General features: G+C 54.7%; 51 protein-coding genes and 1 tRNA gene (1 of these 52 running past the window's edge). 20 read left to right on the top strand and 32 right to left on the bottom strand.

Features of this window, described 5'->3' with window-relative positions; all coding sequences use genetic code 11:
• The 3 genes in view from mreD to Q0O07_RS08830 are tightly spaced (at most 12 nt apart) and all read right to left on the bottom strand, a layout consistent with a single transcriptional unit that may run on beyond the window.
• A protein-coding gene (gene mreD, locus Q0O07_RS08840) for a rod shape-determining protein MreD (RefSeq protein ID WP_295492622.1) crosses the window boundary here: on the bottom strand, nucleotides 1–394 show its 5' portion. It extends 161 nt beyond the left edge of the window; the window shows 394 of its 555 coding nt (coding positions 1–394); the start codon lies at nucleotides 392–394; its stop codon lies off the left edge, out of view.
• The gene (mreC, locus tag Q0O07_RS08835; protein ID WP_295492620.1) at nucleotides 391–1293 is read right to left on the bottom strand and encodes a rod shape-determining protein MreC; all 903 of its coding nucleotides are present in this window, start codon (nucleotides 1291–1293) and stop codon (nucleotides 391–393) included. The genes mreD and mreC overlap by 4 nt, the downstream gene beginning before the upstream one ends.
• A gap of 12 nt (nucleotides 1294–1305) precedes the next feature.
• Nucleotides 1306–2346, bottom strand: coding sequence for a rod shape-determining protein (locus Q0O07_RS08830; RefSeq protein ID WP_295492618.1), 1041 nt, complete (start codon nucleotides 2344–2346; stop codon nucleotides 1306–1308).
• 160 nt (nucleotides 2347–2506) lie between these two features.
• Between Q0O07_RS08830 and mutL the strand changes: the two genes are divergently transcribed.
• Nucleotides 2507–4339: a DNA mismatch repair endonuclease MutL gene (gene mutL, locus Q0O07_RS08825; RefSeq protein WP_295492617.1), complete on the top strand. Its 1833-nt coding sequence runs from the start codon at nucleotides 2507–2509 to the stop codon at nucleotides 4337–4339.
• A gap of 124 nt (nucleotides 4340–4463) precedes the next feature.
• Here the strand turns inward: mutL and Q0O07_RS08820 are convergent, their stop codons facing one another.
• The 7 genes from Q0O07_RS08820 to Q0O07_RS08790 form a co-directional block, all read right to left on the bottom strand.
• Nucleotides 4464–4988: a hypothetical protein gene (locus Q0O07_RS08820; RefSeq protein ID WP_295492615.1), complete on the bottom strand. Its 525-nt coding sequence runs from the start codon at nucleotides 4986–4988 to the stop codon at nucleotides 4464–4466.
• Between the two features lie 386 nt (nucleotides 4989–5374).
• Entirely contained in the window at nucleotides 5375–6475 is a 1101-nt protein-coding gene (gene ychF, locus Q0O07_RS08815; RefSeq protein WP_295492634.1) for a redox-regulated ATPase YchF, read from the bottom strand.
• 92 nt (nucleotides 6476–6567) lie between these two features.
• The gene (pth, locus tag Q0O07_RS08810) at nucleotides 6568–7140 is read right to left on the bottom strand and encodes an aminoacyl-tRNA hydrolase (RefSeq protein ID WP_295492613.1); all 573 of its coding nucleotides are present in this window, start codon (nucleotides 7138–7140) and stop codon (nucleotides 6568–6570) included.
• A 125-nt stretch (nucleotides 7141–7265) separates the two neighbouring features.
• Nucleotides 7266–7877 carry a 50S ribosomal protein L25/general stress protein Ctc gene (locus tag Q0O07_RS08805; protein WP_295492611.1) on the bottom strand — a complete coding sequence of 204 codons (612 nt, stop codon included), beginning with the start codon at nucleotides 7875–7877 and terminating at the stop codon, nucleotides 7266–7268.
• Between the two features lie 109 nt (nucleotides 7878–7986).
• Entirely contained in the window at nucleotides 7987–8763 is a 777-nt protein-coding gene (locus Q0O07_RS08800) for a sulfite exporter TauE/SafE family protein (protein WP_295492609.1), read from the bottom strand.
• Between the two features lie 142 nt (nucleotides 8764–8905).
• A complete protein-coding gene (locus tag Q0O07_RS08795) occupies nucleotides 8906–11269 on the bottom strand; it encodes a TonB-dependent receptor (RefSeq protein WP_295492632.1) in 2364 nt (787 codons plus the stop codon).
• Nucleotides 11270–11657: 388 nt separating this feature from the next.
• Nucleotides 11658–12095 (bottom strand): Rrf2 family transcriptional regulator, encoded by a 438-nt coding sequence (locus Q0O07_RS08790; RefSeq protein ID WP_295444238.1) that lies wholly within the window; start codon nucleotides 12093–12095, stop codon nucleotides 11658–11660.
• Between the two features lie 262 nt (nucleotides 12096–12357).
• Here Q0O07_RS08790 and Q0O07_RS08785 point away from each other — a divergent pair, with 262 nt between their 5' ends.
• Nucleotides 12358–15366, top strand: a complete 3009-nt coding sequence (locus Q0O07_RS08785; RefSeq protein WP_295492607.1) for a TonB-dependent receptor — start codon at nucleotides 12358–12360, stop codon at nucleotides 15364–15366.
• Nucleotides 15367–15389: 23 nt separating this feature from the next.
• Nucleotides 15390–16436: an LD-carboxypeptidase gene (locus Q0O07_RS08780; protein WP_295492630.1), complete on the top strand. Its 1047-nt coding sequence runs from the start codon at nucleotides 15390–15392 to the stop codon at nucleotides 16434–16436.
• Here Q0O07_RS08780 and Q0O07_RS08775 read toward each other — a convergent pair.
• From Q0O07_RS08775 to Q0O07_RS08760, 4 genes are all read right to left on the bottom strand, one after another.
• A complete protein-coding gene (locus Q0O07_RS08775; RefSeq protein ID WP_295492605.1) occupies nucleotides 16433–17155 on the bottom strand; it encodes a CPBP family intramembrane glutamic endopeptidase in 723 nt (240 codons plus the stop codon). The genes Q0O07_RS08780 and Q0O07_RS08775 overlap by 4 nt on opposite strands.
• Nucleotides 17156–17234: 79 nt before the next feature.
• Nucleotides 17235–18185: a TraB/GumN family protein gene (locus tag Q0O07_RS08770; protein ID WP_295492603.1), complete on the bottom strand. Its 951-nt coding sequence runs from the start codon at nucleotides 18183–18185 to the stop codon at nucleotides 17235–17237.
• A 56-nt stretch (nucleotides 18186–18241) separates the two neighbouring features.
• The gene (locus Q0O07_RS08765; RefSeq protein WP_295492601.1) at nucleotides 18242–18898 is read right to left on the bottom strand and encodes a hypothetical protein; all 657 of its coding nucleotides are present in this window, start codon (nucleotides 18896–18898) and stop codon (nucleotides 18242–18244) included.
• A complete protein-coding gene (locus tag Q0O07_RS08760; RefSeq protein WP_295492599.1) occupies nucleotides 18891–19103 on the bottom strand; it encodes a helix-turn-helix transcriptional regulator in 213 nt (70 codons plus the stop codon). The genes Q0O07_RS08765 and Q0O07_RS08760 overlap by 8 nt, the downstream gene beginning before the upstream one ends.
• A gap of 155 nt (nucleotides 19104–19258) precedes the next feature.
• Between Q0O07_RS08760 and Q0O07_RS08755 the strand changes: the two genes are divergently transcribed.
• The 8 genes from Q0O07_RS08755 to Q0O07_RS08720 all read left to right on the top strand — a co-directional run bounded on the left by Q0O07_RS08755 (nucleotide 19259) and on the right by Q0O07_RS08720 (nucleotide 27935).
• A complete protein-coding gene (locus Q0O07_RS08755) occupies nucleotides 19259–20176 on the top strand; it encodes a glycine--tRNA ligase subunit alpha (RefSeq protein WP_295492628.1) in 918 nt (305 codons plus the stop codon).
• Nucleotides 20177–20342: 166 nt separating this feature from the next.
• A complete protein-coding gene (gene glyS, locus Q0O07_RS08750; RefSeq protein WP_295492597.1) occupies nucleotides 20343–22547 on the top strand; it encodes a glycine--tRNA ligase subunit beta in 2205 nt (734 codons plus the stop codon).
• A 108-nt stretch (nucleotides 22548–22655) separates the two neighbouring features.
• On the top strand, nucleotides 22656–23183 hold the full coding sequence (locus tag Q0O07_RS08745; RefSeq protein WP_295492595.1) for a cytochrome b/b6 domain-containing protein: 528 nt from the start codon (nucleotides 22656–22658) through the stop codon (nucleotides 23181–23183).
• 83 nt (nucleotides 23184–23266) lie between these two features.
• Nucleotides 23267–25927: a pyruvate, phosphate dikinase gene (gene ppdK / locus Q0O07_RS08740; RefSeq protein ID WP_295492593.1), complete on the top strand. Its 2661-nt coding sequence runs from the start codon at nucleotides 23267–23269 to the stop codon at nucleotides 25925–25927.
• Nucleotides 25928–25963: 36 nt separating this feature from the next.
• The gene (locus Q0O07_RS08735; RefSeq protein WP_295492591.1) at nucleotides 25964–26539 is read left to right on the top strand and encodes a DUF1214 domain-containing protein; all 576 of its coding nucleotides are present in this window, start codon (nucleotides 25964–25966) and stop codon (nucleotides 26537–26539) included.
• Nucleotides 26536–27057 carry a DUF1254 domain-containing protein gene (locus Q0O07_RS08730; protein WP_295492590.1) on the top strand — a complete coding sequence of 174 codons (522 nt, stop codon included), beginning with the start codon at nucleotides 26536–26538 and terminating at the stop codon, nucleotides 27055–27057. The genes Q0O07_RS08735 and Q0O07_RS08730 overlap by 4 nt, the downstream gene beginning before the upstream one ends.
• Before the next feature lie 56 nt (nucleotides 27058–27113).
• Nucleotides 27114–27190: transfer RNA gene (locus tag Q0O07_RS08725), tRNA-Arg, on the top strand.
• 448 nt (nucleotides 27191–27638) lie between these two features.
• Complete coding sequence (locus Q0O07_RS08720; RefSeq protein WP_295492589.1) at nucleotides 27639–27935, top strand: hypothetical protein; 297 nt, start codon at nucleotides 27639–27641, stop codon at nucleotides 27933–27935.
• 523 nt (nucleotides 27936–28458) lie between these two features.
• Here the strand turns inward: Q0O07_RS08720 and Q0O07_RS08715 are convergent.
• The 5 genes from Q0O07_RS08715 to Q0O07_RS08695 are packed head-to-tail and all read right to left on the bottom strand — an operon-like array spanning nucleotide 28459 to nucleotide 32708.
• Nucleotides 28459–29121, bottom strand: coding sequence for a TetR/AcrR family transcriptional regulator (locus tag Q0O07_RS08715; RefSeq protein WP_295492588.1), 663 nt, complete (start codon nucleotides 29119–29121; stop codon nucleotides 28459–28461).
• Between the two features lie 12 nt (nucleotides 29122–29133).
• Nucleotides 29134–29424, bottom strand: coding sequence for a putative quinol monooxygenase (locus Q0O07_RS08710; protein WP_295492587.1), 291 nt, complete (start codon nucleotides 29422–29424; stop codon nucleotides 29134–29136).
• Nucleotides 29425–29428: 4 nt separating this feature from the next.
• Nucleotides 29429–31066, bottom strand: a complete 1638-nt coding sequence (locus Q0O07_RS08705) for a class I adenylate-forming enzyme family protein (protein ID WP_295492586.1) — start codon at nucleotides 31064–31066, stop codon at nucleotides 29429–29431.
• Entirely contained in the window at nucleotides 31063–31353 is a 291-nt protein-coding gene (locus Q0O07_RS08700; RefSeq protein WP_295492585.1) for an antibiotic biosynthesis monooxygenase, read from the bottom strand. Before Q0O07_RS08700 ends, Q0O07_RS08705 begins: the two co-directional genes overlap by 4 nt.
• Before the next feature lie 2 nt (nucleotides 31354–31355).
• Nucleotides 31356–32708 (bottom strand): aromatic ring-hydroxylating dioxygenase subunit alpha, encoded by a 1353-nt coding sequence (locus tag Q0O07_RS08695; protein ID WP_295492584.1) that lies wholly within the window; start codon nucleotides 32706–32708, stop codon nucleotides 31356–31358.
• 156 nt (nucleotides 32709–32864) lie between these two features.
• On the opposite strand from Q0O07_RS08695, the gene Q0O07_RS08690 reads away from it, so the two are divergent.
• Nucleotides 32865–35333 (top strand): TonB-dependent receptor, encoded by a 2469-nt coding sequence (locus Q0O07_RS08690; protein ID WP_295492583.1) that lies wholly within the window; start codon nucleotides 32865–32867, stop codon nucleotides 35331–35333.
• 113 nt (nucleotides 35334–35446) lie between these two features.
• Nucleotides 35447–37249, top strand: a complete 1803-nt coding sequence (locus Q0O07_RS08685; RefSeq protein ID WP_295492582.1) for a PQQ-binding-like beta-propeller repeat protein — start codon at nucleotides 35447–35449, stop codon at nucleotides 37247–37249.
• Between the two features lie 27 nt (nucleotides 37250–37276).
• Here Q0O07_RS08685 and Q0O07_RS08680 read toward each other — a convergent pair whose 3' ends face one another.
• On the bottom strand, nucleotides 37277–38491 hold the full coding sequence (locus tag Q0O07_RS08680) for an aromatic ring-hydroxylating dioxygenase subunit alpha (protein ID WP_295492580.1): 1215 nt from the start codon (nucleotides 38489–38491) through the stop codon (nucleotides 37277–37279).
• Nucleotides 38492–38672: 181 nt separating this feature from the next.
• On the opposite strand from Q0O07_RS08680, the gene Q0O07_RS08675 reads away from it, so the two are divergent.
• Both Q0O07_RS08675 and Q0O07_RS08670 read left to right on the top strand, forming a co-directional pair.
• Nucleotides 38673–38984, top strand: a complete 312-nt coding sequence (locus tag Q0O07_RS08675; RefSeq protein WP_295492578.1) for a Rieske 2Fe-2S domain-containing protein — start codon at nucleotides 38673–38675, stop codon at nucleotides 38982–38984.
• Nucleotides 38981–39610 (top strand): NAD(P)H-dependent oxidoreductase, encoded by a 630-nt coding sequence (locus Q0O07_RS08670; protein ID WP_295492576.1) that lies wholly within the window; start codon nucleotides 38981–38983, stop codon nucleotides 39608–39610. Before Q0O07_RS08675 ends, Q0O07_RS08670 begins: the two co-directional genes overlap by 4 nt.
• Before the next feature lie 54 nt (nucleotides 39611–39664).
• Here Q0O07_RS08670 and Q0O07_RS08665 read toward each other — a convergent pair whose 3' ends face one another.
• The 12 genes from Q0O07_RS08665 to Q0O07_RS08610 form a co-directional block, all read right to left on the bottom strand.
• Nucleotides 39665–40093, bottom strand: coding sequence for a Zn-ribbon domain-containing OB-fold protein (locus tag Q0O07_RS08665; protein WP_295492574.1), 429 nt, complete (start codon nucleotides 40091–40093; stop codon nucleotides 39665–39667).
• Nucleotides 40093–41262: a thiolase gene (locus Q0O07_RS08660; RefSeq protein ID WP_295492572.1), complete on the bottom strand. Its 1170-nt coding sequence runs from the start codon at nucleotides 41260–41262 to the stop codon at nucleotides 40093–40095. Before Q0O07_RS08660 ends, Q0O07_RS08665 begins: the two co-directional genes overlap by 1 nt.
• 12 nt (nucleotides 41263–41274) lie before the next feature.
• Complete coding sequence (locus Q0O07_RS08655) at nucleotides 41275–41697, bottom strand: hypothetical protein (RefSeq protein WP_295492570.1); 423 nt, start codon at nucleotides 41695–41697, stop codon at nucleotides 41275–41277.
• Complete coding sequence (locus Q0O07_RS08650) at nucleotides 41697–42212, bottom strand: MaoC family dehydratase N-terminal domain-containing protein (RefSeq protein WP_295492568.1); 516 nt, start codon at nucleotides 42210–42212, stop codon at nucleotides 41697–41699. Before Q0O07_RS08650 ends, Q0O07_RS08655 begins: the two co-directional genes overlap by 1 nt.
• Nucleotides 42213–42588: 376 nt before the next feature.
• Entirely contained in the window at nucleotides 42589–43419 is an 831-nt protein-coding gene (locus Q0O07_RS08645) for an SDR family oxidoreductase (RefSeq protein WP_295492566.1), read from the bottom strand.
• Nucleotides 43420–43512: 93 nt separating this feature from the next.
• The gene (locus tag Q0O07_RS08640) at nucleotides 43513–45183 is read right to left on the bottom strand and encodes an NAD(P)/FAD-dependent oxidoreductase (protein WP_295492564.1); all 1671 of its coding nucleotides are present in this window, start codon (nucleotides 45181–45183) and stop codon (nucleotides 43513–43515) included.
• A 60-nt stretch (nucleotides 45184–45243) separates the two neighbouring features.
• A complete protein-coding gene (locus tag Q0O07_RS08635; protein WP_295492562.1) occupies nucleotides 45244–46392 on the bottom strand; it encodes a CaiB/BaiF CoA-transferase family protein in 1149 nt (382 codons plus the stop codon).
• Between the two features lie 264 nt (nucleotides 46393–46656).
• Nucleotides 46657–47202 (bottom strand): TetR/AcrR family transcriptional regulator, encoded by a 546-nt coding sequence (locus tag Q0O07_RS08630; RefSeq protein ID WP_295492560.1) that lies wholly within the window; start codon nucleotides 47200–47202, stop codon nucleotides 46657–46659.
• 155 nt (nucleotides 47203–47357) lie between these two features.
• Nucleotides 47358–48992 carry a long-chain-fatty-acid--CoA ligase gene (locus tag Q0O07_RS08625; RefSeq protein WP_295492558.1) on the bottom strand — a complete coding sequence of 545 codons (1635 nt, stop codon included), beginning with the start codon at nucleotides 48990–48992 and terminating at the stop codon, nucleotides 47358–47360.
• Nucleotides 48989–50020: a phosphotransferase family protein gene (locus Q0O07_RS08620; RefSeq protein ID WP_295492556.1), complete on the bottom strand. Its 1032-nt coding sequence runs from the start codon at nucleotides 50018–50020 to the stop codon at nucleotides 48989–48991. Before Q0O07_RS08620 ends, Q0O07_RS08625 begins: the two co-directional genes overlap by 4 nt.
• Nucleotides 50008–50742 (bottom strand): SDR family NAD(P)-dependent oxidoreductase, encoded by a 735-nt coding sequence (locus Q0O07_RS08615; RefSeq protein WP_295492554.1) that lies wholly within the window; start codon nucleotides 50740–50742, stop codon nucleotides 50008–50010. The genes Q0O07_RS08620 and Q0O07_RS08615 overlap by 13 nt, the downstream gene beginning before the upstream one ends.
• A gap of 11 nt (nucleotides 50743–50753) precedes the next feature.
• Nucleotides 50754–53012, bottom strand: coding sequence for a TonB-dependent receptor (locus tag Q0O07_RS08610; RefSeq protein WP_295492552.1), 2259 nt, complete (start codon nucleotides 53010–53012; stop codon nucleotides 50754–50756).
• A gap of 443 nt (nucleotides 53013–53455) precedes the next feature.
• Here Q0O07_RS08610 and Q0O07_RS08605 point away from each other — a divergent pair, with 443 nt between their 5' ends.
• The 5 genes from Q0O07_RS08605 to Q0O07_RS08585 all read left to right on the top strand — a co-directional run.
• Nucleotides 53456–54748 carry an acyl-CoA dehydrogenase family protein gene (locus tag Q0O07_RS08605; protein WP_295492550.1) on the top strand — a complete coding sequence of 431 codons (1293 nt, stop codon included), beginning with the start codon at nucleotides 53456–53458 and terminating at the stop codon, nucleotides 54746–54748.
• 24 nt (nucleotides 54749–54772) lie between these two features.
• On the top strand, nucleotides 54773–55240 hold the full coding sequence (locus Q0O07_RS08600; RefSeq protein ID WP_295492548.1) for a nuclear transport factor 2 family protein: 468 nt from the start codon (nucleotides 54773–54775) through the stop codon (nucleotides 55238–55240).
• An 8-nt stretch (nucleotides 55241–55248) separates the two neighbouring features.
• Nucleotides 55249–56052, top strand: a complete 804-nt coding sequence (locus tag Q0O07_RS08595) for an alpha/beta hydrolase (RefSeq protein ID WP_295492546.1) — start codon at nucleotides 55249–55251, stop codon at nucleotides 56050–56052.
• Nucleotides 56052–57194, top strand: coding sequence for an NADH:flavin oxidoreductase (locus Q0O07_RS08590; protein ID WP_295492544.1), 1143 nt, complete (start codon nucleotides 56052–56054; stop codon nucleotides 57192–57194). The genes Q0O07_RS08595 and Q0O07_RS08590 overlap by 1 nt, the downstream gene beginning before the upstream one ends.
• Nucleotides 57195–57324: 130 nt before the next feature.
• Nucleotides 57325–57671, top strand: a 347-nt coding sequence (locus Q0O07_RS08585; protein ID WP_295492542.1) for an aldehyde dehydrogenase family protein, incomplete at its 3' end; no start/stop codon positions are given.

The raw sequence follows: 57671 nt of genomic DNA, 5'->3' as shown, positions 1-57671 counted from the left end.
GCAATGCGGCGATCAACCAATCCTGCAGATAATCGCGCCATATGGCGCGCGAATCGATAATCTCGACAATGAGCATCGCGAGCGACCAGAGCAGGCCAGCGCTGCCAAAAGGTTGGCCGCTGAAAAGATCATCCATCAATCCGAATGGAACGCCCGACCATATGGGCCATAATCCGGGCCGCATCAGACGCCAGCTTAAAAACATCAGCAGCCCGAATGGCGGCAAAAGAGGTCCGGCGCTAAAAACGGGCAGGGTGGTGACCATTGACGCCAAAATCACCGAGGCAATGGGCATTGCCAACATTCTGAGCATCGATTGTTCGCGGTCAAAACGACTTTTATATTCCCGTCCCGGCCGGTTCGGCAATCGAATGGCGCTGACCGGAATTTTCACTCCGCCACCTCTTTGGTTTCACCATCTGGGGCGAGCATCTGCTGTTCGGTTCTCGCCTCTTCCAGATAAGGTTTCATCACAATGGCATATGGCGTGTTGGCGGGATCGGCAAAGGGCAGGCCAAGCGCACCGTCGCTGGTTTTGCGGATGACCCGTGCAAATGGGATATTCGCGCCATACAGCCCGCCATTGCCAGAGGTAATGATGATGTCACCGACCTTGAAAGGATTTTCGCCCAGGTTCAGCGGCTTGATCAGAACGAACCCGTTGCCAAGGCCTGCCGAAAATGCCGGCAGACCATCGCTGGCCCGCATGACGGGAACTAGGTTTTCGCTGTCCGTTACCAACAATACGCGCGCGGTCGTTGGCCCTGTTTCTATAACGCGGCCGATAAGTCCGGCTGGCCCACGAACAGGTTGGGCACGTTCAACTCCGAAATTACGCCCGATCGATAAGGTGGCGATCCGCCGTGTGCTTGATGCGGTGGAACTGATCAGGCGACCAACGGCCACTTGCTGCATATCGCCATCAGATAAGTTGAGTAACCCACGAAGCCGGTCATTTTCGATACGCAAGGCCCGCACCTCGATGAATGCGTTGCGGCTCGCCTTCAATTCTTTTTCGAGCGTTACATTTTTCGATGCTGCGTTGATATAGGCCGAAATAGAGTGCGTTATCGCTTGTGTGGATTGCTGTGCCTTACTGACCACCCGCGCGACGGGAGCCGTTACTTCAGTGCCAAGGATTCGCAATGCAGAAAATCCAGCCGGATCGACCACTGAAATCGTCAGAAGCAGCCCAGCCACTATCGTTCCTGCAATCGCAACCACATAAGTTACGAACAGGCTATATTGCGCCTTCCGGGAAAATCCCGAGCGCCGATGTGGCGGCGGCGCCATCCTAACCACACCCTAAGCGGTGAGCAGGACGCCGCGGAAGATCGGGTCTTCCATGGCCCGGCCAGTACCAATGGCAACGCAGGTCAGCGGATCTTCGGCAACGGTGACAGGAAGGCCGGTTTCATCGCGCAGAAATTCGTCAAGACCGGCCATCAAAGCGCCGCCACCTGTCAGAACAATACCTTGATCTACGATGTCGGCTGCCAATTCTGGCGCGGTGTTTTCAAGTGCAACGCGCACACCTTCGAGGATGGTTCCGATCGGTTCCGATAAGGCTTCGGCAATCTGGCCCTGATTAATCGAAATTTCTTTCGGCACGCCATTTACAAGATCACGGCCCTTGATGTGCAAGGTCTGGCCAACGCCGTCGGCGGGTGGACGGGCGGTTCCAAAATCCTTTTTGATCCGCTCTGCGGTTGCTTCTCCAATAAGCAGGTTATGGTGTCGCCGAACATAGGACACAATCGCTTCGTCCATCTTATCACCACCGGTACGAACGGAGGTTGTGTACGCAAGGCCGCGTAAGGACAGGATAGCAACTTCAGTCGTGCCTCCGCCAATATCGACGACCATGGAACCAATGGGTTCGGTTACGGGCATGTCTGCGCCAATCGCAGCCGCCATTGGCTCTTCAATCAGGAACACTTCCGATGCGCCCGCGTTCGACGCCGCATCGCGAATCGCACGCCGTTCTACCGATGTCGAACCTGATGGAACGCAGATAACGATTTCGGGGTAGCTAAACATCCGGCGCTTACCATGCACCTTATGGATGAAGTATTTGATCATTTGTTCGGCAACATCAATGTCTGCAATCACGCCATCACGTAAGGGGCGAATGGCCTCAATGCTGTCGGGCGTCTTGCCCATCATCAACTTTGCGTCATCGCCAACGGCCTTTACGCGCTTGATACCGTTTATGGTTTCAATCGCCACGACAGACGGTTCGTTCAGGACGATGCCTTGCCCGCGCACATAGACCACCGTGTTGGCGGTGCCGAGGTCGATAGCCATATCCTGCGATGCGAAACGGAAAAACTTGCCAAATACCATGTAATATCCACCCAATCTTGTTTGGTGAGAGCCCTTTGGAGCGCGTCCATATAATCGCGCGGTCCTAGCGGAATTTGCTGTTTTTAAAAACAGATATTTGGCTGGATTTCGGACGATTAAGGAGTCGCTTGAACAGTCCGCTTGGGCTAGGAACCTGCGGATGTCAATAAGAAGGCTCCCCGAAAATCTGGTCAACCGCATTGCCGCTGGCGAAGTGGTGGAAAGACCGGCTAGCGCGTTGAAGGAGCTGGTCGAAAACGCTATTGATTCGGGTGCGCGGACCATAAACGTGCGTTTGAGCGCAGGCGGCATTGATCTGGTGGAAGTCACCGACGATGGCTGCGGCATGTCCCCATCCGACATGGCATTGGCGCTGGAACGCCATGCGACGTCCAAACTGCCCGATGAAGATATTGAGATGGTCTCGACTTTGGGTTTCCGGGGGGAGGCTTTGCCGTCGATTGCCAGCGTGTCCAAAATGACGATGGAGAGCCGACCGGCGGGTGCCGAAGGCTGGACGCGGACGGTGGATCATGGCGTGGTCACAGGTGAGGGCCCTGCCGCTCTGCCCGTTGGCACGCGGGTGCGCGTTGAAAACCTGTTCGGCAATGTGCCCGCACGGCGCAAATTCCTGCGCAGTGCGCGCGCCGAATATGCAGCCGCGCTCGACACGATGAAACGGCTTGCCATGGCACGGCCGGACATTGGCTTTGTCGTCGAACATGACGGGCGGCGCGCGTTGGCGGTGCAGCCAACATCCGCGCGGCCCGAACGTGTTGCGGCGCTCACCAGTCATGAGCTGATCGACAACAGCGTGGCGCTCGATTTTGAACGCGACGGCGTCCGCCTTGGCGGCGTGGCCAGCCTGCCGACCTATAATCGCGGCGTTGCTGACCATCAATTTCTCTTCGTCAATGGCCGTCCGGTGAAGGACAGGCTGCTCATCGGCGCGGTGCGCGGCGCGTATGCCGAAATGCTGGCGCGGGACCGGCATGCGGTGGTGGCCTTGTTTCTGGACCTGCCGCCGACGCAAGTTGACGTAAATGTCCACCCCGCCAAGACCGAAGTGCGCTTTCGTGACCCAGCGCTTATTCGCGGGATGATTGTCTCCGGCCTGCGCCATGCGTTGGATCAATCGGGCTTTCGCGCCGTGCAACGGCCAAGCGCCGATGCACTTGCGGCGTGGCAGCAGGAACCGATGCAAACCGCGCAAGGCGACATTTTTGCGCGGCCTGCCACTTTGGGGGCAACCGCGTATCAGGGCAATTATGGGCAGCGTCCCGCATATCCGTCAGTCTATGAAAACCGCAGCAGCTTTGCCGATTTGGGCGCGATCCCGGGCGAAGACCTTGCGCCCTTATGGGGCAGGGCGGCCGAGGCGCATGAACCCGTCCCCGACCGCGCGCGCAATCCGCTTGGCGTTGCGCGTGGGCAAGTCGCCAATACCTATATCGTGGCTGAGGCCGAAGATGGCCTTGTCATCGTTGACCAACATGCCGCGCATGAACGGCTGGTGCTTGAACGGATGCGCAAGGCAATGGCGGCAGCGGGCGGCGCTGTTCCGTCACAGGCATTATTGTTGCCCATCGTCGTGGAATTGGAAGAACCCGCCTGCGACCGTCTTGAGGCGCGCGCAGACGAGCTTTCCGCCTTCGGGCTGGACGTCGAACGCTTCGGACCCGGCGCAATGCTCGTGCGCGCAACGCCCGCCGTGCTGGGCGATGGCGATGCCAAGGGGTTGTTGGAGGATCTCGCCGACGATCTCGCCGCTTATGACGACGCGCTGTCGTTAAAAGAACGCATCGATCATGTCGCCGCCACCATGGCCTGCCACGGCTCCGTCCGCGCCGGCCGCGTGCTGTCGGTGACCGAAATGAACGCCCTGCTGCGCGAAATGGAAGTCACCCCGCATAGCGGGCAGTGCAACCATGGCAGGCCGACTTGGGTGAAATTGGCATTGGGGGATGTGGAGAAACTTTTTGGGCGAAAGTGAGATAGGAAGCAGCAAGTTTCGAGGCGTTTATGCTGTCGTTGATGCGCGTCCCAAAATCTCAGATGCTTAAAATGTCGCGATAGGCTCTGCCTACCGCGACATCGCACACGGGCTGTTGACGACGTCAATCCGCCGGTTGATCAAGGCCCATACGGTTGAGAATGACGTCCGGCACGGCCCTAGGTTGGGTTGGGATGGCAACCAAGCGCCAGACCAATGAACCTCCGTCGGGGACAATGGCGGTGGCGGCGTTAAAGAAGGTTATTTTTCCACCGCCGGGGTTGGTCGGATCACTTGGATAGCTGTCATTGGGACCAATTACTCTGCCTTGGCTATCAAAGATGTAATATTGCCAAATGCTAAGTTGCGAATTCCCCGCGGATGATTCTGCTAAATAATATAGCCCGGCCGGATAGATTTTGCCCGATGTTACGCTTTTAACGGGTTTTGTGTATCTTGCGGCAATGGCAGTGACCGAAATGGCTCCAGGTTGGGCAGGGTTTGTTGCACTTGCCATATATCCAAAATATAGACCCGGTCCCGTCTGTGCCCTAGCAGCATCCAAAACTTGCTTTACGGTTCCGCTGCCGCCCGGCAGGGTGACAATATTATTATACAATATCCCGACAACGCGTAGTTTGATCGACATGACATTTCTCCAGATGGCGCGTCAACGATTTGAGCGCCATCGGTCGAAGAAATCGGATTGCGATGTCAGTTTCAATACATAAGTTATTGATATAAATCCGTTATGGATGAAGCACCAAGCGCCATTTGGGCCGTAAACGCATAAATGTCACCTGCGCGGCGTCGATTAGACGGCGGGCATCAATTACTCCGATTCAGGGGAAATATGGCTGACCGCACTCCCGATGCTGCCATGGTCAATTGCACTGTTCACATGCCCGCCGATTTAATCAGCAAAAAACTGCGAATCTCTTTGGGCGGAAGTGCGCGAGGAAGTGAGATGCTGGAGCCGAAGGCGTGCAGTGCACAAACGAGTCCGGGATGACAATGGACGAGCGTACCCCCCCCTCAAACATTAAACCGGAATAACATGATATCCCCGTCTTTGACGAGATATTCCTTGCCTTCTGATCGCCATTTGCCGGCTTCTTTCGCGCCGGCTTCGCCGTTGAATTGCACATAATCTTCATAGGCCATGGTTTCGGCGCGGATGAAGCCTTTTTCGAAATCGCTGTGGATCGCGCCTGCCGCATTGGGCCCCGTTGCGCCCTTGGTCACAGTCCAGGCCCGCGCTTCTTTGGGACCAACGGTGAAGAAGGTGATCAGCTGGAGCAATTCATAGCCAGCGCGGATGACGCGGGCGAGGCCGGTTTCGGTGAGGCCCAAATCTTCCAAGAAAACCTCGCGGTCTTCGGTCGGCATGGTCGAGATTTCCGCCTCAATCGCGGCGGAGACGACCACCGCTTCTGCGCCCTCTGCCTTTGCCTTTTCAAAAACGCGCGCGGACAAAGCGTTGCCATTGGCCGCGCTCGCCTCTTCGACGTTGCAGACATAGAGCACGGGTTTCGCGGTCAAAAGCTGCGCCATTTGGAAATGCCGTTCTTCTTCGATATCGTCGCGCTTGGTGAGGCGCGCTGGCTTGCCTTCGCGCAACAGGTCAAGCGCGCGGCCCAGCACAAGCGCACTGATTTTGGCTTCCTTGTCGCCCTGCGTCCCTTTTTTGACGAGGTTGGGGACGCGCTTTTCAAGGCTTTCCAAGTCGGACAGCATCAATTCGGTCTCGACGGTCTCCGCGTCGGAAATCGGGTCAATCTTATTGTCCACATGTTGAATGTCGTCATCTTCGAAACAACGCAAAACGTGGACAATAGCGTCGACTTCGCGGATGTTGCCGAGGAACTGGTTGCCCAGGCCTTCGCCCTGTGATGCGCCGCGCACAAGGCCAGCGATATCAACAAAGCCCAATTGGGTTTCGATGATCTTCTGACTGCCACCGATTTTGGCGATGGTTTGCAAGCGTGGGTCGGGGACGGCGACATTGCCGATATTGGGTTCAATCGTGCAGAAGGGATAGTTGGCCGCCTGCGCCGCCGCCGTTTGCGTCAACGCATTGAACAAGGTGGACTTGCCCACATTGGGAAGGCCCACAATACCGCATTTGAAACCCATAATGTCCTCGTCAATAATGATATGCAGCGGCCCTAGGCGACGTTCGGCAGCAAGTCCATCCAATGCGATGACGCATTTAAGTGGTCCTGACCCTAATCCTGCTGCAACCGCATGGCGACGTCGTTCATGAAGCGGACGTCATCGCCTTTGGCCAGCCAATCGGCTTCGGCTGACACTGCGCCCAACAAATCCGCCAGATCGTCGATTTCGCTTTTGTGGAAATTGCCCAGCACATAGCCGGTGACGCGGTCTTTATTGCCCGGATGGCCAATGCCCAAACGGACGCGGCGGAATTCTGCGCCGATATGGTCGGTGATCGACCGGATGCCATTATGGCCCGCCGCGCCGCCGCCAAATTTCACCTTCACCTTGAAGGGCGCAAGGTCGAGCTCGTCGTAAAAGACAGTCACGTCTTTGGGCTCAAGCTTATAAAAATCCATCGCTGCGCGCACGCTGCGGCCGCTTTCGTTCATGAACGTTGCGGGTTTGAGAAGGATGATTTTGTCGGAGCCAAGCCGGAGTTCCTGCACCCAGCCTAAGAATTTCTTGGCGGGCAATGGCAGTTCGTGAATTTCGGCCAGCGCATCAAGCGCCATGAAACCGATATTGTGCCGATGCATCGCATAAGTGGCGCCTGGATTACCGAGACCTACCCATAATTGCATGACTAAACTCCCCTCCCGCAGGCGGGAGGGGCTGGGGGAGGGCCTTGTAACATCGAAGTTACAAGTTACCTCCCGCTTAACCCTCCCCTAACCCCTCCCGCACGCGGGAGGGGGACTGGGTAGATTTACGCTTCGCCTTCGCCAGTCGCGTCCCCATCGGTCGACTTAAGCGCCGATGGTGCAACGATGGTCGCGATGGTGAAATCGCGATCGGTGATCTTGCTTTCCGAACCCTTGGGCAGCTTTACATTGCTGATGTGGATCGAATCGCCAATGTCAAAGCCGGAGACATCGATTTGGATGTCGTCCGGAATCTTGTCATTGTCGCAGATGAGTTCAAGTTCATGACGCACGATGTTCAAGACACCGCCACGCTTCAGACCGGGTGACGCGTCTTCGTTGACGAAAATCACGGGAACTTCAACATCGACCTTTGCGCCCTTAACGATGCGCAGGAAGTCAACATGCAATGGACGATCGCTGACAGGATGAAAGGCAACATCCTTTGGAATCGTAATCTGTTTTTTGCCACCAAGTTCGATCTCGACAACGCTGTTGGAAAAATGGCCAGTCATCAAAAGTTTGATGAGCGCCTTTTCCTCAACGTGGATAAGTTCGGGTTCTTGTTTGTTGCCGTAAATTACGGCGGGCACTCGGTTTTGACGACGCAATTCGCGGGAGGCTCCCTTGCCTGCCCCATTGCGCGTCTCTGCCGACAATGTCAGCTGATCGCTCATGTTAATTCTCCAAAAAAGTTACCTTGCCGACACGCCTCCAGGGATGACCATGCACGGCAAGCGCGGGCCTATATGTCGGTTGCCCGCGAAAAGCAAGCTTACAGCGGAATCAGGTGAGCGCTTTGTAGAGGCTGAATAGGCTGGTCGCGATAAGGACGATGCTAACCGCGAATAGCAATAAGCGCGGCTGAATGCGTTTTGCGACCATTGCCCCAAAGGGCGCTGCCAATAATCCGCCGATCAACAGGCCGCCAGTTACCACGGTGAAGGCTTCCATTCCGATGGTCAGAATGAAAGTGAGCGACACGGCAACGGTCAAAAAGAATTCCGCCGTATTGACGGTGCCAATGGTTTTGCGCGGGTCTGCGCCTTGGATCAGCAGGTTGGACGTGACCACTGGTCCCCAGCCACCGCCGCCAGAGGCGTCAAGAAAGCCACCGATGAGCCCAAGTGGCATGGTGACCTTCGGATCACGTGGCTTATGTGCATGTGTGAAGCCCCACGCTTTATACAGAAGGTAGAAGCCGATGAGCGTCAAATATCCCATAACGAACGGCCGCGCCGCTTCGGTGTGGAGGCTGGCCAGCAAATATGCGCCGGTACAGCCGCCGATGACGCCGGGAATCGCAATGCGGGCAAACAGCTTCCAATCGACGTTCTTGTGCAACACATGGCTAATGCCAGACGCGCCGGTTGTGAACATCTCGACAAAATGGACGCCAGCCGATGCGCGGGCAGGGGCGACGCCCATGACGCTGACCAATAAAGTACTGCAAATCACGCCAAAAGCCATGCCAAGCGCGCCATCGACCAATTGCGCCGCAAAGCCGACGGCGATGTAAGGCGCAACCGACGACCAGTCGATATTGGCAATATAGTCAATCATCCAAGTCTCGCCCTTTGCGATGGAACGCCGCGTGCATAATCGGGAGTCACTTCTTTAGCCACCGCTTTGTATCTCAGTAATTTGTTTGGGCCACTCAAGAATGTGTTTAGCGCGGGATACTGCTTTGCATGTCGTGCGTGTATCAAAAGTTGAATTTGATGGTCGCACCCAATGTGCGCGGATCGCCGGGCTGTCCCGCAATCAGGCCGACATTGCTTGGGGCCACCTGAAGCAGTTCGAAATATTGCACGTCAAAGAAATTACGAACCCAACCGTAAACATCGAAATTATCCGAACGGAAACCGACGCGGTAATTGGATAATGCATAGCCTTGGACGTTGGTGTAAATCGACGGGGACGGGTTGGACGAAAAGTTTGACCGGTAATTGCCGTCAAATCCGACATATAGCTGGCCATCGGTTGCGAACAACGTCAGCGGGGTATTGACCTCTGCGCCATAAGATACCGCCCATTTCGATACGCCAGGAAGGCTCTGGCCGGAAATGTCGCAATTAGCAGGGCTTAGTCCGCCGGGGGTTCCGGGCGCGCTTGGTGTCTGGTCCGCTCCGACGATCGTGCCGCCCGCCAGCTCAGGCGGGCATGGCGCATCGACGAATGTGGCATATTTGGCGTCGGTATATGCCCCATTTAGATAAGCGCTAAACCTGTCACTCGTCCGGATTTTGAAGTCTGCCTCAAGACCTTGTGAGCGGACCTTGCCCGCATTGGCGAGATAGCAGCGAAGCACGCCCAACTGGCCATTGGTGACCGTCGCCTGATAGTTTTTGATGTCTGTCCGGAACGCGGTCAGGTTGAACGTTCCCTTGCGGTCCCAAAATTGTGTTTTGACGCCCATTTCAAAATGGTTGACCGATTCAGGCTTTACGACGCCCGAGGCTGCAATTGGCACGCCAGCCGCATTCAGCGGAAGGCCGTTTTGATTGATGCCAACGGTCTTGAAGCTTTTGGCGTAGCTTGCATAAACAAGGACATCCTCCGCCAGCCTGTAGTTCGCATTCAGGTCATAGCTAAAATTCCAGTCGCTGACCGAAGGCGCGCTGGTTTGTGGGGTAAAAACGCCGCATTGCGCCGCGCCTATCGATCCCGCCGTTTGCGGGCAGGTCAGAAGCGAGCCTGAGCCTGTGGTAACGACGCGCTGATAAAAACCGGATTTCTTGTCATAGTTGATCCGCAATCCGGGTTGGATGGTCAGTGCATCGGTGACTTTCCAGCTTGCTTGGCCAAACAATGCCGCGCTGGTGCTTTTGAGAAACTGCGTGTTGCGGGCGGTAAGGCCAGCCAAAACGGCGGGAGTGGTTGCAAACGCGCCTGTCAGGTTCCAACGGCTGGATGCTGCGCCTTGTTGTTCAAAGCCTTGCGTATCAATCCGCTGCTTGAAACCAAAGGCACCAATGACGAAGTCGAAACGGTCACCCGCATAATTATAGCGGAATTCTTGGCTATATTGATCCTGCTGTGACGGGTTTTGCGACGCGCTAACAATCGGCAGAGCGGTGAAGTCGCGGTCATTTTCGGGCTTCCAATCCCAAAACCGCCATGCCGTAATCGATGTCAGGGTGCCGGGGCCAGCATCCCATTTGGCCCTTAACGAAGCGCCCCCAATGACATTACCGGCGTTGAGTGGGGCATCAATATCTGTAAGCCGGTCGAATGGGTTGCGCGACACCACGCTGTAATTCTGTGCCGCAGCCAGCGCAGCATATTGGCGCGCCAATGGCCGCTGTGTTGCGCCCACCCGAACAAAAACGGTTCCGCAGCATTCGGGGTTTTGGCGGCTATAGTCGCCAGACAGGGTAATATCGAGATCATCATTTGGTCGGAACAATAATGTGCCACGCAGACCGAGATTGTCCTGCTCGTTAATAAATCGGTCACTGGTTACGTTGAATATCGTGCCGCGCCGCGCGGTTGCTGACACGGCAATGCGCGCAGCGATGGTATCAGACAATGGCCCCGATACTGCCGCTTTGGCTTGCTTAAAGTTGAGGTTGCCGACCGTAACTTCAGCGCGGCCTTCGAAATCAAAGGTTGGCTGATTGGTGGTGATGTTGATCGCCCCGGCTGTGGTGTTCTTGCCATATAGGGACCCTTGCGGCCCGCGCAGAACCTCGACCTGCGCGACATCGAGAAAGTCAAAGGTCGCGGCGGCGACGCGGGCGTTGTAGACATCGTCGACATAGATGCCGACGCCTTGTTCAAATCCATCGCTCGTCAGGCCAAATGGCACGCCGAGTCCGCGAATGTTAACGGCGGTATTGCGTGGGTTTGACGCATAGACCTGTAGAGTAGGCGCGAGCTGCTGCAGCTTCACTACGTTGAAATTTCCTGTGGATTCAATGCTATCGCCACGGATGACCGAGATTGCTAGTGGCACTTCTTGCGCGGTTTCTTGGCGGCGGCGTGCCGTGACGATGATTACATCGCCGCGACTGGGTTCGTCCTGCACCTCAGCCCCACCATCGGGTGCGGTTGCATCGGATACCATATCATTGGTGGCCGTATCTTCGGCATAAGCCGGATTTGCCAGCGCAAGTAAAGTTATCAGGGCCAGTGAAGGCCCGGTGGCACGAATTCGCATATGTTTAACTTTCAAAAAAACAGATGCATCCGGCTGACCGGTCTGCCTCTAGGACAAAGAGAGAAATTAACTGGCGAAACGCTTACGCTCGGTGGTGTCGACTTGGACGAGCCTGCCTTCACGTCCTGAGCCGGAATCGGTCATAAGCACCCCTTTTAGGATAAGCGCATAATCGCGCCTTCCTTCTGACTAGAGAGTTAAACTCAACTAATTTAATTGACAATATGATTCGCTATCAGAATTTGCTTTCAGCGCTGAAAGGTTCTGTTTGCGCGCCAGCCGGATTTTGGTCGCTTTACTCCGCCGCCTGCAGGTAAATGTCGGCGTCGACGATATCGGTTAAGTTGATGCCGTCGAGCAAATTGGCAGTTTTGTCGCGCACCTGAAGCATTAGCGCGCGGGTGCGGCAATTTTCTTCCTCGACGCAGTTTTTGCATGTTTCGTGCGCATAGCGGCTGGCGCAGGGAACTAAGGCCAGTGAACCCCGCATGATACGGATGAGGTCGCCATAGCTGATGTCAATCGGCGAGACGCCCAGCCAATAGCCACCGTCTTTGCCGCGCTGCGACGCTACTAAGCCGGAACGGGATAGTTCGGACAAGATAACAGTGAGAAATTTAGGCGGAATTTTCTGCGCCTCGGCAATATCGGCGAGCTGAACCGGCCCTTTGCCATAATGGTCGGCAAGATGCTGCATGGCGCGGATAGCGTAGCGGGTTTTTTGAGACAGCATAGACCTTCTTTGCGCCACGCCGCGTCATTTTTCAACCCGGCAAGTTGACAAAGTATCAAATCTCGTAAAGTCTGAATCCGCTTGGGGGTGAATAGCATGAAAAGTCTGTTGCATTGCGCGATATGGCGGAATAGCGTGCGTTCAAAATAAGGCTCAAAGATGAGCTGGCAAAATAAGGCTCAAAGATGAGCTGGCAAAATAAGGCTCAAAAATGAGCTGACAAAATGAAGCTCAGGGGTGAGCTAGAATAACAGGGGAATTTATGAAATATTCAAATACCGCAATTTTGTTGTTGGCAACCTGCTTGAGCGCGCCTGCGTTTGCGCAAGACTCATCTCCGCCCGTATCGGCGGAAACGAATGACGATGACGGTACTGCCATCATCGTGACCGGATCGCGCATCAAGCAGGACCCAACGAAAAGCGCTGCGCCATTGCAGGTCATTACGCCTTCGGATCTATCGCGTGAGGGCATTAACAGCCCGGAACAGCTGATTTCATTTCTGTCTACCAATGGCACCGGCGCGGATAACCTTGCCTCCAATGGCGATGTCACCAGCGGCGCGCAACGCGGCACCAATGGCCTCTCGGCCGCCAACCTGCGCGGCCAAGGCGCCGCTGCGACGCTTGTATTGCTCAATGGACGCCGGGTGGCGGCACATGGCCTGACTGGTGGCGCTGTCGATGTGAACCAAGTTCCCTTTGCGGCGCTTGAGCGGGTTGAAGTGTTGAAGGATGGCGCGTCCGCCATTTACGGCACCGACGCGATTGGCGGCGTTATCAACTTTATAACGAAATCAAATTTTCAAGGTGTAGTGGTCAACGGCTTCACCGACATTACCCAACGCAATGACAGCGCGATTTATCGCCTGTCTGGGACCGCTGGCTATGGTGACTTGGGTACCCAAGGTTTCAACATCATGGGCGCGGTCAGCAAGAGCTGGAATTCGGCCCTGCTTGGCCAAGATCGTGATTTTGTGAACGGCAACCAACCCAATCGCGGGCTTTCGGTGGATACCCGTGGCACGCCAATTGCGACTGCGTTTCCGGCCAACCCGAATAGCATATTTGCACCCAGCGGGTCGTTACTTGGCGGGACCACGAACAGCGCGGCGAACTTTTTCCTGCCCGGATTGCTTATCCCCGGAACAACGACGCGCGCAGATGGCGGTATCAACCCGCTTGATTTACCCGGCGGTGCCGGGTGTGATTCCGTCAATGGCGGCATGGCCTATGATGAAGTGCTTTGGTCCGTTCCGGGCGCACGCTTTGCGTGTTCATGGGACACAGGCCGCGCCGCTGTGCTGCAACAGCCGCTGCAAACGCTGACTTATTATGGCAAGGCGACATTGGCATTGGGCGACCACCGCTTGGCGGCGGAAATAACGGGTTCTGATGCGGATTCGAAGAAGCGGTTTTCCAACAACCAATATTCGATCAACGCCATCACCATGCCGCTTTATTACCCGCTGAACGCGACCACCGCGTCAACCTATAACAGCGTATATGACACGATTGCAGGCACATTTCCTTCTATCGGCGCCGTAGGTGACCGGACTGTCGATGCGGTTGGCAATTACGGCAAACCCATCGCTTATCGCTGGCGCAATATCCCCGGCGGCAATCGCGAATATGTTACAAACACCAAAACAATTCGTGGCGCGTTAACCGCCGAAGGTCCGCTTGGCGGAACGTGGGATTATCGCGCAGGCGCATCCTATGCAAAGAGCGAAGCATCCTCCGTGCTCGGCACGGGTTATCATTATGCCGGGATTTTCCGTAACGCAGCCAACGCCGCAGCGTCGGGCGTGGCGGGGGCCACGAACGGCGGGATTGATCCACGCGCGCCTACCGCACCTGGTGCAGCGCGCCCGGGCATTGTCGGCTTGTTGAACAGCGGTATCCTGAACCCATTTTCCGTGGACCAATCGGCTGCGGCACTATCCGGACTTGACGCTATTTCGGCAGAAGGTACGACATTATATGGCGGCCATTATGAGGTGAAGCAATTTGATGCTTCGGTCTCCGGTTCCTTGTTTGATTTGCCCGCTGGTCCAGTGCAAGTCGCGCTGGGTGCGGATTATCGCCGTGAAACTTACAGCTTCAACGGTTCCGCCGCAGCCGCAACAGGGCAGGCTGAAATTTTTAACGTGGCGTTCGACAATGTGAATGCGCTGACGCCGAAAAACCGAAATGTGAAGGCGGTCTATGCCGAAATGTCGGTGCCTGTGTTGGAAAGCCTCGAACTAACGGGTGCGGTCCGCCTCGACGATTATACGGGCTTCGGTTCAACGGTTAATCCCAAATTTACAGCACGGTTTTCGCCAATGGACTGGGTCATGCTTCGGGCGTCCTATAACACAGGGTTCCGCGTCCCAAGCTTCAACCAAATATTTAATGGCGTCACCGAATCGCCCAATCCTGGAAATAACCTGACCGATCCAAGCACATGTCCGGCGGGTGGTGTTGTGAACGTTACAGCAGGTTGCGGTGCGATCACGCCAACGTCACTGAGCGGCGGCAATGTCAATCTAGGGCCGGAAACATCCGAGCAATATTCGGCCGGTATTGTGTTCACGCCAGCGCCACAGTTTAGTGCGTCTGTCGATTTTTGGTCTATCGCCGTCGATGATAACATCGGTGCGCTGACCATCGCCCAATTATTGGCGAACCAATCCTCCTTTTCGGATCGGGTGATACGCACAAGCAACGTGATTACGCAGTTGGATTTGCGCGCGGACAATATCGGTTCGCGGCGTACGCAAGGACTTGAAGTCGCGCTGCGCGGTGGCATCGATGCACTTGGCGGCGTTTTGTCTGCCGGTCTTGATGGAACCTATCTTCTGAAAAAGAAGGAGAAGTTCTTACCGACTGCGCCATTTGGTTCAAGCCTGATTGGCGTGTTCACTTATGCTGGCGATCTTGGCCTGAAATGGAAACATAGCGCATTCATCAACTATGCTGTCGATGACATGCTGTTCAGCTTCTCGCAAATTTATCGCAACGGATATAAGAATAATGCGCTTCCGGCGTCTGCAAGCCGGCCGGATTATAATGCGCGGGTAAAGGCCTATGTCACCTACAATCTGTCGGCAGCTATGGACATGACCGATAAGCTGCGTTTGACCGCTGGCGTGCGGAACGTGTTCGATACTGATCCGCCATTTGCGATTACCTATGACAGCAACACCGGTGCTGGCTCAAGCTGGGAACCACGCGTGGCTGACCCACGCGGACGGTCGTTCACCTTGGCGGTCGAAGCGAAGTTCTAAGCAAAGGCGTGCCGGGTATGGATATGGATGCAACTCGGCGGCAGATTATGGCGGGGCTGGCAGCTATGCTGTCGGCCCCGCCGCTTTTGGCTGCAGGCGTGCCTGCGGCTAAGGCCGCGCGGAAGCCTGCACGGCTGCGCATCGGTGATACCGTTGGCTTGATTGAGCCAGCGTCGGCCAGCGATGATCCATTTCAGATTCAGTTGGTCGAAGAAGCGATTGTCGCCATGGGATTAAAGCCCAAGCGCGCCGCCCATTTGCTGGACCGCTTCGGCTATCTGGCTGGCCGAGACAAGGACCGTGCATCGGACATCAACGCGATGTTCGCGGACACAGATGTGAAGGCCATTTTTGCCGTGCGCGGCGGGTGGGGCAGCGCGCGGCTGTTGCCATATCTTGACTGGAACATCATTCGCGCCAATCCCAAATTATTGACCGGCTTCAGCGACATCACGGCCTTGCATATGGCGATTGCGGCCAAGGGCGGATTTGTGACCTTGCATGGCCCAAACGCGGGCAGCGCATGGGGTAAGGCGTCTTGGGACCTTTATCGCGAGATTGCCTTTGACGCTGGCACGCCGTTGTTTACGAACCCTGTTGGCGACGAGGACCGGATGGCGCAACGCCGCTGGCGCACGCGGGTGTTGGGCACGGGCAAGGGTAAGGCGCAGGGCAAGTTGCTCGGCGGAAACTTGACGGTGCTGACCGCGCTTGTCGGCACACCCTATCTGCCCAGTTTCGACGGTGCGATCCTGTTCCTCGAAGATGTGGATGAGGCGGAATATCGCATTGACCGTATGCTCACGCAGTTGGGGCAGGCGGGTGTGCTCAAGAACCTGAAAGGCGTCGTGTTCGGGCAATGCACAGATTGCGTGAATAAGGGGAATAGCTATGGCGCATTCACCCTGAATGACGTGCTGACGCAGCATTTGGGCGGCTTGGGTATCCCGGCCTATCAAGGTGCCTTTTTCGGGCATATTACTGACCAGTTTACGTTGCCCGTGGGCGGCATGGCGGAAATCGATGCCGACGCCGGAACGCTCCGCTTGCTAGAGCCTGTTGTCGTTTAATTTACGAACTGCGTCATCACCAATGCAAAGACGTTATTGGCCATGTGCAGGATGATGTTGGTGCGCAGTGACCCCGTGCGGTGATAAAGATAGCCAAAGGCAATGCTCAGCGACATGAGGGCAGGGATCGCATATAGTTGCAAATGCACCAAGGCGAAGAGGAATGACGACAATAGAATCGCGCCCCAAATGGGCATATATTTCGCCAGTGCATTTTGTAACAACCCGCGAAACAGCAATTCTTCCACAATGGGCGCGGCAATCGCAATGGCGAAGAAAATGGTCGCCATGTTCAGCGGCGTCCGGTCTATGTCCGCCAGGACCTTCGCTATTCCCTCTTGCATGCCAACGCCCGGAATAACGTACGTCGCATATATAAAATTGAATATCATCGCCGTGCTGACCAGTAAGACGGCAAGCGCGGTTGCCTTGTGCAGCGGAACCCTGCCGAAATCATAAAGGCCCAATGCCTCCATCCGGCCATTTTTACGCAGATACAGCCACATGAGCATCAGTTGGGCGATGGCGGATGCCACTAATCCGAAGATGACCGATATCGGCGCTGGCGTGGCGCGGTCGCCTTGCGTCGCGGCGATGATGATGACTGTGCATACGCCTTGCAGGACGAAATAGGATATGATGAAACTTATGCTGGGCAGCAGGCCGGGATAATAGGGTCGCGCGGAAAACGCTTCACGGGCAGGCTCGCCAAGTTGCATTTTTTCCCCGATCTATCCTGCGCAAAAGTGAAGGCCGAGCGTTCTCGGCCCGACCTTCGCTTATCTTACACATCAAAGCTTAATAGGCCACCCGTGTTGCAGTGAGGCCATAGGCCGGAAGCAAGGCCTGAACACTTGTTGCGCCAGCCAGATGGCCTGCGCCAACCGCGATGAACGTCACGCCCGGCCTGTCCATCTTGGTCGAAATCCATTTCGCCCAATTGGCATTCCGCTTGGTCAGTAGCGCATCGTATAATATCCGGCTGGTCATCCCTTCATTCATAAGTTGGGCAAGGCTTTCGGTGTCCGCTGATCCCCACATGTCGACCATTTTATCCATCATGCTGGTGGTATCATCAATCATCTTTGCCGTTTCGACCAAAAATGCAATTTGCTCGGCCTCGGGCAGGGTATCGAACACCCCAAGCTGAAATTCCATAGTTTCAAGTCCAGCAATTGGCTTGTTGCTGACCTTCGCCGCCGCCGTCAGTTGTTTTTCAACGCCGCTATTGGGGTCAAAGCCGGATTTTTGCAATGCTAGCACGGACAGAGTGATCCCCGCCGCCCATGGCTCAAACGGGTCGAAAGCGGGCGCGGGAATGCCAAGCTTGCCCATCGCCGCGTCATACATCGCACGGTCCGCATCCTTCATTTTGGAGCGCAAGGTCTTGCCCTGTTGATCCATCGCCAGCTTGCCAAACAAGGCTTGGGCCTCTGCCGCAGGCGGCTCGACCAGTTCCAATACCAATTGGTCTGAACTATCAAAAGCCGTCTTTACGCCATCATCAAACCAGCCAAGACCTGGCTTTAAGATATGGATGCTTCCGAACAGGTAAATGGTCGTGTCTTCGTCCTTAATCACCCACAAGGCAGGATCGACGTCCTTGAGCGCAGGCGCCGCCTTGACGGGATCAAGCGCGGTGACCGATGCCGGAGCTTCGGTTGGCGTTGTCTGCGCCGCAACGGGCGCTGCCCATATTAATGCGCAAGTCGCAGTGGCGGCTAATAAGGACTTCAAAGTAATGCGCATCGATATTCTCCTTTAAATATAGGTGAAAGTATAATTCGACGTTATTGGACCGGTAGTTAGAGGTATTTTTTCCAGAACCAGACTGTTGTCCAGACTAATGAAAAGGTTAGGTAAATGGCAACACCATTAGGTTCGGGCAAAAGTCCCCCGCGCCACAACAGCCACCACAATGGTGTGAGGAATAAAAAGGCGTAAGCTGCGTAATAGCCGCCATCGCGATAGGCAGATTCTTCCATTTCGTCGACGGCGTAGCGATGCCAATACCATGTAATTGCAGGGACAATAACTAAGAGAACGAACACAAATGCCAACGCAATGTTTGTCGGCAGCGGACTATTGCTGAAAATTGTTACTGCCTCGGCACTCCCTCTGCCTTCGAACATGATGGGTAAGCCGATGCCCATGATCCAGCCGAGAAAAATGCAGCCTGACAAAATATAGCGCCTCCGCCGTTCGCGCGGCGTTAAATTTTCACCGGACACTTTCCCTGCCTTTGCATTTTGCCAAGTCCTGTAACCGAGGCCAATGATACCAAGAATGGCCGCGGCGAATATCGCGGCTGCGATTCCGTTAAAGGCCCTGCCGCCTTCGTTTTGATAATGGACCGAAAAACCTGCAATAAAGCCCGATATCATAACGATACCCAGCGCAGCTAGCATGATCCATATGGGCCGCCTTAAGCCGCTATTTTGACCTTCATTTGGATCAAACATGTTCCCCTCCGTCAAATCCGTCATCGAAAATCTCCTCGATCGGCAAGTCAAACAGCCGTGAAATCTTGAACGCCAGCGGCAGCGACGGGTCATATTTCCCCGTTTCAATCGCATTCACCGCCTGACGCGACACATCGAGCTGCTCGCCCAAATCGGCCTGACTCCAATTGCGCATCGCGCGCAGCACTTTGAGCTGGTTTTTCATGTCAGGTTCCAGTGTCTTTGTGTCATGGAAACCTGACTATGCCGATTCGCGCATAATGTCAACAACACCTTACATAATGCTATGCAAGACTGACAAAAACCCGTGCGCTTATGCATAACCTTGATTTAGCCGCCTATCTCCGCCAATGGCTGGCCATGTCCGACGTTGCGCCACTAAGTTTTCAGGATTTAATCCTCACTCTCCATGATTATTGGGGTAAGCAAGGCTGTGCGATATTGCAGCCTTATGACATGGAAATGGGCGCTGGCACATTCCACACGGCGACGACCCTGCGCGCGTTGGGGCCGGACCCATGGAACGCCGCCTTTGTGCAGCCATCGCGCCGCCCAACCGATGGGCGCTATGGCGAAAACCCCAACCGGCTGGGCGCTTATTATCAATATCAGGTGATTTTGAAACCAAGCCCGCCCAATCTGCAGGAGCTTTATCTTGGCTCGTTAAAGGCCATTGGCATTGACCCATTGCTCCACGACATCCGCTTTGTCGAAGATGACTGGGAAAGCCCGACGCTGGGCGCATGGGGCCTTGGCTGGGAAATATGGTGCGACGGTATGGAGGTAACTCAGTTCACCTATTTTCAGCAAATGGGTGGCTTTGACTGCAAACCGGTTTCGGGCGAGCTGACTTATGGTCTGGAACGGCTGGCGATGTATATCCAGAACAAGGACAGCATTTTCGACCTTGTGTATAACAACGCCACGGCGGATCGTCCGGCGGTGACTTATGGGGACATTTTCCGCGAAAATGAGCGGCAGATGAGCACTTATCATTTCGAAGTCGCCGACACCGACATGTTGTTTGATGCGTTCAAAAAAGCGACGGCGGAATGCGAGAGCTGCCTGCAACATGGCTTACCCATTCCCGCTTATGAACAAGCGATTAAGGCGAGCCATATCTTCAACGTGCTTCAGGCGCGCGGCGTCATTTCCGTGCAGGAACGCGCCAGCTATATGGGCCGCGTCCGCGACCTTGCCAAAGGCAGTTGCCAGGCATGGATGGATAAAAATGCCCCCGACTGGAACAGTCGCCATCCAAGTTGGCGCGCGGCGTGATTCAGACCATCGCCCCGTCAACGCATAATGTGTCATCCCCGCGAAGGCGGGGATCCATGGCCTGCACTTTAAGTTTACGTAACAAGGGTGGCTTGGGTGAACAGGGTCGACCATGGATTCCCGCATGCGCGGGAATGACAATGGCTTTGGTCGACGGGGATTTAATATGACCGACTTCCTGCTTGAACTGCGCTCCGAAGAAATCCCTGCGCGGATGCAATTAAAGGCCAAGGAAGATTTGGCTCGCCTGTTTAACGATGCATTGGCCAAGGCTGGGCTTGCGGCGGCGTCGGTGGAAACCTTCGCCACGCCGCGCCGCCTTGCGTTAATCGCGACCGGATTGCCGCTGGCGACCGAGGCTGTGTCCGAAGAAACCAAAGGGCCAAAGGTCGGCGCGCCGCCGCAGGCGATGGAGGGGTTCTTGCGCAAAACCGGCCTTTCGCAAGACCAGTTGGTCGAACGCGATGGCGTCTATTACGCGGTGGTGGAAAAGGCAGGGCGTCAGACGGCCGATGTTCTGGCAGAGGCGATCCCCGCGATCATCCGTGCCTTCCCATGGCCCAAATCGCAACGCTGGGGCGCGGCGTCGGTCTCGACCGAAAGCCTGCGTTGGGTCCGTCCATTGCAGGGCATCGTCGCTTTGTTGGGCGACGCAGTCGTGCATTGCGACGTTGATGGCATTGTGAGCGGCGCCGAGACGATGGGGCATCGCTTCCATCACAGCGGCGTTGTTACCATCGGCAATGCAGGCGATTATATTGAGAAGCTGCGCGCGGCCCATGTTCTGGTTCATTTTTCCGAACGCTGCCGCATCATTCGTGACGGTGCGAAGGCGGCGGCAGAGGCCGCTGGCCTGACTTTGGTGGAAGATGAAGGCCTAGTCATCGAAAATGCGGGCCTGACCGAATGGCCTGTGCCGATGCTTGGCCGCTTCGACGCCGCCTTTCTCGACGTGCCGCAAGAGGTCATTCAATTGACCGCGCGCGTGAACCAGAAATATTTTGTGTGCCATGATGCAGCGGGCAGACTGGCCAATGCATTTGTCTGCACCGCAAATATCGATGCGCATGACAATGGGGCGGCGATTGTTGCGGGTAATGAAAAGGTATTAGCCGCGCGTCTGTCCGATGCGAAATTCTTCTGGGAACAGGATTTAAAGGTCGCGCTGGAGAAACAGGCCGAAAAACTTAAGGACATTGTCTTCCACGAAAAGCTTGGAACGCTTGCCGAGCGCGTGGAACGAATTGCGAGGCTCGCACGCTGGTTAGTGGACACGGGCGTTGTGAAGGGTGCCGATCCTGATCTGGTTGAGCGCGCAGCACGTCTCTGCAAAGTTGACCTTGTTACGGGCATGGTCGGAGAATTTCCCGAGCTTCAAGGTCTTATGGGTGCTTATTATGCCGCCGCGCAAGGTGAGGCACCCGAAGTAGTCGCGGCCATCCGTGATCATTATAAGCCCGTTGGGCAGGGTAATGAGGTGCCGACTGCGCCTGTCACTGTTGCTGTGTGTTTAGCTGAGAAGTTCGACACTTTGGTAGGGTTCTTCTTTGCAGATTTGAAGCCATCAGGCTCGAAGGACCCATTTGCTCTCAGGCGCGCGGCCATTGCAGTGGTTGCAACAATTTTAGAGAACAATCTTCGGCTTAATCTGCGACATTGCCATGTTCAGGCTACTCAACATCTCGTTTTTGATAAAATTCAGCGGGAAATCGAAGGTAGGGCATCAAATTTCACTAGGGTGCTGCGGGATGAAAACATTGAAATTCATCGCGCGGAAGATTTATTCAGGGCACGAGCAGTACAGAAGACGATAGACCTGGAGCTGGAGGATATCTTCGACAAGCCTGCCATAAAGGTGTCGTCAGAACTGGGCGCGTTTTTTGTTGATCGCCTCAAAGTCCAACAACGCGAAGCAGGCGTGCGGCATGACTTGATTGATGCGGTGTTTAGCCTGGGTGGTGAGGATGATCTTGTCCGGCTGCTGGCGCGGGTGAAGGCGTTGCAGGCCTATATCACGACCGCTGAGGGTGCGAACCTGTTGGCGGCGTATAAGCGTGCGGCGAATATATTGAAGCAGGCTGACGGCGTTGATGCGGCTGCACCTGCGCCGGCCGACTTGGTGACGGAGGAGCTTGCCCTCCTGACCGCCCTCAACACCGCTGAACCCAAGGCCGCAGCCGCCTTGTCGGTCGAAGATTTCGAAGGCGCAATGGCGGCATTGGCCAGTTTACGTGCACCTATTGATGCCTTTTTTGAAGGCGTCATGGTCAACGATCCCGACCCAGCCAAGCGCGCCTTTCGTTTGGGCTTACTCGCGCGGTTCCGCGATGCGGTCACCCAAGTGGCCGATTTTTCGAAGATTGAGGGATAGGGTCGGGCGTCACGCTGAACAAGTTCAGCAGGGCGGCGCGTGATCTAAATCAATGCCATCGGGGCCGAATGGGCGTTTGGCGTGTTTCCTGTCGAAAGGAACATACATATGGCCGTCATGCACCGCATCCGCATTTTTCACGCCTTTCTCGCGCTGAGCGTATTGGGGGCCTATTTTTCGGGCGAAATGGGCCTTGTCCATGCGTGGCTGGGCTATGGCGTGGCGGCCTTGATATTATTCCGGCTGATTTGGGCGTTGAGCGGCGCGCCGCAATTGGGGCTTGCGCGTTTCCACCCCTCGTTCAAGGATTTGCACCTAAAAGGTATCATGACCCATCCGGCCATTAGCCAAGTCCTGCTGGCGGGAATCGCTATTTCCGTGATTGGCGCAACGGGCACGGGTATCATGATGGACAAGGGGCGCGCGTTGCAGCCAAGCGCGCTTAGTTCCTTTTCCCTTTCGGGTGAAAATGCACGCGAGGGCCGCGAAGATGAATCCGGCGAAATGACCGAAGAAGCGCATGAATATCTCGCAAATCTGGCGGTTGCGCTGGTCGTATTGCACGTCTTGTATCTGCTCTCTTTCAAATGGCCTTTGGCGCGCTTCATGTTATTCGCCAATAAATCCGGAAAATAACCGCCCTGCGGACTTGACTCCAATGCGCTGCACTGCACAACGGCGGCCAAGCAATAAAGCCAAGTAAAAGGAATGGCTGCGGGATGACCCAATATGTATATCGGTTCGGTGGCGGTGTGTCGGACGGCGACGAAACCGTTCGCGGCAATAAAAATATCTTGGGCGGTAAGGGCGCGAATCTGGATGGCATGGCGTCGATTGGCTTGCCTGTCCCCCCAGGCTTCACGATCACGACCGAAATGTGCGCGGCTTATTATACCAATGGCCAAAGCTTCCCCGACAGTGTCCGCGCCGAAGTCGCCCATGGCCTTGCCCATATTGAGCAGGTAACGGGCAAATCCTTTGGCGATCCCGCCAATCCGTTGTTGGTGTCGGTGCGTTCGGGCGCGCGGGTGTCGATGCCGGGAATGATGGATACGGTGTTGAACTTGGGGCTGAATGACCAGACGGTCGAAGGGCTGGCCGCTTCGTCGGGTGATGCGCGCTTTGCGTGGGACAGCTATCGCCGCTTCATTCAAATGTATGCTGATGTGGTGTTGGAATTGGATCATGGCGCGTTTGAAGAGGCGTTGGAGATCGCGAAGGAAGATCGCGGTTTCTACCTTGATACCGAATTGTCCGCTGATGACCTAAAGGCGTTGGTGGCCGAATATAAGCGCCTTGTCGCTGCCGAATGGGGCAAGCCATTTCCGCAAGATGTGCATGACCAATTATGGGGCGCGGTCGGCGCGGTGTTTGGATCATGGGAATCAGATCGGGCAAAGGTCTATCGCCGCCTGAACAATATTCCGGGCGACTGGGGCACTGCGGTCAATGTGCAGGCAATGGTCTTTGGCAATATGGGCGAAACGTCGGCGACGGGCGTGGCCTTTACCCGCGATCCGGCGACGGGCGAGAACGCCTTTTACGGCGAATATCTGATCAATGCGCAGGGCGAGGATGTTGTCGCAGGGATACGCACCCCGCAATATCTGACCAAGGCGGCACGGGAACGCGCAGGCGCAAAGCCGCTGTCGATGGAAGAGGCGATGCCGACGGTTTATGCCGAACTGGCGCGCGTGTTCGACATTCTTGAAACGCATTATCGCGATATGCAGGATATTGAATTCACCGTTGAGCGGGAGAAATTGTGGATGCTGCAAACCCGTTCGGGCAAGCGCACCGCCAAGGCCGCCTTGAAAATCGCCGTCGATATGGCCCAATCTGGCATGATCACCACCGATGAGGCGGTGTTGCGCATTGATCCGATGGCGCTGGACCAGTTGTTGCACCCAACGCTGGATCCGCAAGCGTCACGCGACGTGCTGACCTCTGGCCTGCCAGCGTCACCGGGCGCGGCATCGGGCGAAATTGTCTTTGATGCCGATACTGCCGAACGGTTCAGCGAATTGGGCAAGGCGGTTATATTGGTCCGTATCGAAACCAGCCCTGAGGATATTCACGGTATGCACGCCGCCAAGGGCATTTTGACCGCGCGCGGCGGGATGACCAGCCATGCTGCCGTTGTCGCACGCGGCATGGGGCGGCCTTGCGTATCGGGCGCAGGCAGCCTTCAGATTGACGCAGCGGCCAAAGTTTTGCGCATATCAGGGCGGACCTTGAAAGAGGGCGACATCATCACATTGGATGGGTCAACCGGCGAAGTGATGGCGGGCGAAGTGCCGACGATCCAACCTGAATTGGTGGGTGATTTCGGGACGTTGATGGTCTGGGCCGATGCGGGTCGCCGCATGAAGGTCCGCGCCAATGCCGAAACCCCGTCCGACGCGCAAACCGCGCGCGATTTCGGGGCGGAGGGCATTGGCCTGTGCCGGACGGAGCATATGTTCTTTGACGCCGCCCGCATTACTGCGGTGCGCCAGATGATATTGGCCGATGATGAAAAGGGCCGCCGCGTCGCGCTCGACAAGTTATTGCCCGAACAGCGCAAGGATTTTGCCGCAATTTTCGAAGTCATGGCGGGCCTGCCCGTTACCATTCGTTTGTTGGACCCACCCTTGCATGAATTCTTGCCGCATCAGGAAAGCGAATTTGCCGAGGTTGCGGCAGCCGCGGGCGTAGGTGTTGAGGTTTTGAAACAACGCGCGTCCGAACTGCATGAATTCAACCCCATGCTTGGCCACCGTGGATGCCGTTTGGGTGTCACTTATCCCGAAATCTACGAGATGCAGGCGCGGGCCATTTTTGAGGCCGCGTGCAGCCTTGCCGTCGCACCTGTGCCCGAAATCATGATCCCGCTCGTCGGCACGCGCCACGAGTTGGAATTGATGAAGGACGTCGTCGACAAGGCCGCAGAAGCGGTCTTTGCCGAACAGGGTAAGCGGATTGAATATCTTGTCGGCACGATGATCGAACTGCCCCGCGCGGCGTTGATGGCCGATGAAATTGCCGAAGTCGGCAGCTTCTTCAGCTTTGGCACCAATGACCTGACGCAAACCACCTTGGGTGTCAGTCGCGATGACGCCGCACGCTTCCTGACGCATTATGTCGACAAGGGCATTTACGCCCGCGACCCCTTTGTCAGCCTAGATGTCGAAGGCGTTGGCCAATTGATCGAGATCGCCGTGCATAAGGGCCGCGCAACGCGTCCTGATATCAAATTGGGCATTTGCGGCGAACATGGCGGCGATCCGGCGTCGATCACTTTTTGCGAAAAGGTCGGCCTCGATTATGTCAGCGCCTCACCCTATCGTGTGCCGATTGCGCGTTTGGCGGCGGCGCAGGCGGCGTTGGCACGTCGGTAAAAAGGGCGTTTAGGGTCAGGCGCGGGAGGAAGCCGAATGAAAACGTGGCATAGATATGTCATATGTGTCGCATTGGGCCTAATCGGCGGCGCGGCTTATGCTGTGCAGCTAGTGCGCGGCGGATTGAACGATGGTCTTGTCTCCAGCGGACCATGGGAGACGGGAAAAAGCTTCGGCACAGTGGATGCTAGCACGCTCACCCGTGCCAAGGTCGCTTTGTCCGGCCTACTGGCCTTGCCCGCCAAAGAGGCGATGTATTTCACCGCCACCCGCGATAGCAATGGCCGCGCGCTTGACGGGCGCTGCACCTATGACGTGCGCGGTGGAACGCTTGATGGCCGCTGGTGGAGCGTGACGTTATATGAAGGCGAAGGTTGGCTTGTGAAAAACGCCGCCAAGCGTTGGTCCATCCCTGCCAGCGCGGTAACCACGGACGCGCAAGGGCGCTGGTCGTTCACCGTGTCGCCAGATACGCAATCCGGCAGTTGGCTGCCAACGGGGTCGGTGGAGGCATTTGACCTAACCTTGCGTCTCTATCACCCGTCGGCTGATATCATCAAAAGCCCTGAGACAGCGCAAATGCCGGCTATCGACCGCAAGGGATGTGCATGATGCGGCGCTGGATCTTTCCGATATTGGCGGGCGGCCTTATGGCATTTGGGGCCTATCAGGCGACATTGCTGGCCACGCCTTACGCGTTGATGCAGGCCGCGTTGATGAAAGTCGGCAAGCAAGGGCCAGCCAACCAGTTTGCCTTTGCGCCAATGACGACGGCGGATAATCAGACCATCGTTAGGCCAAGCCCAGATCTTTCTTACTCTACCTGCGTTTTTGATGTGTCCAAAGGACCCGTGCTGGTTGATGTGCAGCCTGTGCCGGGCCATTATTGGTCAGTGAGCATATTCGATGCCCGCACTGATGTGGCCGCGGTACGCAGCGACAGGGACACCAAAGGCAAAGCCGCGCGGCTAGCCCTTGTGAAAGCGGGGCAGACGGCGCCAGCAGGTTATGAACCCGTGCGCGTCGGCTATGACAGGGGATTAGTGCTGATCCGCATACTCGTCGCCCCAGCGAGCACCTTCCCAACGATCGACGCCATCCGCCAGAAATCGACCTGCAAGCAGGTTTGAAGGTCAAAATAGCTATTGCACATGCGGCCCGCCGTCCCTAATAGCGGCGTTCCAGTGCACCCGTAGCTCAGCTGGATAGAGCATCAGACTACGAATCTGAGGGCCGGGCGTTCGAATCGCTCCGGGTGCACCATTTACCCTCTCTTTGTTAATGTGCGTTCGCGGCGTGGCCAGTTCCATGTCTAATCCGCAGCATGATGTCGTTCACGCAGAGGCGCAGAGGACGCAGAGGGGCAAAGGACTTCCAATGTGAAAACTACACATCCCTCTCCCCTTGCGGGAGAGGATACGTAGCCTTGGCCGCGAAGCGGCCTAGGCGCAGTTGGTGAGGGGTTCCAACCTGTGGGCCGCACCCTACGCCAAAGCCCATCTACCAGACGACGATGCAATTTATCGCACAAAGACGCAAAGATACGAAGAAGCGCCCGACTAATCCGTTGTCCTCTATAGCTATTTCGGGGATGACGCACCTGTGACCGTCATTCCTCCGTGATTCCGGAGGGGCCGACGGTAATTCTGTTGGTAGATCGTCATAAAAGGCGCACAACGCTTTAGCATTTCGGGAACCAAGGAAGAGACAAATGAAAAATTTAGTGGTTCACGCTTGGAATTTCATATTCAACAGCGACGTTAGTCCGCTCCGGCATATTCCAGATGTCTCAACGCGGCATTATGTTCTGCAAGCCTTAGGCGCCATGTGGGTTCTCGCGATCAGCCTTGCCTTTGGAAGCTATACATTCTTTGCTTTCAATCTGATCGGTCATATCGTTTTAATCGGTGCGGCAGCGATTACGATTGCGACCTATACAACGGCAACTTTCAAACCAAGCGTCTTTGGCACAGGATCGGGACGCAGAGCCGATGGGGAACATGAGTGAGTCTGGAATTACGGATTGACGCCGACAGGTGGGTAACCCCCAAAAAACCCATCACCAAAATTGCCGTCGCCCCAGCGCAGGCTGGTGCCCATCATTTGTGTATGGGGAGGCCGACAGGCGCGATAGGCCCCAGCCTACGCTGGGGCGACCATAATTCCGCTCAAAGACCCGTCGTCCCTGCAATTGACATGTATCGAATTTTCGCTAACCTGCTCTGATTGCACGTGTTTTCGCCATAGTTGATCGGGGTATTTCGGATCATGTTACGCAGCAAGGCAATAGCGGACGCAATGCAGGGCTGTGTCGGCGAAGGATAATTCCAATGAAAAATTTTTTACAGGGATTTTTACAGGGATTTCGCCACGAATTGTGCAGAGAGGCCAAGATCATCCCCCCGGCCTCTCTCCTTATCGGCGGGGCTTTAGCGATATGCGTGTTGGTAAACTAACTGACCTTGGTCGCCACGAAAGACACGCTTTTTTTCTCGCCCGCGACCGAATTCCGGTGACAATTGCATCACCCCCTAATCAGCGGGCGGTTTCAACTCTTGGATCTGCCGTTCAAGATTGGTCAGTAATGGTTCCACCATCGCTTCATCCAGCCCATGGACCAGCCGGTTGATAGCCATGCCTTCAATCGTTTGCTGCGACAACGCAAGTGCAAGATCGAAATTCGTTCGGTTTTTCTGCCATTCGGGGAAGGCCTCGATGGACAGGGCATATCGCCGCTCGCGAAATTCGGCCTGTGCAGGTTCGAGTATCTGGGCCAGCCCCTGATCGGTCCGCGCGGCAATCGACAGTTCGTGGAATGCGGTAAAGCTCGAGCTGGAAAGCTGGTTCCAATAGGTCCGAACGACTTCGTGGACACCCCGGCTGTCCATATCGCCGGTGCGCCGAATCGCCCGCAGTCGCTTATCATTTAGCTCGGCGATCACGGCACGCATCAACGCTTCGCCATTTTCAAAATGATGGAGCATCGCACCGCGAGATAGACCGGCCTCTGCCGCGACGCGTAAAGTGGTCGTTTTCGAATAGCCAAATTTCACGATGCAACGAATGGCACCTTCTATCAGCCGCTTCTTGGTCTGAGCACTTTTGAGCCATTGCTGCGTTGGCGGCGCAGGCGCGACTCCAGTAACGGCTCGTTTGCTTGAGTCGGTGTGTTGCAATTTAGGCAGGATTTTCATGTTCACTGTTCGTCAGACGGCTTCGTGAAAGCTCAGGACCATATCTTGCGCCAGACAGTCAAGGATTGGCGGAACAAGACGATCGTGGAAGTCGATGCCCATGTGATAATCAAATGCCGCTTCGGATTTGAACGTCGCGATACAGAAATAAGTAAAGGGTTCGTCTGCCGCCTTGAACAATTCATAGACTTCGCAATCTGGTTCATGGGCCTGGACAAGTTGCCGCAGTTCGGTCTGCAACGCTTCGAGATCGGCGGCTTTTTCGGGCTTGGCTACCAGTTTTGCGATGAATGATTTACGCATAAAGTTAGTCTTTCTTGAGTTTGGCGACAAGCATGTCGCGCAGGCGGAATTTCTGAATTTTGGAGGCTGACATCGGCCATTCGGTCACAAAGCAGACATGACGAGGCAGTTTGAAGCCGGCTAGCTTGCCGGTGCAATGTGCGATCAATTCTGCCTCGCTGGTGTTAGTGCCGTCAGCCAACTCGACAAAGGCCGCCGGTACCTCGACATAGCGGGGGTGCGGAATGCCGGTGACTTGCGCCAACTTGACTGCAGGATGCGACTGAAGTACCGCTTCAATCTCTGCTGCAGCCACATTCTCTCCACCGACTTTTAGCATGTCCTTGGTTCGGCCGTGAAACATGATCTGCCCCTGCGCATCAAATGAACCGATGTCGCCTGTATGGAACCAACCATCTGCGTCAATGACTTCGGCAGTTTTTTCTGGGGCATTATAATAGCCGGCAAGCATATTCGGCCCGCGCGCGACGATTTCACCCTTTTCATCACAGCCACAAACTTTGCCGGTTTCGATGTCAACGATCCGGACTTCCCATTCATCAAGAGGTACTCCCAGCCTCCAGCCGCGGGCTTCCCATGGGTCTGTCGTCCTGCTTGTGCAAATCGTGCCGGAGCCTTCGGTTAGGCCATAGGTGCCCACCATGATCGTGTGCGGCATGGCTTTGACCATCGCATCTCTGATCCAGTCTGGCTGCACACCCAAATTGGCATTCATCAGGCGGACGCTGGACAGATCCGTTTTGGTAAAATGGGGATGTTCGATCAGATCCTGCATGATGGTTACAAAGCATGGATATGCGTGCGTGGCTTTTTCCGTTTCCAGCATGGACAGCGCGACACCGGCATCGAAATTCGGGATTGTCAGGTAAGCGCCGCCAATATCGAGAATGGACACCAGAGGTAGAATCCCGGCGATGTGAAAAATGGGCAAGGGCGACCAGAATCTGTCGCCCGGCTGCATTTCGTAGCGCAGGCCCAGATTGCGGCTATTTCCGACAATCCCCCGGTGGCGGATTAGGCAGCCCTTTGGATTGGCTGTTGTCCCAGATGTATAGAGGATCATGGCTATGCTTTGGGGATCAACCGCGTCGATCCGAGCATCAATCTCTTGGGAGATTTGCGTAGGTAGCGGTTGGACGGCTAGCGCCGAGGCTGCCGACACTAAGCTTGCCGGACAAGGCTCGTCGACACAGATAATTGACCGGAGGTTAGGCGCTTCTTCCAGTGACAAATTTTCTGGATCTGGTGCGGCAGCGAGCGATGGGAGCGCTGCCATCAGCCGCTCACTGAAATCAAGCGCGTCAGCCACGCGGCCTGTGGTGATCAGGCAAACCAAGTCCGCATCTCTGACAAGAAATGCAAGCTCTCCGGGCTGGTATCGCGCGTTCACGGGGACAGCAACGGCTCCGGCCATCGCAATGCCGAACAGCACTTCTACAAATTCAGGGCGGGTTGTCAGCAAGATGCCCACATGATCGCCCGGCTGAACGCCCCGCGCGATAAGCGCCGCCGCCCAAAGCCGTGCTCTGTCATTCAAATCAGCATAGCTGGTTCGCTTGTCGGGGAAGATAAGAGCCATCTCTTGCGGGCGGAGAGAGGCTCCGTTCCGCAACAGCTCACCCAGAGTGTAAATATGCGTCATGGCGCTATCGGAAGCAGATATTCACGGACATATGTTCCATCTATACACTCAATCATGGTTGTTATGATGTCCGTGCTCGCGGGGTTGGCCTGATGGGCTTGATCAGCAGCTTCATCCACAAAGCTTTCAAAAACCGCGAAAGTATGCGGCGCATCAAGGCGATAAAATTTATATGCCAAGGTTCCGATTTCTTCGGCAGCGTTCATTTCCATTTGTGGAATGAGCGACAAGAATTCTGCTTCTCGGTCTGCCTTGACGTTAAAGCGTGAAAGGAAGGTCCAGCTCATTTTCAAATCTCTCCATCAATATATCGGTCAAGCTCTGCGTGGAAGTGGCGCAGCCTTGCTTCCTGCTCGCTCCAAATCGGCCCGCGGAATCCGCGCGAGCGCGACCCTTTTTGAACAATTGGTAATAGCTCGGAATCCTGATCCAAAACCTGTCCAAGATTAGGCGGCTCGCCAAGTGGAACGCGTTCGATCTCAGGGCGGGTCATCCCCGTTGTATCCGTCCCATCGGCCAACCCCATCCAAGCAGGTGGGCCATAGCCCGGTGCGTCAACATGCGCGAAAAGAATGCAGGTGTCGTAAGTGAACCGGTTCGCATCTTCTGGATGCGGCAGGAACCGATGGATGAATACGGCTTCAGGGTGACAACCAATCTGCACATTAGGAAATATGCCATAAATGGTTGAATCGCTTAATTGGGTATCACTGAATTTGTCATATTCGAGACCAAAACGCTTAGCGCGTTCGCGCTTTGCAACTTGGATTGCGGCGCGGCTGTCTTGGGCGGTGCCTTCAAATGAATCTGGATCAATGCCTGCATCGCGCAGCATCATCTTAATGCCGTCATTCACGGTTATCTGGTCAGGGAACCGGGGCGATGGTTGTCCAAATGGCACGAACTGACGGCTCATTCCGTTGGGATAGAGGTCGATCTGTGTGCGGTCATCCATGACACCTTGTGTTTCAGGATGAACAGCGTGAAGGTGGTAGATCTCATAAAAGGCATCCACGCCGCCTTTCCAATTCGCGGCCCATTCAGTTTGCTTATGCTGAATAACATTCATCGCGCCAATATCGTAGGTCTCTAGCTGCTCCGCCACGGGACCAAGCCATGCGCGTAGTGCCGGCAGCTTGTCTGAAAGAGATATGAAGGCAAGGCCAGCTACCTCTTCGCACCGGACTGAGGTAAGATTGCGGTCATGGCACAGAGTTTCAGGATGAAAGGAGAATTCGTCCGTCACTTTTGTATTGGTGCCATCTAGGTCGAATTGCCAGCTGTGGAAGGGGCAGGTAAAATTCCCGACCGAACCGAAATCGGCTAGGATCAACTGGCTCCCTCTATGGGGGCACACATTATAATGCGCCTTTAAGCTGCCATCCTCTTGCCGGACCACAATGAAGCTCTCATCGGCAATGTCGAATCGGATAAAATCGCCATCGTCGCGAAGGTCACTTGTCGGGCCAGCGAGCAACCAGCTTTGGGTCCACATCCGGTTCCATTCAGCGTCCTTATAGTCAGCGCCATGGTAACGTTTCGGGTCAGGCCGCCCAGTTCCGTTCTCTATTCTAGGCGCCCGATCATTGAATGGATGATGCGCGCCGGTATGAATATCCCAGAGCCGAAAATCGAAACTCATTAACTGACCTCCTTTTGCTATCGGACCGTATAATGGCACGGTTTTAGAAAAAAACAAACATGATTGATTGTTATTTTGATATGTGGCAGACCTTAAGAATCGAGTGGTGCAAAAGCAAAAAACAACCGCTTGAATGAAATTGGAGGGAACTATCTAATGGTTAGTAAAATTTTCACGCGCGGCTTAGGCACAGGTTTAGTGCTGGCGCTTGCAACACCTGCTTTTGCACAGACGACGGAAGTCACTTCAGACGAGACTGGCCTGTCAGAGATCATTGTCACCGCGACGCGGCGCGACTCCAATCTCCAGACGACACCGATTGCAATCACCGCAGTCGACCAAACCATCATCGAGCAGGCAAGCCCTGACAATATCGGCGATCTTGCGTCTTTTGTTCCTAACTTCTCCGCCGCAAAGATAACTGGCTTCAATGCAGCCTCCTTCGCGATGCGTGGCGTTGGGCAGAATAACATCATCGTTTATTTTGAGCCGTCCGTGCTGGTAACTGTTGACGACTTTGTCATGGCCAGCGTTCAAACGCAGTTGTTGGATACCTTTGATGTGCAGCAAGTTGAAGTGTTGCGCGGACCGCAAGGTACATTGTTCGGCAAGAACGCAATCGGCGGCGCTGTGACAGTGAAAACAAAGCGGCCAGATCTCTCCAGTTTTGGAGCTGAGTTCCGCCTCGCGGCCGGTAGCTTTAAGTCTTACAGCGGCAACGCAGCAGTCAATATTCCAATCATCCAAGACCAACTCGCATTGCGCCTTGTTGGCGGATATGAATATTCGGACGGTTTCGTGCGCAACGGCGCTTGCTATGGTCCGGTTGGAACCTTTTTAACGACACCACCGGCGTTGCCCGCAACCACGGCGAAATTTGTTGGCCGGTCGGGTTGTGGCGATGGCAGCCGCGTGGGCGGCGCAGATGTCTATAATTTGCGTGCCAAATTGCTTTGGGAGCCATCAGACAATTTTGATGCCTTGCTGCAATATGAAATGATCCGCGATAGTTCGGAAACGCCTGCGACAGTGAATGAAACGCCTGTCAATGGCGGCGGCCGTTTCTTCTTGTTCGATGCCCTGAATGTTGGTTCGCGCGGCAACAAGAACACTGACCCCCTTAACAATGGAGGCGTGTCGAACCGTCAAGATGGTCTGATGCGGATGCAGGATGGCCATGTCGTAAATGTCGATGGCGTCTACCTCAACATGAACCTGGATGTCGGAATGGGCACGTTCACGTCAATCACCGGTTGGCGCAGCCAGCGTTCGCGCTTGCCGAACACCTACACCGGTCAGGCTCCAGTAGCTGCAGACGGTTCGGTTCTGTCTCTGTTCGATGCCACGCGCGATGACGACCGCAAGACTTGGCAGCAAGAATTGCGCTTTGCCTCAGACCTAGGTGGTGCATTTGATTTTGTTGCTGGCGGCTTCTACCAAAGGGACGAAGCTGATTTCTGCGTAAACCAGTTGCTTGGCTTCCTTGATCTTACGGGCGGTCCTCTGCCCTTCGGTGCCTGGAACAATTCGCCTTATCTTTTGTGCAACGCGCAAAAGGCGAAATCGACAGCTGTGTTTGCCGAGGGCACTTTCAAGGTAAATGACAAGCTTTCACTCACAGCGGGCGGTCGCTACACTTGGGAACGCAAAACGTGGCGCGGTCGCCAGCAGGTATTCATACCGGCATTGGGCGGGGCGTTTGATCCAAGCATCAAAATCGAGCAGCCTCTTGATGCGAGTGTTTACAACTATAAAGCTGGCGTCGTCACCGTGCGCGCAAGCGATAATGAGCCGACTTATCGGTTCTCCGCTTCCTATAAGGCCAGTGAAGATACGTTCTTGTATGCGACCTATTCTCATGGTTTCAAGGGCGGCGGCTTCAACGACCAGATCGGTGGCTTCGGGCCGTTTGGGACTGACTTGGCGGCATTTGCCAAAGCATCCGCTGCGACAAAACCGGAGAAGGCCGATAGCTATGAGGCTGGTGTAAAGACTCAGTTCCTGGACAACCGCGCGCGGCTTAACCTGACCGGTTTCTGGGTGGATTATAGCGATCTGCAAAAGCAGATTGTTGTGCCCATCGTTGTCAATGGCCAGCCTAATCAGGTCACACGTTTCTTCAACGCAGCAAGCGCCCGGGTAAAGGGCCTTGAGGCAGAGGCAACACTGATCCCAACCGATGGGCTTACCCTTCGCGGCGTTCTTGGCTATCAAGATGCGAAGTACCGGAAATATGCAACGCCGATACCCGCAGGCTATGATCTGTCGAAAGCTCCGATGGACCGTGCACCTAAATGGCAATGGTCCGTCGATGGGACTTATTCAACACCAGTCAGCGGCAATCTGAAATTGGCAGTAAATGCCAATGTTAGCTATGTCGGGCAGAACCTGTTTACGCAGTCGATTGCCGATGTGCGGGATAACACCTTCCTGCGTGCTCGGACTTTGCTGAATGGGTCGATCACCCTTACCGATTTGGACGATAAATATTCGCTCCGTCTCGTTGGCAAGAACCTGACCGATAAGCGTTATGAAACCGCTAGCCAAGTTGTTGGTGGTTTGTGGACATTCACGCTCTACGGTCCGCCGCGCTATTTTGGCGTTGAAGCTGGCGCGAAGTTCTAAAGAGAAGCGAGGATAAGGTTATGCGACGCAGTTGGATCGGATTGGTTTTAGCTGCGTCGCTTGCCTTGTCAGGGTGTAGTGAACCATCTGCTGACAAGGTCGGCGGGGAAAGAATGACTTCGACTGACGAAATGCAGTCGCGAGATGGCCCAGCCATCGATGTAGAGAAGCATCCCGGAAAGGGCCTGTTTCAAGAAAATTGCGCCGCCTGCCATAATGGTGGCGTGCCCAAAGCACCTCAGCAGGTCTGGCTTGAAATGATGGCCCCGGACGCTATCCTGGCTTCCATGAATGGCGGGATAATGAGCCAGCAGGCCGCCAAACTTTCGCCTCTGCAACGCCTGCAGATTGCAGAATATCTGACCCGCACATCACTTGCAGATTACAAGGCACCTGCGCCGCCTGCTTCATGCAATGCGCAGTTTGCGCGGTTTGACACGGCATCGCTGCCCGCGAAGACGGGCTGGGGGCATGATAACAGAAGATATATTTCGTCCCAACAAGCAGGTTTGACCAAGGAACAAGTCCCGCAGCTAAAGCTGAAATGGGCGTTCGCTTATCCAAAGGCCCAAAGGGCGAGGTCTCAGCCATCCATCGGCTGGGGCGCGGTGTTTGTGGGAAGCCAAGACGGTACAGTGTACGCGTTTGATCTCGAAACAGGCTGTATGCGTTGGTCTTTCCGGGCATCCGCTGAAGTGCGAACCGCTGTCGTTATAGATCCTGAGACAAAGCGGCTATATTTCGGGGATGTGCTGGCCCGCATGTATGCTCTTGATGCGATGACGGGTAAGCTCGTTTGGAAGGCGAAAATGGATGACCATTCAAACGCAACGATCACAGGAACGCCCACCATTGGAGGCGGGCAGATCTTCGTTCCTGTCTCGTCACTGGAAGTAACCGCTGCTGCCGATCCAAATTATGCATGCTGCACTTTTAGGGGTTCGGTCGTGGCACTTAATGCCAAGTCGGGTTCCGTCAATTGGCGGCATTATAGTGTTACCGCTCCGGGCGTTCGTTATGGCAAGACCAAAGTTGGAACGGATATTATCGGGCCATCGGGCGCTCCAATTTGGAATAGCCCTACTTTTGATGCGGCAACAAACCGTGTCTATTTCGGATCGGGAGAGAATTACTCTTCCCCTGCTGATGGGAATAGCGACGCCGTGTTTGCTGTAAATGCAAAAACGGGTAAACGGATTTGGGTGACCCAGCTGACCAAAGGCGATGCCTGGAATGTGGGTTGCATGATAGGCAATGACAATTGCCCCAAGGAAAATGGCCCCGATCTCGATGTGGCGGCTTCCGTGCTTGTTGTGCCAATAGGTGGCGGAAAAAACATGATCGTTGCTGGACAGAAATCGGCGGATGTCTATGGCCTTGACCCGGATACGGGGAAGACTGTGTGGAAAACGACCCTTGGCCATGGCGGAACGCAGGGTGGCGTTCATTTTGGAATGGCAGCCCAAGGGCGTCTTGTTTACGTTCCAATTAATGACATGGAAGATACGAAAGACGGCCGCGTTTATAGTGCAAAGCTACGCGGGGCCGGTATCCACGCAATCGATGCTGCAAATGGCCGTGTATTTTGGAAGTCAAAAGCAGATAATATTTGCGGCAATCGGGAAAACTGTGATCCCGGCATTTCCGCGGCCGTTACGGCTTTGAACGGATTTGTCTTCGCGGGGCATCTTGATGGTCGCTTTAGGGCCTATGACAGCCGTTCGGGTAAAGCCATATGGACTGTGGATACAACATTGCCTGTACAGACGATTTCAGGTTCGACAGCGAGGGGCGGGGGCATGAGCGGCCCGGGTGCGACAGTGGCCAATGGCCATGTCGTCGTCAATTCTGGCTATGGTCTTTATTACCATATGCCGGGTAACCTTCTCATGGTCTTCACGCCGGGCGGCAAGTAATCGTGGCCGCGATGGGCCATACTTATATCAAAGCTTTTCAACCCAGTCGTTAAGCACCTGTTGGACGCGCATGGCGGCTGGCACGCGTTCGGGGCCAATCCGGCGATCTGCTTCCTCGTGCCAATGATAGATGCGGCGCTCCTGATAGTTGAGGGGCATGCCTATGAAACCAGGACCTTCGACGGATTCCTGAATCTGTGACGCGAACCTTAAATCTTCGAGCAGGATCGTTTCAAAGTTTTTGATCCGTGTTTCCCAAAGCGGGCTAAGGTCTTTTGCTGGTAGCTTGGGGCCAAACCAATGGCATTCAATCTGCATCGAGTTCGCCGTTTTTGGCCAGAAAACGAGCATGGGTATACCCGTTGCTGTTGGGGGCATTACGATATTGGGAAAGATGTTGTAACTGACATTGTTTATGCGGGGAATCTCGGTGACGCTTGCGATTTCCGGCATTCCCCGTGTGCCGGGATCGATCCAATCTGGCCGACGATTGGGCGTGATCATCCGTGAATGGCCATGCGGCCAAAGGGTGGCGGTCATACCGCGGTGATCGAGGAACCGGTCGGCCGTGTTCTGGTGGATCGATTTTAGATGATACACTTCCAAGAATACATCCAGCAGCACTTTCACGTTACAAGCAACGTCATAGCTGCGCGATTGGACGAGCATGAGATTGTCGAGATCAAATTGCCGAAGTTCGCTTTCCAACGGCCCTAAGCTCTCGAGCAGCCCCAACGCATCAGCCTCCTCGTTGATAAAAATCCAGCCACCCAGCATTTCACAGCGGACAGACAGCAGCGACCGACAGGCAAAGTCGAGATCGACGAAATCGCGCTTGTCGCGTACCGATTTCAACTGACCATCGAGCGTATAGCTCCAGCCGTGATAGCCGCAGACAAAGCCCCGACCTTGGCCGGCCTCTTCGGTGACAAGTGGCCCACCGCGATGGCGGCAGGTGTTGTAGAAGGCGCGCAATTCACCCTGCAGATCACGCACGATCAGAATGGGCGTCCCGGTATTGCGCGTGAGGAACCAGCTTCCCGGTTCAGCGACTTGGCTGGCGTGGCCAGCATAAAGCCAGCTGCGTTTCCAAAGACCCTGTTTTTCCAATTCAAGAAATTGCGGATCGGTATAGCGGGCCGCTGCGATGTCGGGTAGCCGCGGAAAACCCGCCGGGGGCTCGGTGCGCGCGGCTTCGAATGCGATGTTGTCTTTGATACGCCGCGTCGTTTTCGCATCCATAGCCCATGACCTTTAAAAACTGCTGTAATCTCGTATAGAGTGCTAACCCAAAACGACAATCATGTTTGCTTTTTCAAGGCACTTCAGGCATCTTTAGCGGGTAAAAGATGCAGATTTTTCGAAGGGATTTACATGCGTTTTCGACTGATTAGGCACATCGTTGATCAAGGATGCTGAAACCGTGAAAATACCTGTCGCGCCGCTTTGCGATATTCCCGAAAATGGCACCCGTACGTTCGCTTTGCATGGAAAGTCTTTGCTCGTCGCCCGCACTCCTGCTGGCGTGTTCGCTATCGAGAACAGGTGCAGCCATGCCTTGCAGGCCCTCGAAGGCGGCAAATTGAAGGGGTTTCATATCTTTTGTCCCGCGCACGGTGTCCGCTTCGACATGCGTGATGGTTCCGCCATGGGGACATTAACGAAATTGCCGATAAATGTCTGGGACGTCGAAATAATCGACGATGTCATCCACATCGACATGGATGTTGAATGAACAGGCTGCTGTATATCGGGGCCAGTCCACGCAAGGAACGGTCGCGATCAGCCATGGTTGCCGATCATTTGCTGGCGAGCCTTAAAGAGCGAAATCCAGCATTATCAGTCGAGCGTCTTGACTTGTTCGAGATAGATTTGCCCGCATTTGATCAAGATGCCGTTGCAGGTCGCTATCATTTGCTCGCCGGCGATGCGGTTGATCCTGAGCAAGTAGACGCATGGCGAGATCTGAAGAAATGGACTGATCAATTTCTGTCATTTGATAGCTATTTGATAGCCACACCGATGTGGAATTTCGGCATCCCGTATCGGCTGAAACAATATATTGATATCTTGACCCAGCCGGGCCTCACATTCCGCAACGATAGCGTTGGCAATGTCGAAGGGTTGGCTCAGGGACGGCGGGCGATAATCGTTGCTGCCAGCGCAATGCCCTTTGGCAGCCTGCCCGAAATTGACGGGCTGGATTTTCAACTCGCATATTTGAAGGCATGGTTGGGCTTCATCGGTGTGACGGACATCAGTGCGGTGCGCGTGGCGGGAACTTTCGGCCCTGACGATGTTGTCGCGGCGGCTATGGCACAGGCTTTTGCTGACGCGGACCGTCTTGCTAATACGCTGTGACTGTGCCCCGACTAGGATGGTCTGTTACCCGCTATGCAGGGCCCACATCTTCGCCTAGCTTGCAGGATGACCTGCGACAGGCCGGAATTTGGGCATAGTGATTTCAGCCGACCACTGCTCGAAAACCACTTCGACGGCGACGCCGCATTTTACGCTTTCGACATCGCAGCCGATGACATTGCTCATCATTCGCGGGCCTTCCTCAAGCGTGATTAGGGCAATAACATAGGGGACGTCTGCTGCATATGCGTCCGACACAGCGCGCGTGACGATGCTGTAGGTTTCCACAGTGCCGCGTCCGCTGGCTTCACGCCATTCCAGTTGTTGGGACATGCAGTTCGCGCAGATAATGCGCGGGTAGAATTGATGCGTGCCGCAGGCCGCACAATATTGCAGCAATAGTTTATGATCGCGGCAGCCCTGCCAGAAAGGCGCGGATTCTGGGGTCGGGCAGGGGAGAAATTTTTCTATCTGGCCGGTCATCAGTACCGCTCCCGCCCAAGGATCACTGTGGTATGGCTAGACATGATGCCGCCTTGGCCATGCACAATCGCGACTTTGGCGTCCTCGACTTGACGCGCGCCCGCCGTGCCACGAAGCTGCGTCACGGTTTCGGTGAGTGCAAACATCGACCCCGGATTACCCGGATGGCAATGCGATAAAAGCCCGCCATGGGTATTGACGGGCAACATACCACCCAGTTCAATATTGCCATTTTCCACAAATGCGCCGCCTTCACCCTTTTGACAAAAGCCTAAATCTTCAAGCTCCACCAGCACTGTGGGTGTGAAACAATCGTATAATTGTGCGAAGTCCATGTCGCTCGGCTTAAGGCCCGCCATAGCATAAGCCCGACGGCCCGATTCCGCAGCGAAGGATGTGGTCAGGCTTTGTGCTTGGCTGATATGTTCATGGCCATGCCCTTCGCCCACACCTAGGATATACACAGGGTGATGCGGGAAATCCGCGGCTCTATCAGCCGAGGTCATGATGATCGCTGATCCACCGTCCGACACCAATGAACAGTCGAGCAGGTGTAAGGGATCTGCAATCATGCGCGAATTCATGACATCATCTATGGTGATAGGGGTGCGCATTTCGGCGGCCGGGTTGAGGCAGGCATGTTTGCGGCAGGCGACGGCGATTGCGGCAAACTGTTCGGCGGTCGTGCCATATTTGTGCATATGGGCACGGGCGATAAGGGCGTAAAAAGCTGGGACCGTGGGGCCGAAGGGAATTTCAAACTGAGAATGGCCCGCCGACGACTGCATTTTCATAGCCTGATCTCGTGTCAGGCCGCTGCGCAAACTGTCGGCCATCGTGATCAGGACGGTATGGCACATGCCGCTGACGATCGCAGCCGCTGCATGATGCAGGATCGAAAAGGTCGTGCTGCCGCCAGCGCCCACGCTCATGCAATAGCGCGGGAATATTTGCATATATTCGGCCATTGCTTCGGCGTGATACATATAGGGTTCGGCCATCGAATTGCAGGTGATTAGCCCATCGATCTGGTCCTTTGTGATACGGGCATCTGCCATAGCGCGCCGTGCCGCATCGATACACAAGCCGGTGGGGCTGAATTGGGGAAGCTTTCCCACCTGAGTGTCCGCAGCCCCAACAATGGCAACTTTTCCTCGCAAGCTATCCATGATTGTTTCCGATCAGGCCTTATTGAAGGCAACGACGGCAGTGCCCGGAACGATCACGTCACCGGCTTCATTCTTGATGAAGATTTCAAGTCTTGCGGAACCCGTGTCATGATCCACCGAAAGCACCCGCCCGCCTGAGGTCACTGTCTCGCCTATATATGCGGCTTTGCGGTTCGAATATTCAAGCTGCGTCATCTGGCCCGCACCATCCAGCCATTCTATAACACATTGGGTCAGCCAGTCGCCAAGCATCGGTCCCGACATCACAATACCGGGATAGCCTTCGACTTCAGTAGCGTAAGGCATATCGAAATGGATGCGATGGGCATTCCAAAGCGCGGCGCTATACATGAAATTCTGGACATTATCTGGCGCGTAAGCACGACCGGGTAAGGTGTCGCCTGGCTTTAGGTCTGTTATTTTCGATGTGTTCATTATCGCAAGAGCCGTGTTGTTTTTTCAGTGAGGACAAGTTCGCCAGCGGCCGTTTCCACGCGCATGATAACTTCATAAAAAATGATCGGCCCCTGCGAGCCAGATTTTTCATAGATATTGGTCAGGGTGCGTGTGGCAACCAGAACATCCTCTGCCATGATAGGTCTGAAATAATCGATACTGAGGCCGCCAGCCATTGCTTTTTCAAGCGGAAATTTGGGTAGCAATTCATCGATTGAAACGCCGTCGGGAGTCAGCTTATCAAGTTCAACCATATCCCAGAACAGAGCGAGATGAAATAAGGGCGGGGCTTCATCGCCATCCAGATATTCTTTTTTCTTCCAGCCCGTCGCAATTGAATATTTACGTATTTCGCGCCGAGAGGCAATTTCGGTCCGAGGTGCGGACGTCCGGCCAATGCAAGCAAGCAGATCATCACTCAACAGCCCATCCGTGCTTCCGGCATTTTTTCTGTCTGGTTCAGACAAGGTTAACTGCTGTTGTGCTGTACTCATGTTACGTTACTTTTCAAAAATTTTCTGTCTGATTTCCATGGCTCGCTTATCTGAGATTCATGATTAAATCCACACTAGATATTAGCCTGATACAGGCTAAGTTTGGCGCTCGCGCGCCCTGCTATGTTCGCCTTTGGGTGACATCGGATACCTTGAAGCAGCTTTCTGAGTAATCTGATCGGGGTAGCGCTGGCAAGCCAGCGCGCATCCCTGCTTCTAGGTCATTTAACAGCCGCAATCATGGCTTTGGTATTCATTGTTCCCAGCAACTCTGAATGACTAGCCGAGGATATGCGGCGTACTTAGGCAACATCCATGGGCATAGCACCAGGTGGCGCCTGGGGCGGTATATGGCCAGCCACTCTAGCAGCCGCTATTAGCTGGCCTTTGCGACTACTTCGCCGATCATCGGCTGATACTCGCTGAAGTTCGGTTTTGCAGCGGTCGCGCCAATAGTCGTCCCGGCATCTGTCGTTAGCGTGTGACCAGTGGTGTAACCCGATTCATCGCTCGCCAGCCACAGAGCAGCATTAGCAACGTCTTCGGCGAGACCTGCTCGCCCGCGCAGCGGAGAAACTTCCGCCAATATGCGCTTGGCTTCTTCGATATTGCCAGGGTCGCCGGTCAGGACATTCGCAACCATCGGGGTCGCCATGCTTGCGGCGGCAATTGAATTGACGCGAATTCCAAAATGGCACAGCTCAGCAGCGACATTCTTGGTCATCCCAACGACAGCGTGCTTTCCTGCTGCATAAGCATGCGGGCCAAGTCCACCCATCAAGCCAGCCGTGCTGGCCATGCTGATTATGCTGCCGCATTCCGCAGGTTTCATGACGCGTGCTGCGTGCTTCATGCCAAAAAACACACCATTGACCAGCACCGCAAGCGAAGCGGCCCATTCATCGGCTGGCGTTGTATCAATCGGTCCGACCGCGCCGATGATACCGGCATTATTGAACATAACATCCAACTTACCGAACCGGCTGATGGCAAGATCCACAAGCGCAGCAACATGGTCTTCCTGCGTCACGTCGCAAACGGCAAAGGCAGCTTTGTCGCCAAATTGTGCTGCAAAAGCTTCGCCCGGGCCGCGTTGTATGTCGCCGATGACGACCTTGCAGCCTTCTGCAATAAATCGGCTCGCCGTTGCAGCACCTATGCCCATTGCTCCGCCGGTGATGACCGCTACTTTATTTTCCAGCCGCATTTACCAATATCCTTTTTGCCATCCCCCACCTCTTTAAGACGTGTGAATGTGGTTTAACTAGAGTGCCTTATTGAATGCCCGATGCAAAGCCGCCTATGATAATGTCTTGAAGGACAGTTGCGGAAAACCTTCGGCAGCCGATTGGTCCAAAGCATCATAATAGGCATTGGCACCGCCGAAATAAATCAGAACGCGCGCACCTTTATCTTCCCGATTGGCACCCATCATCCACGAATTGACCTTGTCTCCGTTTGCCATAAGCGTTTGCTCATGAATATTACTGGTGGCGGCAGTCCATTCAGTTTCGGCTGCTTCTTGCGGCTCAAACACATCTAAACCTTCGCGTTCCATCTTATCAATGCAGCGCGAAATCCACATGGCGTTCTGCTCAATTGACGTCGGCAGGTTAGCAAATGGTGCCTGAGGCCCGGTGACCACGAACATGTTGGGGAAACCTGTTACGCATACCCCCATGATACTGCTCGATTGGGCCTGCCACTTTTGACGGAGCGTTTGCCCATTTACACCACGGATCGGAAACGCCTCCAACGCGCCTGTGTACGCCTTGAAGCCCGTCGCAAGCACGATGATGTCAAATTCATACTCATTTTGGGTAGTGCGAACACCGGTCTCCGTAATCTCTACCAGAGGTTCCTGATTCTTGATGTCGACCAGATGCACATTGTCTCTGCTGAATGCCTCTAGATATCCATGATCGAGCGGGGGGCGCTTGGCGAACAGAGGATAATCATCGAAATTTGGCACAAGCAATTTGGCTAGAGCGGGGTCTTTTATGCGCTCTTTCATTTTTTTACCAATGAAGTCGCCTGCCATCCGGTTCGCTTCAGGGGTAGCGAGAAGATCGTCGAAGGTTTCAAAAACCCATCTAAAGCTGCCCGTCCAATTCTCTTCAAAAATACGCTCCCGTTCCTCGGCCGGCGTATCTATTGCATTACGCCCCACTGGGCTATCGAAGGCCATTCCGAAAACGTGGTTCCGGCACTTCGATATAATGGCATCGTAATTGCTTTTTATTTCCTTTTCCCATTCGGGCGTCATCGACTTTTGCATTGCAGGCAATATGTAATTTGCCGTGCGTTGGAATACCGTCACGCTGCCCGCGGTTTCGGCGACGACTGGAAGCATCTGCACCGTTGTTGCACCCGCACCAATAATCCCCACCTTCTTGCCCGCATAATCCAAACCTTCGTTAGGCCAGCGGGACGAATGAAAGATCGGCCCCTTGAATTTGTCCATGCCGGCAATCTTCGGAATCATCGGTTCGGAAATCATCCCCATGCCGCTGATGAAATATTTGCAGGTAAAGACACTGCCGTCGCCAGTTGTTACCTGCCAGTAGCCGCGGTCCTCGATATATTGGGCGTCGACGATCTCGGTGTTAAGCTGAATATATGGCCACATGTCGCATTTGTCGGCGACGAACCGCATATAGCTTTGCGTCTCTTCCCGGCCAGGATAACGCTTTGTCCAAGACCATTCTTGCAGCAGTTCTGGAGAGAAGGTCAGGCAATAATAATAGCTTTCACTGTCGGTAGCTGCTCCTGGATAATGGTTCCAAGCCCACGTGCCGCCAACGTCCGAAGCTCGGTCGAACACGCGCACATTCAGATCCAATTTTCGCAGATAATGGATCAGGGCTAGTCCAGCAAAGCCAGCGCCTATGACAATCGCGTCATAGTCCAGGGTCGGCAGGTCTTCACGATTTTTGATGGCCACACTTGCGTCCGCATTATCTATTGTCATCACACTCTCCAATAATTTACCGGGACCTGTGTTGGTGCCGGTCATTGCCCCTCAATGTCTTCAACTTGTAGTTATCCTATCTGGGTCGGCCATTCCTACTTCTGCAAGAATATCCTCCCGACCGGCGTCGCGCTGCCACATTTTGGGCAGAACGACCTTTGTTTCGCCAAATCTCGGCGCTGGATGCGGTTGCATCCAGCCACCCGACTCTAAATAGCTACCCCTGAGGCGGTTGTGATTATACTCAGGCGCCTCAGCCATCGTCACAACTTCGGTGTAACAACAGTCGCGATGTTGCAGGAGAGCCGTCCAAGCCTCACGCGGGGCCGAAGAAAAAATCTCACTCAGCCTTAGCTTCATAATAGGCCAATTTTCTTGGTCAAGCTGCGCCGCGAATAGCGGGTCGTTGCCCAGTTCCAGCGCTTCAATAAAGCGTGCATAAAACTGCGCTTCAATGGCCCCAATAGCGATCAGCTTTCCATCTGCGCAGGCATAGCTCGAATAAAATGGCGCGCCGCCGTCAAGGAGGTTTTGACCGGGCTCTTTTTCCCACATGGCATTATGTTTCAGAGACCACATGCCGGCCATCAATGCTGCAGACCCTTCGGCCATGCTACAATCGATAACGCGCCCATGGCCGGTCTGCCGTGCAGCCAACAGAGCCGATACGAACCCGAAGGCGAGCATCATACCGCCACCGCCATAATCGCCAATGAGGTTGAGCGGCGGCATTGGCGGTTTGCCTGCCTGACCCAGCGCTGCAAGGCATCCGTTGATCGATATATAATTGAGATCATGTCCTGCATGATTGGACAGGGGGCCATCTTGTCCCCAACCAGTCATCCGTCCATATATGAGAGCAGGGTTGCGCTGCATTAAAGTCTCAGGCCCCAATCCCAGACGTTCCGCCACACCCGGCCTAAACCCCTCGATCAGGCCGTCGGCTGTTTCGACGAGCCGGGCCACGATTTCAATCGATTCAGGACGTTTCAAATCCAATGTGATCGAACGCCGTGAACGCAACAGAACATCGCATTGCTGCTCCTTCACATTGGCCCCAGGTCGATCTATACGTATTACTTCGGCACCATGATCGGCAAGCATCATGCCACAAAAGGGCGCAGGGCCGATTCCGGCCAATTCTATCACCCGCACCCCATCAAGAACCGGCTGCTTCAAATGGCCGTCAATACTCTGCGCACCACTCATCTTATGTCCGTTCCTGCAGCGCAGATATTAGGCATTGTCGAAGCACAGGAAGCAAACCCCGTCACCGTCACCAAACGACGCGCCAAGAGCCTTAAGATTAGCGAATCGACAGCTTTTGCCAAGCCAACTCTCCAACATTATCGGGTGCCGCCCACGACGTTTTACCGTTTATTTGCTAGCGTCTAGCAAATGAAAAATCAAGCTTAAAAAAAAGTGTTAATATATTGTAATATATATATTTTGAAGAAAAAATTTTGAAGAAAATTAATCTGTTGCAAATGTCTTCAAGGTCAATTGGCGAAAAGCTTCAAACTGTTTGTGCAGGTCGACATTGTTAGGGGCGACAAGCCACTGGTAGATCGTCCCAAAAATAAAACTGCAGAAACCGAATGCATAGCATTCGGCATCTACTGCCGGGTCGATTTCGCCGTTCGCAATACCTTCTTCGACCCAGTGCGCGACGTCGCTGCGATAGATTTCATGATAGGCGGCAAGATGATCGCGTACATCATTGTGCGTGCTGATCGATTCAAACCACAGGATGTACATAGCCTGCATATATTTGGAGTGGCTCGACAGAAAATCTTCGACCGCGCACAATGCTGCTAGGCATGCCTGAACGCCGCCGCGTGTTCCAACCTTGTTCGCGAGCTCTTGGGTCCAACTGGTATTGAAATGCAGAACAAGTTGGCCGAACAGCGCATCCTTTGATCCGAAACGGCTAGACGCCAGCCCTCGCGAATAGCCGGCGCGTTCCCCCACGGCCTTCAGCGTTGTTGCATGTGTGCCTTGTTCTACGATCAATTGCATGGCTGCTTCGAACATCCGGGCATCAGATAGAGCCGTTCGTTCCGCTTGTGTGCGTCGACTGATGCGCGGCCTGACGCGTGTCTTAGGCAAAGCAGTTTGCAGGACCTCCGTTACCTCGCGAAGGGAAGCCTTGCCCTTCATCAGCGGTAGAGCATTCATGGATTGTCCTCAATCTTCTCAAACTTAGTCTTACCGGGCGCGAATGCCTCGCGCAGTGCCTGCTTGTCAATCTTGCCAACACTGGTCAGCGGCAGTTTAGCGACACATGCCCAATATTCGGGTATCCAAAAGCGTGCAACTTTACCCTGCAAGGCGCGTCGCAGGCCCACAAAATCGGGCCTTGCGCCATCTCGTGTAGTGACAATCGCTAATGGCCGCTCTTCCCAACGCGGGTCGGGGACTGCGATAACTGCGGCTAGGTCGATATCAGGAAGGCTGGAAATGTGATTTTCGAGTTCCGCCGACGGAATCCACTCCCCGCCTGATTTTATCAAATCCTTTAATCGGTCTGTTACCTGCACATATCCGCGTTCATCAATCGTTCCCGCATCGCCAGTGTCCAGCCATCCGTCGTCGGTTAACACGCCACTCGAACCAACGCGGTGATAGCCGCGCGCAATCCATGCACCACGAAGTTGCAAGCGCCCGATGGTTCTGCCATCTTCGCTGAGACGCGTGCCATCGTCGTTGACCAACCGCACACGAACACCGGCGACCGGCCGGCCGCTTTTTGCACGCAAGCGCCGCGCCTCTTCATCCGATGCGTCGGCAGCAGGGTGCGACAGAACGCAAAGTGGGCTAGTTTCCGTCATTCCCCAACCTTGGATAAGCGGCACGTTCCAGCTTCGCTCAACCTCAGCGATGAGGCCTTCGGACACCGCCGAGCCACCTACCACGATGACGCGAAAGCTTCCCATATCGACTGGGTTCTTGGCGTCGATGCGGAGCAGATCGTTTAAGATGGTTGGCACGGTGGCGGTAAATGTCGGCGCTGTTGCGCGGATCATCTGGCGGATCGCTTCGGGCTGCAAATGAGGGCCTGGCAGAACGAAATCTGCCCCCGCGAGCCAGCCCGAATAAGGCAAACCCCAAGCATTGGCATGAAACATAGGCGGCAGTAATAAAATTTTATCTCTGTCACCTAAGGCAAAGGCGTTTGTGGCCATTGATGCCAGGCTATGCAGGTAAATCGTGCGGTGCGAATAGACGACCCCTTTCGGATTGCCTGTTGTTCCGGATGTATAACAGGTGGCGGCGGCGGCCGTCTCTTCAATATCGAGGAATTCGGCCATCGGCTCATGGTCGGCGATAAAGTCCTCGTAGAGCGTCCATGGCTTTTCAAGCCCCGTGAGCTGAGATGCATTGCCGGTAACGATGATGTGCTTAAGCGCGTCGAGCGAATTAATCTGGGGCAGGAGCCCAGCCAGCAAATCGCCGTCGGCAATCAGAATAGCGTCGTCGGCATCGGCCATGATGAAACGGATCTGATCGGGATGCAGCCGCAGATTTAGCGTATGGAGCACAGCGCCCATCGCGGGCACCGCAAGATACGCCTCGAAATGGGCAAAATCATTCCAGCTTAACGTCGCAACACGCGTATTTTTCTCCACGCCTGCCAACCGCAACGCTGTGGCAAGGCGGCGCGCGCGAATGGCTGTCTCGGCATAGCTGCGCCACGTCATCTGCGCGCCGTCGAATAAGCCGATGCGGCTCGAAGCATGAATGCGCTCGCCATGCGCAAAAATTGCAGCGGTGCCTAGCGGTTCGTGCATCATGGTGGCGTCCATCATGTCATACCCTTTATCTGAGCAATGCGTTGAGCGGCATCGAGTAATGCCGGCACATCGTGCTCAAGGCCACGTTCATAAGGTCCGTCAACTTGCCCATTGCGGAACAAAACATACGCGCCTTCGACGATCACCGCGAGACGCCATAATGCAAAAGCTTGAAAATAAGAGAGATGTTCGATTGAGAGCCCTGTTGAGTCTGCCCAACGCTGCGCCAATGCATCACCGCCGACCGCTCCATGAACATTCGACACGCGCTGCACAAAGGCGAAGCCGAGAGGCAGGCTTTCATCGCGATTCCACATTGCGGTGACAAGCCCGACGTCGACAAGGGGATCGGCCAATGTTGCCATTTCCCAATCGAGTATGGCTGTGACTCTTGGTTCAATCGGGTCCATCAACACATTGTCGAGGTGATAGTCGCAATGGACGATACGTACCGTCTCAGGCTCTGGAACGTTTTCGGCGAGCCACGCTCCGAGTATTTCGACCAGCGGTAGATCGCGGACTTTGCTGGCTAAGCGCACCGCCCGCCATCGTTCGATCTGGCGGGCAACAAAATCCCGCGCTTTCTTTACATCACCCAAGCTTTCAGGAACTGGCGTAATCGCATGTACTTGGGCGAGGGCATCTATCAATGCGATGCCGACAGCATCGACAGTTGCGATGCTGTTAGAATAAGCGGGCGGAAAAGTGTCGGTAATCGCCGTTCCCGACACGAAGCGCGTGAGGGAAAATGGGGTGCCCAGTATATCCGGATCTTCGCAATATAATATGGGTTCGGCGACCGGCGCATTGCCCGCGATAGCCGATATGAAGCGAAATTCGCGCGCGATACCGGCGCTGGCAAGGTCAGATACCGTATTATGAGGTGGATGACGTAGCACCAATGGACCGCTCGCGGTTTCCACGAGACTGGTTACATTCGCGTTGCCGCCCGCAAGCCTGCGCGCGATCCGCACTTCGGTAAAATCTGCATTTTCTTCCAACCAACGGCAAAACCGTTCGGCCGGATCGTTCACAGCTTGCACAGCAATCCACCATCATTGGAGATCGTTGAGCCCGTCATATATGGCGATCCTGCCACCCACCAGACGACATTGGCTAGTTCGTCGGCCGTGCCTTCACGACCAAGTGGAATGCTTTCGATAAGTCTCGCTTTGGCGCGCGCAGATATGCCTGCCGTCATTTCGGTCGAGACCATACCAGGGATTACGAGATTAACCCTTATGCCGCTGCGCGCCAGTTCAATGGCCAATACCTGCGTTAGTCCAGCCAGTCCGGCTTTAGACGCCCCATATGCAGCATCGCCGGCAAAACCACGAAGACCAACAACGGCACCGATGTTAACGATCGAGCCACCTGCACCCAAATAAGGCAGTGCGGCACGAACGCAGTTAAGTGGGCCAGAGAGGTTGGTGTCAATAACGGCTTGCCAATCACCTTGGGAAAGAGAGCCAATTAGCCCGCCACGATGCAGGCCCGCATTGTTCACGAGGACATCAATGCCGCCCCAACGCTCGGCCACTTTCGCACAAGCATCCGATACGGACGCCGGATCGGTTACATCTACGATAAGGCCCATCGCATTGTCCCCAATCGCCCGGGCCTCATCAAGAACTTTCTCCCCGCGCGCGAAAAGGGCAACTTTATCCCCATGGCTCGCGGCGATCCTGGCGATCGCGAGGCCAAGGCCCCGCGATGCACCAGTAACTACCCATCGCCGCGTTTCAAGCTTTGGCTGTTGAGTCATATCAATCCTGCTTAAAACGCTTGCGTCACGGCAATGCCCCATGTCCGGCTTGGACGCGGTGCCGCATAACTCCAAACGCCCTGAACATCGTAGCCGATCGTCCAGCCATTTTCGTTCGCCAAATTCTTGCCGAACAAGCTAACGGTTGTCTGGTTGAACCGTGCGTTGATGGATGCGTCTACCAAGAATTGGCCGCCGTTCCGCAGGTTTGGATTATTGAGGAACGTGATTTCATGGCCGCCGATGTAACGGACATCGCCTGAAATCCATGCCGACGCATCGTTGCCGATGTCCTGTTCATATGTTCCTCCAAGGCTCCCTGTCCATTTTGGTGCGCGACGGATTTTCAGGAACGAAGCATCTACAGGTTTGCCTGTGCTGTAGATGTCACCGAAAAAGTCCTTATATTTCGCATCAAGATAGCCAAGATTTCCATTGAGCGTGAAGCCATCAAACAACTGTGCTGTCAAATCAAGTTCGAATCCCCTGAACTCAGCTGAGGACGCGTTGATCGTGCGGTTCTCGCGTCCCGTTGATGTGCCAGGTGCTGGAACGTCCAGATCCTGCTGCATATCTTTATACTTCATTATGAAAGCTGACCCGTTCAATCGAACCCGGTTGTCCGCAAATTCGGTTTTGAAGCCGATTTCATAATTGTCGAGTGTTTCAGGATCATAAGGTATGGTTGCCGCACTAAGCGTCGCAGGACGCCCATTGAAGCCGCCTCCACGATAGCCGCGTGACCACAAGCCATAGACCATAGAGTCGTCAGAAAGTTCGTAGCGGAGCGAAACGCGCGGCGTGAACTTTTTCCAGCTTTCCTCGGCGGGCTTCGCCATTTTTATGGTTCCAGGAAGCGTAGCAATTGGGTTTGCTTCAATCAGAGTTCCATAAATTTTTACTGGCAAGTCATTGACGATGCTGGACTTCTTGTCCTTCGTATATCTCGCGCCAACCGTTAGCGTGAGCTTTTCCATGAGATCATAGTCGCCCTCGCCATAGATTGCCCATGACTTGTTGGTCTGCGTGACATCTTGTGCACTGGTAAGCAGTGGCGGTCCAGCAAAGCCGATATAGTTCTTCAGATTGATGGTATATTGCGAATCCCACAGATAGGCACCCAGCACAAATGTTGCTGGACCTGTTCCACCCTTAGTCAGCCGTAATTCGTTCGTGGTCTGGCGCCAGCGCGCAGGCCGATCCGTGTGATACAGCGTAAATGGTGTGGTGTCGAAGTCCTGCGTGATTGTTTCGTCTGTTTTCAACCAGCCGAGAATATAATCGATCTGCATATCGGATCCGACATCATAGGTCGCTTTGGCGACTGCCATGTCGAGCTTAAATGTCGCGTTTTTGTCCAGCCGTCCGTCAGAGACGCTCACATAGCGATCCCCCGATGTGGGAACGCCGGGCTTGGGCGAGCACTGGGCATATGCTTTACAGAACAAGTCGGTCGGCCGATTAACCGCGAGCAATTGTGGCGGATCCTGCTTGGTTTTCTGATGATCGTAGCTGACTTGAATGTCGAGATTTTCGGTCGGCTCAAACAACAGTGCACCTGAAACAGCGTAGAATTCAGACCGCTGCCCTGGTTGTTTAAAGAATTTATTATACATATAGCCGTCGGACTTTTCATAAGCGCCGCTGACTTTGACCGCTACATTATCTGTCAGGCCGGTGCTGGTAACACCTTCGATCTTGAATGTGTCAAACCGACCGTAAGTCGCGCGTGCCTTTCCAGTAAGATCATAAGTTGGTCGCGAGCGCGCGAGATTGATTACGCCACCCGTGGCGTTGCGTCCGAACAATGTTCCTTGTGGTCCACGCAGAACCTCAACACGATCAATATCGATCGCCTTGAGCAAACTACCTGAGCTCTGCCCGATGTAAATATCATCAAAAACAACGCCGACGGCTGGATCGACTGACTTTTCGACATCCCCGACGCCGATGCCGCGGATATAAATAGCGGCAACGCCGCCCGGACCTTGCTGCGTATCATCAATAACGATGTTCGGTGATGCGCCGGCAAAGTCACGTATGTCGGAATCAAAGCGCCTTTCCAGTTCGCCAGCAGATAGCGCGCTGACCGATGCAGGGACATCCTGCATGTTTTCGTCGCGCTTACGAGCTGTAACAAGTATTTCTTCCAACCCCTGCGATTCTGCCTGCGTCTCCGTGTTTGTTTCCTGCGCACTGACTACTGACGCAGGATATAATATAATTGCAGCGGTGGTAAGCAGCCGCGTGATTTTTATACGATCTATCATGATCATTCCTCTCCAAAAACGGGCGCACGATTTGGTCGCGATCTCCCCTACAGATGTCGCAATTTACGCTCCATCTTGCAGGATGCCTCACTTGCTTGTCATCGACAAGTAAATTTTGTAAAAAGAATGAATTATATCAGGATAAGGTTTTTATCCATCTGTATTTAATGGAATAATTCTCATTATTCCCATGCTTGACCATTCTTGCTTGTTCTCAACTAGTAACTATGCAACAAAGATTCGGAAGGGTTATATCAGCCGTGGGAAAGAGTGGCATAAGAGTCGGGCGTCCAAGTAAAGCGGCTCCAAACTCGAGTGGTGCAAGAGGAGCAAGTGAAGTGCAGGCCGTATATGTGTCTGACGCGAAAATACGGAGCGAATGTGCCTGAAAAGCAGGTCGATGAATGTGGTTGGAACCAACAAAGTAAGGAAACTATTTACTGATGGCATGGGATTTTTCAAACGAGCCTGAATTTGAACTGCAACTGGAATGGATGCGCGGGTTTGTTGCCGAGGAGATTGAACCACTCGATCTGGTGTTTCGCGATCCCGGTGCGCATGTTGACCCGCGGTCGCGCGCTGCGCGTATCATGGCACCGCTTAAAGAAGAGGTTAAAAAACGGGGGCTTTGGGCCTGCCATCTTGGTCCCGAACTCGGAGGAAGAGGCCTTGGCCAGCTGAAGCTTGGGCTGATGAACGAAATTCTAGGGCGCAGTCGCTTTGCGCCTACTGTGTTTGGGACACAAGCGCCTGACACAGGCAATGCAGAGATACTTGCGCGCTTCGGCACGCCCGAACAAAAGGCTAAATATCTTCAACCGCTGCTCGATGGTGAGATTGTTTCCTGCTATTCGATGACTGAACCGCAGGCTGGGGCTGATCCTGGCGAGTTCACCTGCAAGGCGCATTTAAATGGCGGCGAATGGGTGATTGAGGGTGAGAAATGGTACGCTAGCCACGCGTGCATTGCTGAGTTCCTGATTGTCATGGTCATAACTGACCCTGATGTTCCGGTGCATGAGGGGTCGACAATGTTAATTGTCCCGCATGACACGCCCGGACTTGAGATCATAAGAAATACCGCCGTTGGTCCAAAAGATGAGATTGGCAGCGGGGTCCACGGCTATCTTCGTTTCACCAACTGCCGCGTACCTCAGGCAAACCATCTTGGTCCAATCGGTGCTGGCTTTAAGGTCGCTCAGTCGCGCCTTGGAGGCGGTCGTATCCATCACGCGATGCGCACTGTCGGAATGCTGAATAAAGCGATGGAATATATGACAGAGCGCGTCGTTAGCCGTACCACTAAGGGCGAACGTTTGGCCGACAAGCAGATGGTCCAAGAGAAAATCGCCGACAGCTATACGCAGATTCTGCAATTTCGCTTACATGTCCTCTATGCCGCATGGCTGCTTGACCGCGATCAGGCCTATACCCGCCCAGTGAGGCGCGAAATCAGTGCCATTAAGGCCGCCATGCCGGGCGTGCTTAAGGATGTTGTGTATCGCGCACTGCATCTGCACGGTTCACTTGGCATGTCGAACGAAACGCCATTGATGGATATGTGGCAATATGTGCCCGAAATGGGGATCGTCGATGGACCGACCGAGGTGCACAAAGTCGGCGTGGCGAAGGACATATTGAGAGATGTTCAGCCGTTCCCTGGGCCTTTCCCGAGCTATCATGTGCCAGCCCGTCTCGCCGCAGCGCGGGAGAAATTCGCCGCATATCTTGACTGATGTGCGATATCTCAAGGAATTGATATGACAGAGATCTCTAATATCGAACAACGTTTAGACCGTGTTGAGAGCCGGTTCGCGATGCATGATTTGGTTAGCGATTATTGCCATGGCTTCGACAAGCGCGACTGGGAACGTTTCAGTGCAATATGGTGGCCCGATGCCACATGGGACATTGGCCCTCCTTTTGGTAGTTTCGAGGGTTTGGACGGCATTGCGCATGTCACCAAGGATATTCTGTGGGACGCTTGGCTTGCCTCCAGTCACTTTACCACTAATCTCGTTATCTCCTTTGACGGCGATGACCGCGCGACCGGCCTTTGTGACGTGGACTGCATTGGCACGACATCAGATGGTCAGGCGCAAACCGTCAGTGCGACTTATTTTGATAGGTTCGAAAGGCGCGAGGGCGTCTGGAAAATCGCGCACCGCAAGGTGAAGATGCACCACTTCAATCCGCTTCCCGGCGTCACCCTGTCGCCGCCTGCATAGGAGCTTTTATGGCTTATTTTGAAACTGATACTGGTGGCCGCGTGTATTTTGAGCATCACCGTGCGCCCGGATTGCCGGTCGTACTGATCCACGGTTGGGGCATGTCGGGAGATTATTGGGCTTCCGCTGTCGAGGGGCTCCTTGCTGCCGGACATGGCGCCATTGTGATTGATCACCGTGGCTGCGGTCGTTCCGACCGGGATTTTACCGATATGTCGATTGCTGCGATTGCCGGCGATGTGGCTGCGATCATCGATCGCTGTGATGTACCGCGGGTCGTGTTAAATGGCTGGTCCTTGGGCGGCGCTGTGGCCGTTGCCGCTGCCGCATTGCTCGGTAATCGTGTCGCAGGACTTATTCTGACCTGTGGGGCATCGCCGCGTTATGTGCAGGGCGACGGGTTTCCGCACGGCGGAATGCCTGAAGACGTTCTGGCAATCGCTGGCGCAATTACCGCTGACCGCCCCGGCTTTTTCCGGGCGCTGGCGGAAGGCGCATCGGGTGAAGGCGCAAGCGAGGCAATGATTGGATGGGTCGAGCGCGGGTTCTTGGCAACTGCGCCGCGCGCGAGCGAAACACTTGCCGGTCTTGCGACGCTTGACCAGCGTGAACTGCTGGCATCTTTTAATTTCCCCGTCCTGTCGATTGGCGGAACAAAAGATACAATCGCTGACCCTGCGATTGCAGGCTTTGCCGCAAACTGCGCTGCGAATGGAACGCTTCTAACAATGGACACAGGACATTCCCCACAGCTCGAGAATCCTTCTGCCTATAATGAGGCACTGCTCGCATTTTTAAGGGATTTAATTTGATGTCTACTGCTCCGCTTGACGATTTAGCCGCCTTGTTGGCGCCGCTGCATACACCGTTTGCGTGTAAGTCGCTGAAAGCTCCAAACCGTTTCTGCATGGCGCCGATGTCGCGTTATTTTGCTCCGGGGGGCGTATTAGGGGACGACGGGGCAGAATATTATCGCCGTCGGGCCGCTGGTGGCGTCGGTACGATTATAACTGAGGGCACTGGAGTGGCGATTGATCACGCTGTTGCCGCAGACAATATCCCGCTATTTGATGGCGAGGATTCGCTTGCCGGATGGAAGGGCGCAATCGATGCCGTCCACGCCGAAGGCGGGATGTTTGTTCCGCAATTATGGCATGTCGGCGGTTGTATGGATTTCAACTTCCCCGATTCACCCCATGCTCCGTTGGTTAGTCCGTCAGGCTTCGCTGGGCCGGACATTGAGGGTGGTCGCGCCATGACTCAACAGGATATTGATGATACCATCGCTGCCTTCGCAAAATCTGCCCGCTTGGCAAAAGAGATTGGATGCGACGCAATCGAATTGCACGGGGCCCATGGGTATATTTTTGATCAATTCTTCTGGGATCGAACCAACCTACGAAATGATCGCTATGGCGGACCGGACATTGCGGACCGCGTCACATTTGCGGCCGAGGTTATTGCCGCCTGCCGCGCAGCGGTAGGCGAAGATTTTGCTATCATCTTTCGTGTCTCACAATGGAAGACCTATGACTATGATGTAAAACTCGCCGCCAATCCGGACGAGATGCACTGCTGGCTCGACCCGCTGGCCCGTGCCGGGGTGGATATTTTCCATGCTTCGCAGCGCCGCTTCTGGGAACCCGAGTTCGAAGGCGACCACAAAAATCTGGGTGGTTGGATCAAGGAGGTCACGGGTAAGCCAGTGATCACCGTAGGATCAATCGGCATGGATCGAGATTTGATGCAGGATTTTGTCGAAGGCGTATCGTCTCCCATGTTGGGTCGCCTGGAGGATCTTGTAAAGATGTTCGAGCGCAACGAGTTTGATCTCGTCGCACTGGGCCGGGTTCTTCTTGCGGACCCTAACTGGCTGGAAAAGGTAGAGCAGGGACGCATTAATGAGCTCACTCCCTATAATCGCGATACGGCGCTCAAGAACTACGAGCATTAATAATCCGGAGTTTGAAACTCCACGGAGATCACGACCCAAAGATTGCAGATGCTGGCCCGATCTCAGGGGGCAGCAGCGCTTCGTTCGCCAATCATCTGCAAGGACGTTTTGCTAAAAGGAAAAACAAAAAATGCGTCAAATCGATCATTTTATCAGCGGTGGCGCGGGCGCCATTTCAGTGCGCTTTGGCGATATCATGGACCCGAACAATGGTGGCGTTCAGGCGCGTGTGGGGCTGGGCGATGCGGCAGTGCTTGAGCGTGCGGTGCAAGCGGCATTGGCGGCGCAGCCAGCATGGGCGATAACCAACCCGCAGCGCCGTGCGCGGGTGATGTTCGAATTCAAGCGCTTGGTTGAGGCCAATATGGATGATCTGGCGCATATGCTCTCGTCCGAACATGGCAAGGTCATTGCCGACAGCAAAGGCGACATTCAACGCGGTTTAGAAGTCATCGAATTTTGCTGCGGCATCCCGCA

Origin of the sequence: Sphingorhabdus sp. EL138, from assembly GCF_945890115.1 — a bacterium.
Classification (GTDB): Bacteria; Pseudomonadota; Alphaproteobacteria; order Sphingomonadales; family Sphingomonadaceae; genus Sphingorhabdus_B.
The sequence above is the reverse complement of the archived record's forward strand: the minus strand, read 5'-3'. Positions and strand labels throughout refer to the sequence as shown.

What these genes read in the sequence shown, in the direction of transcription:
- Q0O07_RS08785 (WP_295492607.1), top strand. Translation starts at nt 12,358, where the DNA reads ATGAAATATTCAAATACCGCAATTTTGTTGTTGGCAACCTGCTTGAGC.
- glyS (WP_295492597.1), top strand. Translation starts at nt 20,343, where the DNA reads ATGACCGACTTCCTGCTTGAACTGCGCTCCGAAGAAATCCCTGCGCGG.
- Q0O07_RS08695 (WP_295492584.1), bottom strand. Translation starts at nt 32,708, where the DNA reads ATGAGTTTCGATTTTCGGCTCTGGGATATTCATACCGGCGCGCATCAT.
- Q0O07_RS08630 (WP_295492560.1), bottom strand. Translation starts at nt 47,202, where the DNA reads ATGCAATTGATCGTAGAACAAGGCACACATGCAACAACGCTGAAGGCC.
- Q0O07_RS08655 (WP_295492570.1), bottom strand. Translation starts at nt 41,697, where the DNA reads ATGAACACATCGAAAATAACAGACCTAAAGCCAGGCGACACCTTACCC.
- Q0O07_RS08680 (WP_295492580.1), bottom strand. Translation starts at nt 38,491, where the DNA reads ATGGATGCGAAAACGACGCGGCGTATCAAAGACAACATCGCATTCGAA.
- Q0O07_RS08775 (WP_295492605.1), bottom strand. Translation starts at nt 17,155, where the DNA reads ATGCAACTTGGCGAGCCTGCCCGTGAAGCGTTTTCCGCGCGACCCTAT.
- Q0O07_RS08665 (WP_295492574.1), bottom strand. Translation starts at nt 40,093, where the DNA reads ATGACCGGCCAGATAGAAAAATTTCTCCCCTGCCCGACCCCAGAATCC.
- Q0O07_RS08715 (WP_295492588.1), bottom strand. Translation starts at nt 29,121, where the DNA reads ATGAAAATCCTGCCTAAATTGCAACACACCGACTCAAGCAAACGAGCC.
- Q0O07_RS08650 (WP_295492568.1), bottom strand. Translation starts at nt 42,212, where the DNA reads ATGAGTACAGCACAACAGCAGTTAACCTTGTCTGAACCAGACAGAAAA.
- Q0O07_RS08590 (WP_295492544.1), top strand. Translation starts at nt 56,052, where the DNA reads ATGTCTACTGCTCCGCTTGACGATTTAGCCGCCTTGTTGGCGCCGCTG.
- Q0O07_RS08615 (WP_295492554.1), bottom strand. Translation starts at nt 50,742, where the DNA reads ATGACTCAACAGCCAAAGCTTGAAACGCGGCGATGGGTAGTTACTGGT.
- Q0O07_RS08670 (WP_295492576.1), top strand. Translation starts at nt 38,981, where the DNA reads ATGAACAGGCTGCTGTATATCGGGGCCAGTCCACGCAAGGAACGGTCG.
- Q0O07_RS08645 (WP_295492566.1), bottom strand. Translation starts at nt 43,419, where the DNA reads ATGCGGCTGGAAAATAAAGTAGCGGTCATCACCGGCGGAGCAATGGGC.
- Q0O07_RS08685 (WP_295492582.1), top strand. Translation starts at nt 35,447, where the DNA reads ATGACTTCGACTGACGAAATGCAGTCGCGAGATGGCCCAGCCATCGAT.
- Q0O07_RS08755 (WP_295492628.1), top strand. Translation starts at nt 19,259, where the DNA reads ATGTCCGACGTTGCGCCACTAAGTTTTCAGGATTTAATCCTCACTCTC.
- Q0O07_RS08700 (WP_295492585.1), bottom strand. Translation starts at nt 31,353, where the DNA reads ATGAGCTGGACCTTCCTTTCACGCTTTAACGTCAAGGCAGACCGAGAA.
- Q0O07_RS08710 (WP_295492587.1), bottom strand. Translation starts at nt 29,424, where the DNA reads ATGCGTAAATCATTCATCGCAAAACTGGTAGCCAAGCCCGAAAAAGCC.
- Q0O07_RS08720 (WP_295492589.1), top strand. Translation starts at nt 27,639, where the DNA reads ATGAAAAATTTAGTGGTTCACGCTTGGAATTTCATATTCAACAGCGAC.
- Q0O07_RS08805 (WP_295492611.1), bottom strand. Translation starts at nt 7,877, where the DNA reads ATGAGCGATCAGCTGACATTGTCGGCAGAGACGCGCAATGGGGCAGGC.
- Q0O07_RS08705 (WP_295492586.1), bottom strand. Translation starts at nt 31,066, where the DNA reads ATGACGCATATTTACACTCTGGGTGAGCTGTTGCGGAACGGAGCCTCT.
- ppdK (WP_295492593.1), top strand. Translation starts at nt 23,267, where the DNA reads ATGACCCAATATGTATATCGGTTCGGTGGCGGTGTGTCGGACGGCGAC.
- mreC (WP_295492620.1), bottom strand. Translation starts at nt 1,293, where the DNA reads ATGGCGCCGCCGCCACATCGGCGCTCGGGATTTTCCCGGAAGGCGCAA.
- mutL (WP_295492617.1), top strand. Translation starts at nt 2,507, where the DNA reads ATGTCAATAAGAAGGCTCCCCGAAAATCTGGTCAACCGCATTGCCGCT.
- Q0O07_RS08610 (WP_295492552.1), bottom strand. Translation starts at nt 53,012, where the DNA reads ATGATAGATCGTATAAAAATCACGCGGCTGCTTACCACCGCTGCAATT.
- Q0O07_RS08780 (WP_295492630.1), top strand. Translation starts at nt 15,390, where the DNA reads ATGGATGCAACTCGGCGGCAGATTATGGCGGGGCTGGCAGCTATGCTG.
- Q0O07_RS08690 (WP_295492583.1), top strand. Translation starts at nt 32,865, where the DNA reads ATGGTTAGTAAAATTTTCACGCGCGGCTTAGGCACAGGTTTAGTGCTG.
- Q0O07_RS08605 (WP_295492550.1), top strand. Translation starts at nt 53,456, where the DNA reads ATGGCATGGGATTTTTCAAACGAGCCTGAATTTGAACTGCAACTGGAA.
- Q0O07_RS08730 (WP_295492590.1), top strand. Translation starts at nt 26,536, where the DNA reads ATGATGCGGCGCTGGATCTTTCCGATATTGGCGGGCGGCCTTATGGCA.
- Q0O07_RS08745 (WP_295492595.1), top strand. Translation starts at nt 22,656, where the DNA reads ATGGCCGTCATGCACCGCATCCGCATTTTTCACGCCTTTCTCGCGCTG.
- Q0O07_RS08595 (WP_295492546.1), top strand. Translation starts at nt 55,249, where the DNA reads ATGGCTTATTTTGAAACTGATACTGGTGGCCGCGTGTATTTTGAGCAT.
- Q0O07_RS08790 (WP_295444238.1), bottom strand. Translation starts at nt 12,095, where the DNA reads ATGCTGTCTCAAAAAACCCGCTACGCTATCCGCGCCATGCAGCATCTT.
- Q0O07_RS08820 (WP_295492615.1), bottom strand. Translation starts at nt 4,988, where the DNA reads ATGTCGATCAAACTACGCGTTGTCGGGATATTGTATAATAATATTGTC.
- Q0O07_RS08770 (WP_295492603.1), bottom strand. Translation starts at nt 18,185, where the DNA reads ATGCGCATTACTTTGAAGTCCTTATTAGCCGCCACTGCGACTTGCGCA.
- pth (WP_295492613.1), bottom strand. Translation starts at nt 7,140, where the DNA reads ATGCAATTATGGGTAGGTCTCGGTAATCCAGGCGCCACTTATGCGATG.
- Q0O07_RS08625 (WP_295492558.1), bottom strand. Translation starts at nt 48,992, where the DNA reads ATGATGGACGCCACCATGATGCACGAACCGCTAGGCACCGCTGCAATT.
- Q0O07_RS08600 (WP_295492548.1), top strand. Translation starts at nt 54,773, where the DNA reads ATGACAGAGATCTCTAATATCGAACAACGTTTAGACCGTGTTGAGAGC.
- ychF (WP_295492634.1), bottom strand. Translation starts at nt 6,475, where the DNA reads ATGGGTTTCAAATGCGGTATTGTGGGCCTTCCCAATGTGGGCAAGTCC.
- Q0O07_RS08830 (WP_295492618.1), bottom strand. Translation starts at nt 2,346, where the DNA reads ATGGTATTTGGCAAGTTTTTCCGTTTCGCATCGCAGGATATGGCTATC.
- Q0O07_RS08735 (WP_295492591.1), top strand. Translation starts at nt 25,964, where the DNA reads ATGAAAACGTGGCATAGATATGTCATATGTGTCGCATTGGGCCTAATC.
- Q0O07_RS08765 (WP_295492601.1), bottom strand. Translation starts at nt 18,898, where the DNA reads ATGTTTGATCCAAATGAAGGTCAAAATAGCGGCTTAAGGCGGCCCATA.
- Q0O07_RS08660 (WP_295492572.1), bottom strand. Translation starts at nt 41,262, where the DNA reads ATGGATAGCTTGCGAGGAAAAGTTGCCATTGTTGGGGCTGCGGACACT.
- Q0O07_RS08795 (WP_295492632.1), bottom strand. Translation starts at nt 11,269, where the DNA reads ATGGTATCCGATGCAACCGCACCCGATGGTGGGGCTGAGGTGCAGGAC.
- Q0O07_RS08640 (WP_295492564.1), bottom strand. Translation starts at nt 45,183, where the DNA reads ATGACAATAGATAATGCGGACGCAAGTGTGGCCATCAAAAATCGTGAA.
- Q0O07_RS08800 (WP_295492609.1), bottom strand. Translation starts at nt 8,763, where the DNA reads ATGATTGACTATATTGCCAATATCGACTGGTCGTCGGTTGCGCCTTAC.
- Q0O07_RS08635 (WP_295492562.1), bottom strand. Translation starts at nt 46,392, where the DNA reads ATGAGTGGTGCGCAGAGTATTGACGGCCATTTGAAGCAGCCGGTTCTT.
- Q0O07_RS08760 (WP_295492599.1), bottom strand. Translation starts at nt 19,103, where the DNA reads ATGAAAAACCAGCTCAAAGTGCTGCGCGCGATGCGCAATTGGAGTCAG.